At 71.9% G+C, this 56,190-nt stretch carries 51 protein-coding genes and 1 tRNA gene (2 of these 52 cut by a window edge); 29 read left to right on the top strand and 23 right to left on the bottom strand.

Annotated features, from left to right (window positions below; all coding sequences use genetic code 11):
- Both ACIGDI_RS15390 and ACIGDI_RS15395 read left to right on the top strand, forming a co-directional pair.
- Positions 1-910, top strand: partial view of an RNA polymerase sigma-70 factor gene (locus ACIGDI_RS15390; protein ID WP_399895968.1) — the 3' portion only. The gene continues 41 nt to the left of window position 1, outside the view; the window shows 910 of its 951 coding nt (coding positions 42-951); its start codon lies off the left edge, out of view; it ends in the stop codon at positions 908-910.
- A gap of 114 nt (positions 911-1,024) precedes the next feature.
- Positions 1,025-1,771 carry an SDR family oxidoreductase gene (locus tag ACIGDI_RS15395; RefSeq protein ID WP_399895971.1) on the top strand — a complete coding sequence of 249 codons (747 nt, stop codon included), beginning with the start codon at positions 1,025-1,027 and terminating at the stop codon, positions 1,769-1,771.
- Between the two features lie 53 nt (positions 1,772-1,824).
- Here the strand turns inward: ACIGDI_RS15395 and ACIGDI_RS15400 are convergent, their stop codons facing one another.
- A complete protein-coding gene (locus ACIGDI_RS15400; RefSeq protein WP_399895974.1) occupies positions 1,825-2,076 on the bottom strand; it encodes a WhiB family transcriptional regulator in 252 nt (83 codons plus the stop codon).
- 113 nt (positions 2,077-2,189) lie between these two features.
- On the opposite strand from ACIGDI_RS15400, the gene ACIGDI_RS15405 reads away from it, so the two are divergent.
- The gene (locus ACIGDI_RS15405) at positions 2,190-3,041 is read left to right on the top strand and encodes an RNA polymerase subunit sigma (protein WP_399895977.1); all 852 of its coding nucleotides are present in this window, start codon (positions 2,190-2,192) and stop codon (positions 3,039-3,041) included.
- Here ACIGDI_RS15405 and ACIGDI_RS15410 read toward each other — a convergent pair.
- Together ACIGDI_RS15410 and ACIGDI_RS15415 are read right to left on the bottom strand one after the other, a co-directional pair.
- Positions 3,023-3,096 (bottom strand) — tRNA-Pro (locus tag ACIGDI_RS15410). The genes ACIGDI_RS15405 and ACIGDI_RS15410 overlap by 19 nt on opposite strands.
- A gap of 119 nt (positions 3,097-3,215) precedes the next feature.
- A complete protein-coding gene (locus ACIGDI_RS15415; RefSeq protein WP_399895980.1) occupies positions 3,216-4,667 on the bottom strand; it encodes an MFS transporter in 1,452 nt (483 codons plus the stop codon).
- 226 nt (positions 4,668-4,893) lie between these two features.
- On the opposite strand from ACIGDI_RS15415, the gene ACIGDI_RS15420 reads away from it, so the two are divergent.
- Entirely contained in the window at positions 4,894-5,463 is a 570-nt protein-coding gene (locus ACIGDI_RS15420; protein WP_399895983.1) for a TetR/AcrR family transcriptional regulator, read from the top strand.
- Between the two features lie 165 nt (positions 5,464-5,628).
- Positions 5,629-6,369 (top strand): MBL fold metallo-hydrolase, encoded by a 741-nt coding sequence (locus ACIGDI_RS15425; protein ID WP_399895986.1) that lies wholly within the window; start codon positions 5,629-5,631, stop codon positions 6,367-6,369.
- Positions 6,370-6,382: 13 nt separating this feature from the next.
- On the opposite strand, the gene ACIGDI_RS15430 is transcribed toward ACIGDI_RS15425, so the two are convergent.
- The 10 genes from ACIGDI_RS15430 to ACIGDI_RS15475 all read right to left on the bottom strand — a co-directional run bounded on the left by ACIGDI_RS15430 (position 6,383) and on the right by ACIGDI_RS15475 (position 15,828).
- A complete protein-coding gene (locus ACIGDI_RS15430; protein WP_200704333.1) occupies positions 6,383-7,165 on the bottom strand; it encodes an alpha/beta fold hydrolase in 783 nt (260 codons plus the stop codon).
- A gap of 217 nt (positions 7,166-7,382) precedes the next feature.
- Positions 7,383-8,708 (bottom strand): MFS transporter, encoded by a 1,326-nt coding sequence (locus ACIGDI_RS15435; RefSeq protein WP_399895989.1) that lies wholly within the window; start codon positions 8,706-8,708, stop codon positions 7,383-7,385.
- Between the two features lie 111 nt (positions 8,709-8,819).
- Positions 8,820-9,770 (bottom strand): catechol 2,3-dioxygenase, encoded by a 951-nt coding sequence (locus ACIGDI_RS15440; protein WP_399895992.1) that lies wholly within the window; start codon positions 9,768-9,770, stop codon positions 8,820-8,822.
- Positions 9,767-10,876, bottom strand: a complete 1,110-nt coding sequence (locus ACIGDI_RS15445) for a 4-oxalomesaconate tautomerase (protein ID WP_399895995.1) — start codon at positions 10,874-10,876, stop codon at positions 9,767-9,769. Before ACIGDI_RS15445 ends, ACIGDI_RS15440 begins: the two co-directional genes overlap by 4 nt.
- Positions 10,873-11,577: a 4-carboxy-4-hydroxy-2-oxoadipate aldolase/oxaloacetate decarboxylase gene (locus ACIGDI_RS15450; protein WP_399895998.1), complete on the bottom strand. Its 705-nt coding sequence runs from the start codon at positions 11,575-11,577 to the stop codon at positions 10,873-10,875. Before ACIGDI_RS15450 ends, ACIGDI_RS15445 begins: the two co-directional genes overlap by 4 nt.
- Positions 11,574-12,323 carry a PIG-L deacetylase family protein gene (locus tag ACIGDI_RS15455; protein ID WP_399896001.1) on the bottom strand — a complete coding sequence of 250 codons (750 nt, stop codon included), beginning with the start codon at positions 12,321-12,323 and terminating at the stop codon, positions 11,574-11,576. Before ACIGDI_RS15455 ends, ACIGDI_RS15450 begins: the two co-directional genes overlap by 4 nt.
- 61 nt (positions 12,324-12,384) lie before the next feature.
- Positions 12,385-13,035, bottom strand: coding sequence for a GntR family transcriptional regulator (locus ACIGDI_RS15460; RefSeq protein ID WP_200704328.1), 651 nt, complete (start codon positions 13,033-13,035; stop codon positions 12,385-12,387).
- Between the two features lie 226 nt (positions 13,036-13,261).
- Complete coding sequence (locus tag ACIGDI_RS15465; RefSeq protein WP_399896005.1) at positions 13,262-14,344, bottom strand: maleylacetate reductase; 1,083 nt, start codon at positions 14,342-14,344, stop codon at positions 13,262-13,264.
- Positions 14,341-15,207 (bottom strand): intradiol ring-cleavage dioxygenase, encoded by an 867-nt coding sequence (locus ACIGDI_RS15470; protein ID WP_399896008.1) that lies wholly within the window; start codon positions 15,205-15,207, stop codon positions 14,341-14,343. Before ACIGDI_RS15470 ends, ACIGDI_RS15465 begins: the two co-directional genes overlap by 4 nt.
- Before the next feature lie 27 nt (positions 15,208-15,234).
- Entirely contained in the window at positions 15,235-15,828 is a 594-nt protein-coding gene (locus ACIGDI_RS15475) for a hypothetical protein (protein WP_399896011.1), read from the bottom strand.
- 638 nt (positions 15,829-16,466) lie between these two features.
- Here ACIGDI_RS15475 and ACIGDI_RS15480 point away from each other — a divergent pair.
- Positions 16,467-16,811: a cupin domain-containing protein gene (locus tag ACIGDI_RS15480; protein WP_399896014.1), complete on the top strand. Its 345-nt coding sequence runs from the start codon at positions 16,467-16,469 to the stop codon at positions 16,809-16,811.
- On the opposite strand, the gene ACIGDI_RS15485 is transcribed toward ACIGDI_RS15480, so the two are convergent.
- The gene (locus tag ACIGDI_RS15485) at positions 16,801-17,805 is read right to left on the bottom strand and encodes a LacI family DNA-binding transcriptional regulator (RefSeq protein ID WP_399896017.1); all 1,005 of its coding nucleotides are present in this window, start codon (positions 17,803-17,805) and stop codon (positions 16,801-16,803) included. The genes ACIGDI_RS15480 and ACIGDI_RS15485 overlap by 11 nt on opposite strands.
- 122 nt (positions 17,806-17,927) lie before the next feature.
- On the opposite strand from ACIGDI_RS15485, the gene ACIGDI_RS15490 reads away from it, so the two are divergent.
- On the top strand, positions 17,928-19,085 hold the full coding sequence (locus tag ACIGDI_RS15490) for a Gfo/Idh/MocA family protein (protein ID WP_399896020.1): 1,158 nt from the start codon (positions 17,928-17,930) through the stop codon (positions 19,083-19,085).
- On the opposite strand, the gene ACIGDI_RS15495 is transcribed toward ACIGDI_RS15490, so the two are convergent.
- Positions 19,069-19,677 (bottom strand): poly-gamma-glutamate hydrolase family protein, encoded by a 609-nt coding sequence (locus ACIGDI_RS15495; RefSeq protein ID WP_399896022.1) that lies wholly within the window; start codon positions 19,675-19,677, stop codon positions 19,069-19,071. The two genes, ACIGDI_RS15490 and ACIGDI_RS15495, sit on opposite strands and share 17 nt — an antisense overlap.
- Positions 19,678-19,688: 11 nt before the next feature.
- The gene (locus ACIGDI_RS15500; RefSeq protein WP_399896025.1) at positions 19,689-20,720 is read right to left on the bottom strand and encodes a LacI family DNA-binding transcriptional regulator; all 1,032 of its coding nucleotides are present in this window, start codon (positions 20,718-20,720) and stop codon (positions 19,689-19,691) included.
- Between the two features lie 107 nt (positions 20,721-20,827).
- On the opposite strand from ACIGDI_RS15500, the gene ACIGDI_RS15505 reads away from it, so the two are divergent.
- From ACIGDI_RS15505 to ACIGDI_RS15530, 6 genes are all read left to right on the top strand, one after another.
- Positions 20,828-21,994: a phytanoyl-CoA dioxygenase family protein gene (locus ACIGDI_RS15505; RefSeq protein ID WP_399896028.1), complete on the top strand. Its 1,167-nt coding sequence runs from the start codon at positions 20,828-20,830 to the stop codon at positions 21,992-21,994.
- A gap of 17 nt (positions 21,995-22,011) precedes the next feature.
- Complete coding sequence (locus tag ACIGDI_RS15510; RefSeq protein ID WP_200701915.1) at positions 22,012-22,788, top strand: SDR family oxidoreductase; 777 nt, start codon at positions 22,012-22,014, stop codon at positions 22,786-22,788.
- Between the two features lie 72 nt (positions 22,789-22,860).
- Complete coding sequence (locus ACIGDI_RS15515; protein WP_399896031.1) at positions 22,861-23,865, top strand: Gfo/Idh/MocA family oxidoreductase; 1,005 nt, start codon at positions 22,861-22,863, stop codon at positions 23,863-23,865.
- 124 nt (positions 23,866-23,989) lie between these two features.
- Positions 23,990-25,300 carry a protoporphyrinogen/coproporphyrinogen oxidase gene (locus tag ACIGDI_RS15520; RefSeq protein ID WP_399896034.1) on the top strand — a complete coding sequence of 437 codons (1,311 nt, stop codon included), beginning with the start codon at positions 23,990-23,992 and terminating at the stop codon, positions 25,298-25,300.
- 24 nt (positions 25,301-25,324) lie between these two features.
- Positions 25,325-26,347 carry a Gfo/Idh/MocA family protein gene (locus ACIGDI_RS15525; RefSeq protein ID WP_399896037.1) on the top strand — a complete coding sequence of 341 codons (1,023 nt, stop codon included), beginning with the start codon at positions 25,325-25,327 and terminating at the stop codon, positions 26,345-26,347.
- A 1-nt stretch (position 26,348) separates the two neighbouring features.
- A complete protein-coding gene (locus ACIGDI_RS15530) occupies positions 26,349-26,792 on the top strand; it encodes a GNAT family N-acetyltransferase (RefSeq protein ID WP_399896040.1) in 444 nt (147 codons plus the stop codon).
- Here ACIGDI_RS15530 and ACIGDI_RS15535 read toward each other — a convergent pair.
- From ACIGDI_RS15535 to ACIGDI_RS15555, 5 genes are read right to left on the bottom strand one after another with little or no spacing between them, the layout of a single operon-like run.
- Positions 26,785-27,810, bottom strand: a complete 1,026-nt coding sequence (locus ACIGDI_RS15535) for a Gfo/Idh/MocA family protein (RefSeq protein WP_399896043.1) — start codon at positions 27,808-27,810, stop codon at positions 26,785-26,787. The genes ACIGDI_RS15530 and ACIGDI_RS15535 overlap by 8 nt on opposite strands.
- Positions 27,811-27,829: 19 nt before the next feature.
- On the bottom strand, positions 27,830-28,732 hold the full coding sequence (locus ACIGDI_RS15540) for a sugar phosphate isomerase/epimerase family protein (RefSeq protein ID WP_399896046.1): 903 nt from the start codon (positions 28,730-28,732) through the stop codon (positions 27,830-27,832).
- A 1-nt stretch (position 28,733) separates the two neighbouring features.
- Complete coding sequence (locus ACIGDI_RS15545) at positions 28,734-29,645, bottom strand: ATP-binding cassette domain-containing protein (RefSeq protein ID WP_399896049.1); 912 nt, start codon at positions 29,643-29,645, stop codon at positions 28,734-28,736.
- 4 nt (positions 29,646-29,649) lie between these two features.
- Positions 29,650-30,726 (bottom strand): ABC transporter permease, encoded by a 1,077-nt coding sequence (locus ACIGDI_RS15550; RefSeq protein ID WP_200701923.1) that lies wholly within the window; start codon positions 30,724-30,726, stop codon positions 29,650-29,652.
- A complete protein-coding gene (locus ACIGDI_RS15555; RefSeq protein ID WP_362986061.1) occupies positions 30,726-31,745 on the bottom strand; it encodes a sugar ABC transporter substrate-binding protein in 1,020 nt (339 codons plus the stop codon). Before ACIGDI_RS15555 ends, ACIGDI_RS15550 begins: the two co-directional genes overlap by 1 nt.
- Before the next feature lie 289 nt (positions 31,746-32,034).
- Between ACIGDI_RS15555 and iolC the strand changes: the two genes are divergently transcribed.
- From iolC to galE, 7 genes are all read left to right on the top strand, one after another.
- Complete coding sequence (gene iolC / locus ACIGDI_RS15560) at positions 32,035-32,997, top strand: 5-dehydro-2-deoxygluconokinase (protein ID WP_200701925.1); 963 nt, start codon at positions 32,035-32,037, stop codon at positions 32,995-32,997.
- A gap of 11 nt (positions 32,998-33,008) precedes the next feature.
- On the top strand, positions 33,009-33,890 hold the full coding sequence (locus tag ACIGDI_RS15565; RefSeq protein ID WP_399896054.1) for a deoxyribose-phosphate aldolase: 882 nt from the start codon (positions 33,009-33,011) through the stop codon (positions 33,888-33,890).
- A 73-nt stretch (positions 33,891-33,963) separates the two neighbouring features.
- Positions 33,964-34,854, top strand: a complete 891-nt coding sequence (gene iolB, locus ACIGDI_RS15570) for a 5-deoxy-glucuronate isomerase (RefSeq protein WP_399896057.1) — start codon at positions 33,964-33,966, stop codon at positions 34,852-34,854.
- The gene (iolD, locus tag ACIGDI_RS15575; protein ID WP_399896060.1) at positions 34,854-36,731 is read left to right on the top strand and encodes a 3D-(3,5/4)-trihydroxycyclohexane-1,2-dione acylhydrolase (decyclizing); all 1,878 of its coding nucleotides are present in this window, start codon (positions 34,854-34,856) and stop codon (positions 36,729-36,731) included. The genes iolB and iolD overlap by 1 nt, the downstream gene beginning before the upstream one ends.
- 28 nt (positions 36,732-36,759) lie before the next feature.
- On the top strand, positions 36,760-38,253 hold the full coding sequence (locus ACIGDI_RS15580) for a CoA-acylating methylmalonate-semialdehyde dehydrogenase (RefSeq protein WP_399896063.1): 1,494 nt from the start codon (positions 36,760-36,762) through the stop codon (positions 38,251-38,253).
- Positions 38,254-38,288: 35 nt separating this feature from the next.
- The gene (locus ACIGDI_RS15585; protein ID WP_399896066.1) at positions 38,289-39,074 is read left to right on the top strand and encodes a GntR family transcriptional regulator; all 786 of its coding nucleotides are present in this window, start codon (positions 38,289-38,291) and stop codon (positions 39,072-39,074) included.
- Positions 39,075-39,191: 117 nt separating this feature from the next.
- On the top strand, positions 39,192-40,247 hold the full coding sequence (gene galE, locus ACIGDI_RS15590) for a UDP-glucose 4-epimerase GalE (RefSeq protein ID WP_399896068.1): 1,056 nt from the start codon (positions 39,192-39,194) through the stop codon (positions 40,245-40,247).
- Positions 40,248-40,334: 87 nt separating this feature from the next.
- On the opposite strand, the gene ACIGDI_RS15595 is transcribed toward galE, so the two are convergent.
- Positions 40,335-42,164, bottom strand: coding sequence for a glycoside hydrolase family 15 protein (locus ACIGDI_RS15595; protein ID WP_399896071.1), 1,830 nt, complete (start codon positions 42,162-42,164; stop codon positions 40,335-40,337).
- A gap of 588 nt (positions 42,165-42,752) precedes the next feature.
- On the opposite strand from ACIGDI_RS15595, the gene ACIGDI_RS15600 reads away from it, so the two are divergent.
- From ACIGDI_RS15600 to ACIGDI_RS15640, 9 genes are read left to right on the top strand one after another with little or no spacing between them, the layout of a single operon-like run.
- A complete protein-coding gene (locus ACIGDI_RS15600; RefSeq protein WP_399896074.1) occupies positions 42,753-43,475 on the top strand; it encodes a glycosyltransferase in 723 nt (240 codons plus the stop codon).
- A gap of 5 nt (positions 43,476-43,480) precedes the next feature.
- Positions 43,481-44,944, top strand: coding sequence for a glycosyltransferase family 4 protein (locus ACIGDI_RS15605; protein ID WP_399896077.1), 1,464 nt, complete (start codon positions 43,481-43,483; stop codon positions 44,942-44,944).
- Positions 44,941-47,376, top strand: a complete 2,436-nt coding sequence (locus ACIGDI_RS15610; RefSeq protein WP_399896079.1) for a lipopolysaccharide biosynthesis protein — start codon at positions 44,941-44,943, stop codon at positions 47,374-47,376. Before ACIGDI_RS15605 ends, ACIGDI_RS15610 begins: the two co-directional genes overlap by 4 nt.
- Positions 47,373-49,196 carry a glycosyltransferase gene (locus ACIGDI_RS15615; RefSeq protein WP_399896082.1) on the top strand — a complete coding sequence of 608 codons (1,824 nt, stop codon included), beginning with the start codon at positions 47,373-47,375 and terminating at the stop codon, positions 49,194-49,196. Before ACIGDI_RS15610 ends, ACIGDI_RS15615 begins: the two co-directional genes overlap by 4 nt.
- A gap of 6 nt (positions 49,197-49,202) precedes the next feature.
- Positions 49,203-50,015: a PIG-L deacetylase family protein gene (locus ACIGDI_RS15620; protein ID WP_399896085.1), complete on the top strand. Its 813-nt coding sequence runs from the start codon at positions 49,203-49,205 to the stop codon at positions 50,013-50,015.
- Positions 50,012-51,622: an ArnT family glycosyltransferase gene (locus ACIGDI_RS15625; protein ID WP_399896088.1), complete on the top strand. Its 1,611-nt coding sequence runs from the start codon at positions 50,012-50,014 to the stop codon at positions 51,620-51,622. Before ACIGDI_RS15620 ends, ACIGDI_RS15625 begins: the two co-directional genes overlap by 4 nt.
- Positions 51,612-52,709, top strand: a complete 1,098-nt coding sequence (locus tag ACIGDI_RS15630; RefSeq protein WP_399896091.1) for a glycosyltransferase — start codon at positions 51,612-51,614, stop codon at positions 52,707-52,709. The genes ACIGDI_RS15625 and ACIGDI_RS15630 overlap by 11 nt, the downstream gene beginning before the upstream one ends.
- A complete protein-coding gene (locus ACIGDI_RS15635) occupies positions 52,706-54,052 on the top strand; it encodes a hypothetical protein (protein WP_399896094.1) in 1,347 nt (448 codons plus the stop codon). The genes ACIGDI_RS15630 and ACIGDI_RS15635 overlap by 4 nt, the downstream gene beginning before the upstream one ends.
- A complete protein-coding gene (locus ACIGDI_RS15640; protein WP_399896097.1) occupies positions 54,049-55,122 on the top strand; it encodes a GNAT family N-acetyltransferase in 1,074 nt (357 codons plus the stop codon). The genes ACIGDI_RS15635 and ACIGDI_RS15640 overlap by 4 nt, the downstream gene beginning before the upstream one ends.
- Positions 55,123-55,146: 24 nt before the next feature.
- Here the strand turns inward: ACIGDI_RS15640 and ACIGDI_RS15645 are convergent, their stop codons facing one another.
- Positions 55,147-56,190, bottom strand: the 3' portion of a protein-coding gene (locus tag ACIGDI_RS15645) for a GNAT family N-acetyltransferase (RefSeq protein ID WP_399896100.1). 42 nt of this gene lie beyond the right edge of the window; the window shows 1,044 of its 1,086 coding nt (coding positions 43-1,086); its start codon lies off the right edge, out of view; its stop codon occupies positions 55,147-55,149.

Consider the following 56,190-nt stretch of genomic DNA (forward strand, 5'->3'; position numbering starts at 1 on the left):
GTCCCTCGACGACACCGCCTCTCTCGGTGACGCCGCATCTCTCGGCGAGGCCACGAGGGCGTTTCTGGCGGCCCGCCCACAGCTCTTCGGCATCGCCTACCGCGTCCTCGGCAGTGCCACGGAGGCGGAGGACATCGTCCAGGAGGCGTGGCTGCGGTGGCAGAACACCGATCGCGGCGCCGTACGCGAACCGGCGGCGTTCCTCGCCACCATCACCGCCCGTCTGGCGATCAACCTCGCCCAGTCCGCCCGGGTGCGGCGCGAGTCGTACACCGGCCCCTGGCTGCCGGAGCCGGTCGACACGCGCGCCGACCCGCAGTTGGGGGCGGAGCGGGCCGAGGCGCTCGACATGGCGGTGCTCTTCCTGCTGGAGAAGCTGAATCCCGTGGAGCGCGCCGCCTATGTGCTGCGAGAGGCCTTCGACTACCCGTATCCGCAGATCGCGGAGATGCTGGAGCTGAGTGAGGCCAACACGCGTCAGCTGGTGAGCCGCGCCCGCAAACACCTGTCGTCGGACCGCCGCAGGCCGGTCGAGCCCGCGGCGCACCGGCGGCTGATGCGGGTGTTCCTCGCCGCGGCGCAGACCGGCGATCTGGCGGTCCTCGAAGGCTTGCTCGCCGAGGACGTGGCCAGCTACTCCGACGGTGGCGGGGTCCGCGGGGCGTCGAGGATCCCGGTCTTCGGACGTCGGCGCGTCTCCCGGTACCTGGCCGCCTTCGCCCCGCGCTTCTGGCCCGGCAAGGACATCCGGCAAGTTGAGGCCAACGGCATGCCGGCCGCTCTCGTCCTGGCCGACGGGAAGGCCGTGGCCCTGCTCTGCCTCGACGCCTCGGAACGCGGCATCGAGCGCCTCCTGTGGGTCATGAACCCGCGCAAACTCGCGCCCTACGTGGCATCCCTGGACGGCTGAGGACCGGATTCGCCCGTGCCGTCAGGAGCGCGGGCGGGCCACCTGTCACAGGTCGCCGTCCTGCCCTGTCAGTCCTCATGCAGGGACCAGAAAGACTCCGAGAGGAATTCCGACATGAAGGTCGTAGTGATCGGTGGCACCGGGCTCATCGGCTCGAAGGTGGTCGCGCGGCTCGGCGAACACGGGCAAGAGGCGGTCGCGGCCGCGCCCGGCACGGGCGTCGACACGCTGACCGGTGAGGGACTGGCCGAGGTCCTGCGGGGCGCGTCGGTCGTGGTCGACGTCTCCAACTCCCCCTCGTTCAAGGACGAGGACGTCATGGACTTCTTCCGCACGTCCACGGCCAACCTCCTCGAGGCGGAGACGGAGGCCGGTGTGGCGCACCATGTCGCCCTGTCCGTCGTCGGCACCGAACGCCTGCTGGAGAGCGGGTACTTCCGGGCCAAGCAGGTCCAGGAGGACCTGATCAGGGCGTCGGACGTCCCCTGGTCGATCGTGCACGCCACCCAGTTCTTCGAGTTCGCGAAGGGACTCGCCGACGGGATGACCGACGGCGACACCGTCCGCCTGCCCGACGCGAAGATCCAGCCCATGGTCTCCGACGACGTCGCCGCGGCCGTCGGCCGTGCCGCGGTCGGCGACCCGGTGGGCGGTGTGGTGGAGACCGGCGGCCCCGAGGTCTTCCGGCTGGAGGAGTTCATCCGCATGGGCCTCGCCGCACAGAACGACTCCCGCAAGGTCGTCACGGACCCGCAGGCCCGCTACTGGGGTGCCGAGTTGCGGGAGGACACGCTTCTGCCGGGCCCGGACGCGCACCTCGCCGAGACCCGCTTCGCCGACTGGCTCGCGCGGCAGAAGTGAGCCCGCGGGGGCCCTCGCCCACAGGGGAGGGCCCCCGGCGCTCCGGCCCGCGCCTACTCGGCCCTGGACGTCTGCAGGGCCGTGCCTTGGCGCATCGCACGGCGTTCGGCTTCCGTCGTGCCACCCCAGACGCCTTCCACGTTCCCCGCCCGCATCGCCCAGGCGAGGCACTGCTCGACGACGGGGCAACGGCCGCAGACGGCCTTGGCCCGGTCGATCTGCCGAAGCGTCGGACCGCTGACGGATATGGGGAAGAACAGGTCGGGGTCTTCACGCAGACAAGCTGCCCGCTCGCGCCAGTGCATGGCTCGGTCACCTCGTTCGGTGGTGAGGGGGTGTGGAACGCGGGGTCTGCCTATAGGACACGTCGACCGGCGCATCTGTGACATTCGGCGGCTCAGGAACGGAAGGTGCCGGGATGGATCAGGGCGACGCGGTGCCGCTCGCGGAGCTGCTGGAGGAGCGTCGGTTCCTGCTGGACGTCGCCCACGGGACGCTGGGCAGCGCGGATGCGGCGGAGAGCGTCGTCGACGAGACCTACCGCCGGTGGTACGGGCTGTCCGACGCGGCACGCCGGCGGATCACCGTGCCCCGGTCCTGGCTGGCGGAGACCGTGGGCGGAATCTGCCGGGAGGCGGAGCGGGAGACGGACCGGCTCGTCGCGAACCCGTCGCCGGCCGCCGCCTCACGTACCTCCGAGGCGGCACTCGGCACGATCACCGACCCCGGTGCCGCGAGGAGAGGCCGACTGCGGTGGCGGCGGTGGGGGGCAAGGAAGTCGTGGGGGTCAAGGAGGTCGTGGGCGTCGCGGCGGCACGAGACCGTCGCGCGGGCCGTGTGCCGGGCGTGTGTCGCCGAGGACGGTGAGCTGCTCGTGTCGCTGCTTCGCCCGGACGTCACGGCCCTCTTCGACGGCGGCGGCAAAGTGCGGGTCCCGACCGGGCCGGTCCACGGCGGTCGGGCCGTCGCCGAGAGCCTGCTGACCCTCCTGGGCGCCCGCCCGGGCCCCACCCTCAGCGCTCGTTCCGTCAACGGCCGCACCGGCCTCGTCGCCCGCCACGGCAACCTGGTCGTGGCCGTCATCGGCCTCGACGTCACCGGCGGCCGGGTCGCCCGGTTCTGGATCGTGCTCAACCCCGACAAGCTGCGGCCATGGAACCGGCCCTCCGCGTACTCGGCATCGCCCTCGAAGTCGCCCGGCACGGAAAAAGGACCCCCACAGACTTCCGCCTGTGAAGGCCCTTCGCACCGTCGGGACGACAGGATTTGAACCTGCGACCCCTTGACCCCCAGTCAAGTGCGCTACCAAGCTGCGCCACGTCCCGGTGCGCGCTTCGCGGTGGACCGCGTGATCGCGCAGGTCAACCTTACCGTACGGGTACCGGTGCGTGCGTCGGCCCGGCGGCGGGGCCGGCCCGGTGGTCGCCGGGCCGGCCCGGTCGCGTCAGCCGCGGGTGGCCGAGGCCACGGCCTGCGGTTCCGCGGGCGCCGGGTCGTCGCCCGCTCGCGCCGTACCGGTCAGGCGTACGGAGCGTGCCGTCGGCACCAGCAGTGCCGCCAGCGCGGCGGCCAGGCACAGCACCGCCAGCAGGGTGAAGCCGTGGGTGTAGCCGGATTCGTACGGCAGACCCGAGGCCTGGAGATGGCCGGTGACCAGTACGCCGGTCAGGGCGGCGCCGATGGAGCCGCCGATGGTCCGGATGTTGGCGTTCATGCCGGTCGCGGCGCCGGTCTGGTCCGCCGGGACGCTGCCGACGATGAGGTTGGCCATGGAGGCGAAGGCCAGGCCGATACCGAGGCCGAACAAGCCGGAGACGACGGCGACCTGCCACTGGGCGGCGTGCCAGAGGGCGAGGAAGCCCAGGGCGAGGGCGCCGAGCGCGGCACCCGTCGTCAGGAGCGGCTTCGCGCCGATCACGGGCTCCAGTCGGCCGCTGAGGATGCCCGAGACGAACATCGCGACCAGCATCGGGAGCATCAGCAGCCCGGAGGCCGTCACGCTCGCGCCGAAGCCGTATCCGGCCGAGCTCGGTGTCTGGACGAAGCCCGGCAGGAAGGACCACAGCGCGTACATGCCGGCGCCGAACAGCAGGGCCGCGGCGTTGGTGGTCCACACCGCCGGCAGTCGCATCACGCGCAGGTCGATCAGCGGGGTGCGCGAGCGGGCCTCGGCCAGCAGCCACACCGCGAACAGGACGGCCGCGGCGATGAACAGGCCGATCACCTTCCCCGAGCCCCAGCCCCACTTGGCCGCCTGGCTCAGCGGCAGCAGCAGTGCCACCAGCCAGGCCGAGAGCAGGCCCGCGCCCAGCCAACTGACTCCGCCCTCGGCCCTGTTGGCCGACTCGGGGACGTAGCGCAGGGCGATCAGCACGGTGGCCGCGACGACGCCGACGGGGATCCAGAACAGCCAGCGGTAGTCGAGCGCGGAGACGATGGGGCCGGCCGCGACGATGCCGACGCCGCCTCCCGCGGCGATCACCGCGGAGAGGTTGGAGATGCTGCCGGGCACCCGGGACGGGGCGAACTCGTCCCGGATGATGCCGAAGGAGAGCGGGAACAGGGCGCCGCCGACGCCCTGCACGACCCGCGCGACGATCAGGACGCCGATGTCCGGGGCGAGCGCGGCGAGCAGACAGCCGAGCAGCACGACGAAGAGGACGGCGACGAGGGTGCGTTTCTTGCCGATCAGGTCGCCGACCCGGCCGAGTATCGGCGTGAAGACGGAGGCGGACAACAGGTAGGCCGTCATCACCCAGGTCGCCGTGGACTGGGAGGTGTGCAGCGCGTGCTGGACGGTGGGCAGGGCAGGCGCGATCAGCGACTGCAGCATGGCGAACACACCGGCGCCGGTCGCGAGGACCGAGAAGGTGAGACGGGTGGACTTGCGGGGCATGAGGGGCCTCTCCGAACGGGGTGCGGCCTCGGGTCGCGGTCGTACGGGCCTGGTGCGCCGCTCGGGCGGCACCGGCACGCCGACGGCCGCGGTGAGCGGTCGCGGAAAGGTGGTCGACGGACCTCGCACTGCTAAAGTGGAGGTACGCCTCCACTCTAGCGGAGGCATCCCTCCGCTTCAAGTAGCGGAGGCACCCCTCCGTATTGATCGTGCTCGGGAGGCATCCGTGACGTTCCCCGTAGGCGAGATCGTGGCGTCCCGGCGGCCGCACCGGAAGGACGCCGCCCGCAACTACGACGCCCTGCTGGCCGCGGCCCGCGAGGCGTTCGCCGCACACGGCGCGGAGGCGTCCCTGGAGGACATCGCCCGCCGTGCGGGCGTCGGCATCGGCACCCTGTACCGGAACTTCCCGACCCGGCGTGACCTCTTCGAGAGCGTCTACGCGGACGAGGTCAACGAGCTGGTCCGGGTCGCCCGGGAGGTCGCCGAGCTGGAGCCCTGGGAGGCGCTGACGGCATGGCTGCGCCGCTTCACCGGCTACATGGTGACCAAGCGGGCCGTGCGCGAGGCCCTGAACGACGAGTCGGAGATCTTCCAGGCCTGCCGGACCTCGATGTACGCGGCGGGCGGACCGCTGTTCGAGCGGGCGCAGGAGGCCGGTGAGGCCCGTAAGGACATGGACTTCACCGACCTGCTGCGGATGGTCGCCGGGATCACGGCGACGGCCTTCGACGACGACGCCCAGCGGGACCGGGTGCTCGCCATCGCCCTCGACGGGGTGCGGGCGGCGCGCTGAGGCCTCGGGAGCGGGACGGGTGCGGGTGCTTGGTGGTTGGTCGCGCAGTTCCCCGCGCCCCTGAAGGGGCGCCTGGGGAGCCGTGCGTCCGTTGAGCTGGGCGAGTGCCTTCTGGGCCGCGACTGGCTCGGACCGGCCGACGGTTTCCGGCGTAGGGTCCGTCACATGCGACTCACCGTTCTCGGCGGCTGCGGGGCCTGGCCCACGGCGCGGCAGGCGTGCAGCGGCTACCTGGTCGAACACGCGGGCTTCCGGCTGCTGATCGACCCCGGATACGCCACGCTGCCGCGGCTGTTGACACGCCTCGACGTGGGCGCGGTCGACGCGGTGCTCGTCAGCCACGGGCACCCCGACCACTGCGCCGACCTCAATCCCCTTCTGCGGGCGCGGGAGTTGCGGGACGATCCGGCACCTCCGCTCGCCGTGTACGCACCGCATCGAGCGCTGGACGCCGTCCTCGCCCTCGACCGCCCGGGCATGCTGGCGTCGGCCCTGCGCCTGCACGAGTTCAGCCCGGGCGACCGTCTCGGCATCGGTCCGTTCACGGCGGACACCGTGCTGCTGCCGCACTTCGTGCCCAACGCCGGCATCCGGCTCACCACGCCCGACGGCGTGCTCGTCTACACCGGCGACACGGGTCCCAGCCCCGACGTGCCGCGCCTGGCGCGCGACGCCGACCTGCTGGTGTCGGAGGCGACCTACGCGCGCCGGGTGCCGGACGCGGACGCCCCCTTTCTGCTCACCGCGGAGTTGGCCGGGCAGTACGCCCAACAGGCGGGCGTGTCAGGGCTGTTGCTGACCCATCTGTGGCCCGGGACCGATCGGGCGACGGTGCTCGAAGCGGCCCGTGAGGGCTTCTCGGGACCCGTCGGCGTCGCCGTACCGGACCTGGTCGTCGACCTCTGAGCGGTCGCCCGGCTCAGACCGCGGCGACCGCTTCCGCGATCACGTCGGCGACCCGTGCGGGCTGCTGGACCAGCAGCATGTGACCGGCGTCGGGCACCGTGACCATGCGGACGTGCGGGCAGGCCTCCAGGCCCTTGCGTTCGGTGTCCGTCAGGCCGATCTCGTCGTGGTCGCCCCGCACGACCCAGGCGGGGACGGCGGCCCCGCACAGCCGGTCGACCAGCGAGGGATGGCGGCCCAGGTACTCGTAGTAGCCGTGCACGATCCTGCGGCAGGTCGCGGGGTCGTTGCCGCGCATCGCCGCCGCCAGCACGTCCGCACGGGCCTTGGGCAGTTCGCGCTTCATCGCGGACGGCACGATCTTGAGCATCCCCGACCAGGCCACCGTGCCGAGGGCGGGGACCCGGCCGAGCGCGTCCATCACCGCCAGGAACGAGGCCTCGTCCTTGCGCGAGAAGGAGGGCGACAGCAGGACCAGCGGGCCCTTGAACAACCCGGCCGCCGCCATCTCCAGGGCCACGTTCGCCCCGAGGCTGTGGCCCACGACCACATCGCATCCGGTGTCGGCCGCGAAGCGCGCCATCAGCTCCGCGTAGTGCTCCATGGACACGTCCTCGGGCGCCTCGGTGCCGGCCATCCCCGGCTGCGTCACCGCCACCAGCCCCACGTCGGCGAGCACGGGCTCGGCCATCACGTCGGCGTAGAACTCGGTCGAGCACATCCCGCCCGGAATCATCATCACCCGGTGCGTGGCCCCCTCGGGACCCGCACGCCGGACATCCCAACGCTCGCTCATACAACGAGCGTGCCCCCGGCCGGAACACCTCGCATCCGCTACGCCGACCGGCCCGCGCCGGGAGACCGGCCGCGCACAACCGGAACGCGCGGGGTGCCGCAACACCGGCCGCCGGAATGCCCTCCTCCTCGAACGCCGAGCGCCGGCCCCGCGGCGTCGCGGGGCCGGCGTTCGTCCTCGTTTCCGAACCATTGGTCGACCGGGCGGGCGCCGTTGTTCAGTGGGCCGCGACCAGGTTCTGTTCGGTGTCGGCCGGGGTGGCCGTCCGGGGCGTGCGCAGGGCGGCGATGCCGATGAAGACCATGGAGGAGACTCCGGCGAGGGCGAAGGCGGTGAAGCCCCACTCCCCGTTGCCGGCGGCGAGCAGCCGGCCGCCGAGCCACGGGCCGAAGACGGCACCGAAGCGGCCCATGCCGGAGGTCCAGCCGACGGCGGTGGCGCGGTTGTCCGGGGTGGAGCGGATGGAGACGGTCGCGTAGATCATCGTCTGCGCGCTGTTGAGGAAGACGCCGGTGAGGAAGACGACCAGCGTGGTGACGCCCATCGACAGGTGGACGCTGAGCAGGTAGACGCCGGCGGCCGTGAGCGCGAACCAGATCGCCGAGATGCGCGGGGCGCCGAACCGGTCGGCCGCGCGGCCGGCGACCAGCATGCCGACGATGCCGCCGAGGTTGAAGACGACGACGAAGGTCAGCGCGTTGGTGAGCTCGTAGCCCTCGGTGCGCATCAGGGTGGGCAGCCAGGTGGCGACGCCGTACACGAGGAGCAGTCCGCCGAAGGAGGCCAGCCAGTACAGCAGGGTCTGGACCCACTCGCCGCCGCGGAAGAGGCCGAGCAGCGCGTCCCAGCGGTCGGCGGCCGTCTTCCTGCCGGACGTGGCGGGCAGTTCGACGTCGTAGCGGGCGGCGAGCCCGGCGGCCTCCTCCTCGCGGCCCTTGGCGACCAGGAAGCTCAGCGACTCGGGCAGCAGCTTGAGCAGCACCGGGGCGAAGAGCAGCGGGGCCACGCAGACCCAGAAGGCCGCCCGCCAGCCGACGGGCTCCACCAGCCACTTGGCCACGTAGGCCGAGAGGATGCCGCCCGCGTGGTGGGCCGTCATCAGCAGGCCGATGACGATCGCGCCGCGGCCGCGGGGGGCGTAGTCGGAGACCATGCTGATCGCGGTCGGCAGCAGTCCGCCGAGGCCGACGCCGGCGAGGGTCCGGCCGAGGCCGAAGACCGCGACGCTGTCGGAGATGGCGCAGATCGCGGAGGCCAGCGAGAACAGCGTCACGCAGCCGATCATCAGCTTCTTGCGGCCGATCCGGTCCGCGACCGTGCCCGCGGTCAGCGCGCCGACCAGCATGCCGAAGGTGGCGTAGGAGCCGAGGTCGCCGGCCTGGTCCGGGGTGAGGCCGAAGGTCTTCGTCTCCAGCAGATGCGGCAGCACGGAGCCGTAGATGAACATGTCGAGGCCGTCGAAGAGGACGGCGAGCCAGCACAGCCCGACGACCAGGAGGGCCAGTCTGCTGCCGCGAGCGGTCGGGGAGGGGGAGGAAGACATCGTTGGTTACCTCTCGTACGTGGTGCGCTAGACGCTAAGGAGCCACCCCCAGAGAGTCAACACTTTTGTCAACAATCTCATCGACAATCTGGAGGTGGCTCGCAGCCCTGCTCAGGCGACCGGCGGCGTCCCGTGCGTGTGGAACGACTCGATGGTCTTCAGACCCCAGGCCTGCCCCTTCTTCCGCTCCTCCTCGGTCCAGGTGATCAGCGGCCAGTCGGGGGCCAGCACCAGCCGGGTCAGCGGGTTGCACAACTCGATGCGGTTGCCGCCCGGTTCGTAGACGTAGAGGAAGAACGTCTGCTGGATGGCGTGCTTGTGCGGGCCCGTCTCGATGAACACACCGCTGTCGATGGCGAGATCGGCGGCGCGCAGGACGTCCTCGCGGGTGTCGGTCGCGAAGGCGATGTGGTGCAGCCGCCCGGCCGAACCGGTCCAGTCCTCGGTGTAGACGACGTCGTACGACTTGTTCGTGTACGTCAGCCAACGCGCCGCGACGCGGCCCGAGTCGAGCCGGATCTGCTCCGTCGGCCGGGCGCCGAGCACGTGCTGCTGGAACTCGGCGTTGGCGAGCACGTCGGCGGCGAGGAAGTTGACGTGGTCCAGGCGGCGGACCCCGACTCCCCTGTTGGGTTTGGCCTGGGGCTGGTTCTTCAGCGCCGGCCGCAGTTCCTCGGGGGCCCGGTAGTGCTCGCTCTCCCAGTACAGGGCGTGCTCGTGGCCGTCCGGGTCGGTGGTCGAGTACAGCTTGCCCAGGCCGGGTTCGTCCTCGACCCAGGTGCCGGAGGCGCCCGCCTCCTCGATCGCCCTGATACGGCGGTGCAGGGCCTCCTCGCTGGAGGTGCGCAGGGCGAGCCGGCCGAGGCCGGGCCGCTCGCGGGCGGTGAGGACCAGGCTGTGGTGCTCGTAGTCGTCGAAGGTCCGCAGGTAGACCGTGTCGCCGTGCCGGCCGTTGACGGTCAGGCCGAGGTAGTCGGTGAAGAAGGCGACGCTGGCGTCCAGGTCGGGGGTGAAGAGCTGGGCGTGGCCGATGTGGGCGATGTCGCCGAGCGGCGGAGTCATCGTTGACCTCCATGGGGGTGCGGGGGGATCGGTGCCGTCTCGGCGGATCGGGGGAACACGGTGCCGTCGAAGATCTTGCGGGCCGTGCGGACGACGGCCGTGCGGCGGGCGACGGGCAGGCCGTCGGAGCCCGTGGTGAGGCTGCTCTCGATGTCCATGAAGCCCGTGGGGTGTTCTATGCGGACCCGGTCGCCGCCCCCGTCGAATTCCGCGAGATCCGGGCCCACGCCGCCCTCGATCCGCAGGCCGGCGGCGACGCCGGCGGCGCCCAGTACGCCGATCGAGGTGTGGCAGCGGACCGGGATGAAGGTGCGGGTGGTCACCGCGCCGCCGTCGCGGGGCCGGGCCAGCAGGGTCAGCTTGGGCACGGTCGTGCCGGAGACGTCGCCGAGTCCCATCAGCCGGCCCGCCTCGAGGCGGATCGCGCGCAGCCGGTCGGCGAGCGCGAGGTCCTCCTCCAGGTCCTTGGGCGCCTCGTAGCCGGTGACGCCGAGCGAGGCGGCCTCGATGAGCACCGTGGGCATGCCGTTGTCCACGCAGGTGACGGGCACGCCGTCGATGACGTCACGTACCTTGCCGGTGGGCAGCAACTTCCCCGCGCCGGGCGGGAATTCGATGACCACTGGGGCGGCCGTCCCGGGCACGCCCGAGATTTCGGCGTCTCCGGTGTAGTCGACGCGGCCGTCGGGGGTCGGGAAGGTGGCCGTCGCGCGGTCACCGGAGTTGACCATGCGGATGCGGACGGACGTCTCCTTCTCCCCCGCCGGGACCAGTCCGCGCTCCACGGCGAACGGGCCGATGCCGGCGAGGATGTTGCCACAGTTCTGACGGTCGCTCACCTCGGGCCGGTCGACGGCGACTTGGAGGAAGAGGTAGTCGACGTCGGCGTCCGGGTCGGCGGAGGGCGAGACCACGGCCACCTTGCTGGTGAGGGGGTGGGCGCCGCCCAGGCCGTCGATCTGCCGCTCGTCCGGGCTGCCCATGACGCGCAACAGGAGTTCGTCGCGGGCGGCCGGGTCGGCGGGCAGGTCCTCGGCCAGGAAGTAGGCGCCCTTGGAGGTGCCGCCGCGCATCAGCATGCAGCGCACCTCCGCGGGACCGGTCACGAGCCGTCTCCCGTGTACTCCTCGTACGTCCGGTACTCGACGCCCAGCCGCTTGAGGGTCTCCCTCAACCCGTAGCGGTCCAGGCCGAGTTGACCGTCGAGGAAGGCGGCACGGGTGGCGGCCTCCTTGGCCTCGCGGGCCTCGGACCGCTCGGCGGCCTCGCGGGCGCGCTCGCGGGGTACGACCACGACGCCGTCGTCGTCGGCGAGGATCACGTCGCCGGGGCGGATGACCTGGCCGTCGATGGCGATCGGCACGTTGACCGAACCACCGGTGGCCTTCACGGTGCCCTGCGCCGAGACGGCGCGGGACCAGGCGGCGAAGCCCATGTCCCGCAGTTCCTGGGTGTCGCGGATGCCGGTGTTGAGAACGACACCGCGCACCCCGCGCTGCTTCAGCGCGGTCGCGAACAGTTCGCCGAACAATCCGTCCGTGCACGGGGAGGTGGTGGTGACCACGAGGATGTCGCCCTCGCCGCACTGCTCCACGGCCGCGTGGATCATGAGGTTGTCGCCGGGCCAGCCGAGTACGGTGACGGCCGTGCCCGCGACCCGCACGCCCTGCTGGACGGGCCGGATCCGCGGACCCAGCAGACCGGTGCGGCCCATCGCCTCGCTGACGGTGGCCACGCCGTAGCCGGCGAGCGCCTCGACGTCCTCGGCCTCCGCCCTCGGCGGGTTGGTGACGATGACGCCGCTCATGCCAGCTCCTTCGCGATCTGCGGGTAGGGGCGCATGTACGCCTCGGCCATGGTCTTGTGGGCCAGGCCCAGGTTGGGGCCGGCGTTGCGCTTGAGCTGGACGCCGCGGCGGACGGCGAGGTCGGTGTAGTAGTCCCACAGGTGCCGCTGGGCGCCGAGGCACTCCATGGCCTTGCGCTTGGTGTCCCAGACCTCGGTGATGTCGAGGAGCACCTCGGGCCTGAAGCCGCTCATCTCGGGCTGGTGCGGCTCGAAGTAGAAGACCGGCGGGGCGCCGATGATCTCGCCCTCGCCCGGGTAGCCGATGGCCTGCGCGAGGACGCGGGCCTCCAGGGCCATGCGGTTGGCGGCCGGATGGTCGCCGTTGTACGGGTCCTCGGTGGGGTGGGTGAGCACGACGTCGGGCTGGGTGGCGCGGTAGAGGGCGACGAGCCGGTCGGTCAGCTCGGCGGTGGCGACGAGCGGGTAGTCGCCCGCGTCGAAGAAGCGGACCTCGGCGCCGAGGGTGGCGGCGGCCTTCTCCGCCTCCTCCCGGCGTATCGCCTTGATCTCCTCCAGCGTCCTGCCCTCGCGCCAGGCCTTGGCGGACTCGCCGCGCTCGCCGAAGGTGAGGCAGGCGATGGTGACCTTCTCCCCGCGGGAGGCGGCCAGGGCGATGGCGCCGCCCGCCCGCCACACGAAGTCCCCGGCATGCGCGGTGACCACGAGGGTGGAACGTGGGGTGGCGGGCGCGTGGGCCTGAGTCATTACTGCTATCTCCTTGATGGACAGGTGGGCGCCCGCCTCCCCCGCGTCCGACGTGCGTGCGTCAGTCGCGCAGCGCCTCGATGACGCTGGTGAGGTGGGCACGGACGGCCGCCTCGGCCGCCTGCGGGTCCCTGGCCCTGATCGCCTCGATCATCGCCAGGTGCTCGTTCAGGGAGTGCTGCGGACGACCCGGCCTGAGCGCCAACTGGAAGCGGTGACGCACCAGTTGGGCGTTGAGCCGCTCCAGCAGGTCCACGGCGGTGCGCTGGCCGGAGAACTCGCGCACCTTGGCGTGCAGTTCCTGGTTGAGCTCGGAGTAGGTCATCGGCTCACCGTCGGCCACGGCCTTGGTCATCGCCGTGCCCAGCTCGGTCAGCTCGGCGAGCTGCTCGTCGCCGGCCAGGGCGGCGGCCTTCGCCGCGCACAGCCCTTCGAGGACCATGCGGCACTCGGTGATGGCGACCGCCTCCTCGACGGTCACCACCCGCACCCGCGAGCCGCGGTTGCGGATCCGCTCGACGAGGCCCTGGGCCTCCAGATCGATGAGCGCCGCCCTGATGCTCGCCCGTGTCACACCGAACTGCTCGGCGAGTTCGTTCTCCACCAGCCGCTGCGCCGGTGCCATCTCGCCGTGCAGGATCGCCTGCCGCAGCTGCGCGAGCGCATGCTGCTTGGCCTGCTCCCCGGTGCTCGGACGGGCTTCTTTCGGCATCGTTGCCCTCCCTGAGTGAGTGCCTGTCGAACCTAAATCTAGCCAAACAAGATTGTCAACAATTTTGTCCGCCGTATTGCGGGCGTAGTGATGGCGGTTTCGACATCGACGGGCGCTGGGGGTGTTCAGCCGGCCCGGACGCCGTTCCGGCCGCCCTACCGGCAGCCGTCGCACCGCTCCCGCGGACGGCGGTCGTCTCGCCCGTCCGAGAAGGGGTCCCGTCGGCTCAGGTCTCGGGGAACTCCGGCTCCGCCCCCTCGTACGCCGCCCGCAGCACCGTGAGTGCGCCTTCCGTCGTGATCGCGCGGGGGTTGGCGTAGGCCTGGCCCGCGGTCTGCGCCGCGGCCACCGCCAAGTCGGCCTCGCCCAGGCCGAGTTCGGCGAGGGTGCGGGGGGCGCCGAGGCGTTCGGCCAGGGACCGCAGGGCGCGGGGGGCGTCGTGGGTGTCCAGGGCGCGGGCCACGGCGGCGGCCGCGTCCGGGACGGCGGGGGCGTTGTAGGCGAGGGCGTAGGGCAGGACGACTGTGTGGGTCTCGGCGTGCGGCAGGCCGAAGGTGCCGCCGAGGACGTGGCACAGCTTGTGGTGCAGGCCCATGGTGGTGGCGCCGAGGCAGGAGCCGCACAGCCAGGCGCCGTACAGGGCGCGGCCGCGGGCCTCCAGGGAGTCCGGGACGTCGGCCACCGCGGGAAGGGCGGCCGCCATGGCCCGTATCCCCTCCTCGGCCATCAGCGCGGTGAGCGGCGAGCCGTCGGGGGCGTACAGGGCCTCGACGGCGTGGGCGACGGCGTTGACGCCGCTGGTGACGGAGAGCGGCACCGGCAGGGAGAGGGTGAGCTCGGGGTCGTAGACGACACTGCGCGGCAGGACGACGGGGTCCCGGCCGGTGCGCTTGGCGCCGTGTTCGGTCAGGCCCCAGACCGAGGTCATCTCCGAGCCGGAGTAGGTGGAGGGCACGGCGATCAGCGGCAGGCCGGTGCGCACGGCGACGGCCTTGCCGAGGCCGATGGACGAGCCGCCGCCGACCGCGACCAGGCCGTCCGCGCCGGCCGCGCGGGCCACCTCCACGGCCCGGTCGGCGACCTCGACGGGCACGTGCATGCGGGCGCCGTCGTGCAGGCCCACGCAGGCGGGGCCCAGGGAGTCGGCGACCGCCCGGGCGGTGGCCGTGCCGCGGCTGCCGCAGACGACGAGCAGGCGGCGCAGACCGAGTGCGGCGGCCTCCCCGGCGGTCGCGCTCGTGGCGGCGCCGGGCCGGAAGACGACCCGGACCTGCCGGGACTCGTGGGTGAAGTCGAGGACGTCCTTCACGATCGTTCCAGTACGAGGTCGAAGCGGGCGTGCCGGAAGGGGTTCGGCAGGCCCAACTCCCCTGCCAGGGAAGGGTCGTCGGTGAGTTCGAAGTCCTGGACCAGGCTCGGCTTGACGGCGAACACCGCGTCCGAGTCGAGGTAGTCGCTGCCCGCGACGAAGATGTGCGTGGTGACCGGGGCGTGCCCGTCCGCCGAGGCGATGAAGTGGATGTGGGCCGGCCGGTAGGGGTGGCGGCCGGTCGCCCGGAGCAGGTCCCCGACGGGGCCGTCGGTCGGGATCGGGTACGGGCTGGGCACGCACGTGCGGAACCGGAAGCGGCCCTCGGCGTCGGCCGTGAACAGTCCGCGGCCGTTGCCCGGCGGCTGCAGGTCGGGGCGCTGGACGTCGTAGAAGCCGTTGCCGTCGGCCTGCCACACGTCGATCGTCGCCCCCGGCAGGGGAGTTCCGTCCCCGGACAGGACGCGGCCGCTGACCGCGCACGGCTCGCCGCCGCCCACCAGGTCGATGTTCTCGCCGAGTCGGCGTACCGGGGACTCGGTCATGTGGAACGGGCCGAGGACCGTCGACTCGGTGGCGCCCGGCGCGCGGTCGCCGTTGATCGTCTCGACCAGCATCGACAGACCGAGCACGTCGGACAGGAGGATGAACTCCTGTCGGATGTCCGTGCACGTCTGCCCGGTCGCGGTCAGGAACGAGACGGCCCGCTCCCACTCCGCCTGGGTCAGCCGGGTCTCGCGCGCGAAGGCGTGCAGATGCCGGATCAGGCCGGTGAGCAGCTCGCGCAGGCGCGGGTCGGCGGTGCCGGCCAGGCTGTTCACCGCCTCGTCCGTGACGGTCGTGCTCGTGGCGTCGGTGGTCATCTGTCGCTTCCTTCCCCGGTGCGCCGGTCAGCCGAACCAGACGACCAGCCGTACCTGCTCGTCGCCGTCCCGGCTCGCGAGGTCCCGCATCGCGCTCCACACCTCTGCCCAGCATCCCTCGTCCGGCGGGGCGAGCATCCTCGCGGTGAGCAACACGGGCCGGTACACCGCCCCGTCCACGCGAACCTGTCCTCCGGGTGGCCACTCGGGCGGCGCGAGCAGCAGGTCCCCGCCGAAGGTGCGCGCGGCGGCCTCGCGCAGGCCGGGCGTCACCCGTACGACCTCCTCGCCCTCCGGCGCCGCCCTGACCGCCCGGTTCCAGGCGAGGCCGGCGGCGAGGGGCGCGTCCCAGTCGACCGCCGCGACCTCGGCCCAGGTGGCGTAGGTGTGGTTGTGCTGATAGTCGCCGATGCCGGCTTCCCGCACGGGATCGCTGACGTCATAGGGCAGGCCCCGGTCGGCGAAGAGCGGGCGGTTGACGTCACCCGTCCCGCGCACGCCGAACAGGCACTCCCAGGCGTCGTAGTCCCGCGGCGGCCGGAAGTCCAGCAGATCCGCCTCCATGTACCAACGCCCGTCGGCCGAGCGGCTTTCGATGGCGCCGTCGATGTCCGTACCCACGGGACAGGACCCTACGACAGTCCGAGCACGCGTATGCCGTGATCGCGTAGGCCGGCACCCGGTGATCGCACCGGCGGAAGCACAACGGCACCACCCGGCGCACCGCCCCACCGACGGGCGCCCGGGCGGGCCGGGCGCCGGGGCGGAGGGTGGCGAGCGGGGGCGGACGCCGGCGCCGTCGGCAGGGGGCGGTCCGGTCCGCGGTCGACGGCGATCCCGGACGGGCTCGGCGAGCGCGGGTGGCCTCCCACCGGCGATTCGGTGCGGACGGGATCGGCGACCACGTCAGCACGGCCCGGGCGGCCGCCCTCGGCCGCGAGAAGTGTCCTCCCACCTGGGCCGATATCCGACCCGTCGACTGCGGGCGGGCCGAAAGGCGGTCGCCGGCGATCCCGTGCGAACGGGCTCGGCGAGCCCGGGCAGCCGCCCCCACCGACGGGCGCCCGGGCGAGCCGGGCGCCGGGGCGGACGGTGGCGGGCGGAGGCGTCCCCCACCGGCGATCCGGCAGGACGGAACACGGCACCACGCCGCACAGCCCGGCCCGCCACCCCACTCGCGACGAAGTGTCCCCCCACCTGCGCCGATACCCCACACTCTGTCCAGCCACGGCGGCCGCTGCGCTGGCTAGTCTCGCCGCATGACCCACAGCTTCGCAGTGCACGTCCCGGACGCCGAGCTCGAACCCGAGCCCCTCGCCCCCGAACAGATCGTCTCCGGTACGCCCGAGGTGACCGGGAAGGTCCTCTGGGAGTCGGCGGACGGCCGGCAGATCCGCGGGATCTGGCAGATCACGCCGGGGGTGGTCACCGACACCGAGTCGGACGAGCTGTTCGTCGTGGTCAGCGGGTCGGCCACCGTCGAGGTCGAGGGCGGTCCGACGCTGGAGGTCGGGCCGGGCGACATGGCGGTGCTGCGCGCGGGCGACCGGACGACCTGGACGGTCCACGAGACGCTGCGCAAGGCCTACGCCATCACCCTGTGAGCGGGGCAGCCGTCGTGCCGCGGATCTCCAACGCCGGTGCGGCCAGGTGGAGTCGACCCGCTCCCCCGGGCCGCTCGAAGCGGTCCAGGAGGCAGCGGGCGGCGCGGCGGCCGACCTCGTGGCCCGCGCCGTCAACCGTGGTCAGCCAAACGTGGCGCAGCCGGGAGATACTCGTGTTGTCATAGCCCACGACCGACACGTCGTGCGGGACGCGCAGGCCGAGTTCCTCGGCCGCCGAGAGCGCGCCGACCGACGCGATGTCGTTCACGGCGAACACGGCGGTGGGCCGGTCCGGGCGGCTGAGCAGCCGGACGGTGGTGCGGTAGCCGCTCTCCTCCGTCATGTCGCTCGGCTCCACAAGCGCCCGGTCCGCGAGACCGTGCTCCCGCATGGCGGCCTCGAAGCTGCGCCTGCGCAGTTCGCCGACGGCGCCGTAGCCCGCGATGTGCGCGATACGGCGGTGGCCGAGGCCGATGAGGTGTTCGGTGACCAGCCGCGCGCCGAGTTCGTCGTCGCCCGCGACGACGTCCACGCCCGCCGGTGCCGCCTCGCGGGCGCCGGCCACGACGACCGGGATGCGTTCGGCGACGGCGCCGAGCGCGGCGAGGTCGGGCAGCGTGCCGACGACCACCAGCCCGTCGACCCCGAGGTCCAGGAACGGGCCCGTGAGGTCCTGGCCGGTGCGGCGGTTGAGGCGGGCGTCGGCCAGCAGCATGTGCAGACCGGCCGCGTGCAGCAGCGAGTTGAGGCCGTCGAGGAGTTCGACGAACCAGGGGTTGCGCAGGTCGTCCAGGAGCACGCCGACCGTGCGGGTGCGCTGCTCGCTGAGGCTGCGCGCGGCGGCGTTCGGCCGGTAGCCGAGCTCCCGCACCGCCCGCAGCACGGCCTCCCGCTTCTCGGGCCGCACCTGCTCGGAGCCGCGCAGCACGAGCGAGACCAGCGACTTGGAGACACCGGCCTGCTCGGCCACGTCGCGGATCGTCGGCGGTTTCATGTTCTGGACCGTTCCACGAGCCGCTCGGGCTTGTCAAAGGGGCGGGTGAGGGTTGACACCGGCGGAAGTGCCCCTTCAGTGTGGCCTGGACATGTTGTGGACCGGTCCAAAGAGGGGCTGTCATGGTGGATTCGCTGGGTGTCGCCGTCGTCGGGTTCGGCTGGATGGGCCGGGTGCACACCCAGGCGTACGCCCGCGTCCCGCACCACTACCCGACCCTGGGCCTGCGCCCGCGGCTGGTCACGGTCGCCGAGGACGTGCCGGGGCGGGCCGAGGAGGCCGCCGCGCAGTTCGGCTTCGACTCCGCCACCCGCGACTGGCGCGAGGTCGCCCGGGATCCGCGGGTGCGGGCCGTCTCCATCACCGCCCCGAACTTCCTGCACCGCGAGATCGGCGTGGCCATGGCCGAGGCCGGCAAGCACATCTGGATCGAGAAGCCGGTCGGCCTGACCGTGGCGGACGCCCGGGCCGTCGCCGACGCGGTGGCGCGGGCCGGCGTACAGGGGGCGGTCGGCTTCAACTACCGCAACGCGCCCGCGGTGGAGGCCGCCCGCGAGCTGATCGCCTCGGGCGAACTGGGCACGGTCACGCATGTCCGCGTCCGCCTCTTCAGCGACTACGCCGCCCACCCCGAGGGCGCCCTGACCTGGCGGTACGAGAAGGAGCGGGGCGGCAGCGGAGTCCTGGGCGACCTCGCCTCGCACGGCGCCGACCTGGCCCGCTTCCTGCTCGGCGACATCGAGTCGCTGACCGCGGACACGGCCGTGTTCATCTCCGAGCGGGCCCGGCCCACCGGGGCCACCGCAGGTCACACCCGTGCCACCGGCGGCGAGCCGGGCCCGGTCGAGAACGAGGACTACGTGAACTGTCTGCTGCGCTTCGCCTCCGGCGCCCGCGGAGTGCTGGAGGCCTGCCGGGTCTCGGTCGGCGAGCAGAACAACTACGGCTTCGAGGTGCACGGCACCAGGGGCGCCGTGTTCTGGGACTTCCGGCGCATGAACGAGCTGGGCGTCAGCCGGGGCACGACCTTCCAGGACCAGCCCGTCAGCACGGTCTGGGTCGGCCCGGGCGCCGGCGAGTACGGCGCCTTCCAGCCGGGCGCGGCCAACGGCATGGGCTACGACGACCTGAAGGTGATCGAGGCCCACCGCTTCCTGCGCTCGATCGCGGAAGGTCAGCCCTACGGGGCCACACTGGCGGACGCCGTGCACAGCGCCGCCGCGCTGGAGGCGATGACCGAGTCGGCTCAGAGCCGCTCCTGGGTCAGCGTCCGCGCATAGCGGCGAGGGACTCCACACCCTTGGCCAGGGCGTCGACGACGGATCGTGGCGGGGTGTCCGGGACTCCCGGCGCCCATGGCCGCCCGCCGGTCCTGGCCGCGAGGGGGAGTTCGACCTGGACTCCGCCGCGGCGGGTCATGTTCACCGGGTTCCTGGGATGCAGGCCACGCAGGGCCACGGGGATCTCGTCGAGGTCGGTGACCGGGTCGAACTCCGGCCGCAGCGCGTCGAGTCCCTCGGCGACAAGGAGCGCGGCCGGCCGGTTGCCGCCGCCGAGGAAGACCGAGCGGGGTGTCGCGGTCCTGTTGTGGCCGTGCAGGGAGACCGTGAGCTCCACCCGGGACAGGAACTCCCGCAGCAGCGCGCAGTGTCGGACCGCCATCCGCGGGGACCGCACGTGCACCGGCTCCCGCAGGCCCGGCTGGGTGAAGACCAGGCTGGTGGCGCCGCACGACTCGGCCACCGACCGGGCCAGTTCGGCCGTACCGCCTTCGTTGCTGCCGTGCAGCGCCAGCAGTCCGATCCCGTCGCCCGGGGTCAGGGCGGCGAGCATGCGGACGCCCTCGATCTCGACCTCTTCCGTCCTGGTCACTCCCGGTCCTCTCAACTCGTCGCCTGCGGAGGCATGTTGTAGGGGGTGACCACCTGGATCGCGGACGGCAGCACGGGCCCCGCGGGCGGCAGGGCGCCGTGGGCGCGCATCACGATGTGGCAGGCCTCCCGCATGTCCTGGCGCAGGTCGTGGTGGAGGACGGCGGAGAGCCGGTGTGCGCGCAGCAGGCGGGTGTTGTCGTGGTCGAGGTCGTGTGCGACGAACACCGCGCACTCACGGCCGAGGTCCTCGAAGGCGCGCAGGGTGGCGATGTTGCCGCCGCCGATGGAGTAGACGGCCCGGATGCCGGGGTCGCGTTGCAGGGCGGCGCGTACGAGGTCGTACTGGGTGGCGTCCAGACCCTGGCCCTCGGCGATCTCCACCAGCGTGCGCTCGGGGTGCCGGGTGCGCATGGCGCTGCGGAACCCCATCTCGCGCTCTTCCTCGTTGCGGAAGAAGCCGCTGCTGAGGCTGGTGAGCACGTTGCCGGGGCGGTCGCCGAGCCACTGGCCCATCAGGTACGCGGCGGTCGCGCCGGCGGCGCGGTTGTCGATGCCGACGTAGGCGAGGCGGGCGGTGGCGGGCAGGTCGGTGACCAGGGTGACGACGGGGATGCCCGCTTCGGCGAGGCGGCCGACGGCGGCGGTGATCTCCGGGACGTCCGGGGCCTTGAGGATCACGCCCTGGGAGCCGCGCCGGGCGATGCGGTCCAGGATGCCCGTCAGCTCCGCCACCGGCCCGGTCTCCCGGAAGTGGAAGCGGGAGCGCACGACGGCCGGGTGCAGGGACGGCAGCTCCGTCTCCAGGGCGGCGCGCACGGCGGTGGAGAACCGCTCGGGCGTCTGCATCACTATGTCGATCATGAAGGTCCGCCCGACCAGCCGGACCTGGGTGCGCTGGCGGTCGAGGTCGGCAATGGCCTGCTGGACCTCCCGCGCCGTGCTCTCCCGCACCCCTCCCCTGCCGTTGAGCACCCGGTCCACGGTGGCCTCGCTGAGCCCCGCCTGACGTGCGATCTCCCGGATCGGGAACGGGTGCCCCATGCGGTGGCTCCTTGAGGGGTTTTTGATGGCCGCGTGCCGGTTGTTCGACGGGTTTGTACTGACAAGAATGGCAGCACTGAGTCGCCCCTGTCACCGAGAGGACGCAGATGTCCTTCACCGCCGTACACCGCCGTGCCTGGCTGTCCGAGCAGGACTGCGACCTCGAATCCTTCCGCACCCTCGTCGAGCGGACCGTCGACCCCGCCGACTACCCGCACGCCTCCTCCGTGGAGCGCAACGTCCTCCTCTACGACGCCGAGCGCGTCCGCGGTGCCGAGGACCGCCGGGACGTCCAGGAGGAGTTCGTCCGCGCGCTCACCGACGGTCCCGGCGTCGTGGTGATCCAGGGCGCGTTCCCCGACCCCGCGGTCGTCGATCGGCTCACCCAGGTTTTCGAGGCGCTGATCCGCGAGCAGGACGCGTCCGGCGCGAAGGCCGGCGACCACTTCGCCAAGCCCGGCGCGAACGAGCGGGTGTGGAACGCGCTGGAGAAGGCCGCGCTCTACGACCCGGCGGCGTTCGCCGACTACTACGCCAACCCCGTCCTCGCCCTGGTCTGCGAGGCCTGGCTCGGCCCCGGCTACCAGGTCACCTCGCAGGTCAACGTGGTCAACCCGGGCGGCCTGGCGCAGACCGCGCACCGCGACTACCACCTCGGCTTCCTCTCCGACGAGACCGCCGCGGCCTACCCGGCGCACGTGCACCGGCTGTCCCCCGTGCTCACCCTGCAGGGCGCGGTGGCGCACTGCGACATGCCGGTGGAGTCGGGACCGACGCTGTACCTGCCGTTCTCGCAGGCGTACGAGCCGGGCTATCTGGCGTGGCGGCGGCCGGAGTTCCAGGCCTACTTCAAGGAGCACCACGTCCAGCTGCCGCTCACCAAGGGCAGCGCCGTCTTCTTCAACCCGGCGCTGTTCCATGCCGCCGGGACGAACCGCACCACCGACGTGCGGCGCACGGCCAACCTGCTCCAGGTGTCCTCGGCCTTCGGCCGCGCGATGGAGACCGTGGACCGGGAGGCGGTGACGAACGCGGTCTACCCGGTGCTGCTGCGCCGCAGCACGGAGGGCGCCGACGAGGCCTGGCTGGAGAACGTGATCGCCGCGAGCGCCGAGGGCTACCCGTTCCCCACCAACCTCGACAGCGACCCGCCGGTCGACGGCCTGGCCCCGCCCTCGCAGGCGGACCTCGTCCGCCAGGCGCTGCGTGAGGGCCGGCCCGCGCGGATCCTGCGGGACCAACTGCGTGTGGCCGGTGAACGGCGCGCGAGCTGAAAGGGCATCGAAGCTCCATGGGACTTCTCGACGACAAGGTCGTCCTCGTCAACGGCGGCAGCCAGGGCGTGGGTGCCGCCATCGCACGGGCCGCGGTCCGCGAGGGGGCGGTCGTGGCCGTCACCGGGCGGCGGCCGGAACCCGGCGAGGCGCTGGTGGCCGAGCTGACGGCGGCCGGCGGCAAGGCGATGTTCGTCCGCGCCGACCTGGCGGACGCCGAGCAGGCCAAGGCGGCCGTCGGTGACGTGGTCGCCGCGTACGGCCGGATCGACTGCCTGGTGAACTCCGCGGGGCTGACGTCCAGGGGAACGCTCCTCGACACCACGCCGGAGCTGTTCGACCAGCACATCGCGATCAACCTCAAGGCGCCGTTCTTCGCGATGCAGGCGGCCGTCGCGGACATGGTCGCCCGCAAGGCGCCCGGCACGGTCGTCAACATCATCACCTCCTCGGCGCACGGCGGGCAGCCCTTCCTCGCCCCCTACGTCGCCGCCAAGGCCGGCCTGATCGGCCTGACCCGCAACGCCGCGCACGCCCACCGCTTCGACCGGGTCCGCATCAACGGCCTGAACATCGGCTGGACCGCGACCGAGGGCGAGGACGCCACCCAGAAGGCGTTCCACGACGCCGGGGACGACTGGCGCGAGCAGGCCGCGGCCAGGCTGCCGATGGGCAAGCTGGGCCAGCCGGACGAGATCGCCGACTTCGTGGTCTTCCTGCTGTCGGACCGGTCGGGCGTGGTGACCGGATCGGTGATCGACTGGGACCAGAACGTCCTGGGCGGCCTCGACTGACCTCCTCTCTCCCCCGCTCACCGGCAACTCTCCCCCGCTCAACGGAAACACCCCTCAAGGAGCTGCACCCCCATGCGCATCGGAATCCTCGGCCTCGGCCGCATCGGCGCCTTCCACGCCGAGACCCTCTCCGGGCTCGACGCGGTCGACTCGCTCGTCCTCACCGACCCGTTCGCGGACGCCGCCAAGAGCGCCGCCGACCGGTTCGGCGGCGAGGTCGTGGACTCGCCGGAGGCCCTGCTGGCCGCCGGGGTGGACGGCATCGTCGTCGCCGCCGCGACCGACGCCCACCCCGGGCTGATCCTGGCCGGTGTCGAGGCCGGCATCCCCGTCTTCTGCGAGAAGCCCGTCGCCCGGACCATGGCCGAGGGCGTGGAGGTCCTCAAGGCGGTCGAGGGCAGCGACGTGCCGATCCAGATCGGCTACAACCGCCGCTTCGACGCCGGTTTCGTCGCCGCCCGCGCGGCCGTGCGCAGCGGCGAGCTGGGCAAGCTGCACACCGTGCGGTCGACCACGCTGGACCCGGCGCCGCCGCCGGCCGCGTACATCGCCGCCTCGGGCGGCATCTTCCGCGACTGCAGCGTCCACGACTTCGACATCATCCGCTGGGTGACCGGCCGCGAGGTGGTCGAGGTGTACGCGGTCGGCGGCAACCGCGGCGCCGACTACATCAAGGACGCCGGTGACGCGGACACCACCGGCGCGATCCTCACCCTCGACGACGGCACCATCGCGGTGGTCTCCAACTCCCGGCACAACGCCCGGGGTTACGACGTCCGCATGGAGATCCACGGCTTCACGGACTCCATCGCCGTCGGCCTGGAGGACAAGCTGCCGCTGCGTTCGGTCGAGCCGGGCGTGACCTTCCCGGCGGGCATCCCGCACGACTTCTTCATGGACCGCTTCACCGCGGCCTACCGCGCCGAGCTCACAGCGTTCACCGAGGTCGTGGCGGGGAAGATCCCCTCGCCGTGCACGATCGCGGACGCCCTGGAGGCCGGCTGGATCGCCGACGCCTGCACGCTGTCCCTGCACGAGCACCGCCCGGTGACGATCGCGGAGGTCCGCGCCGGCTGACCGCCGTCGGCCCAGGTCCGGTGTTCCGGGCGCCTACCGGCCTCAGGTGCCCGGAACACAATCACGTCTCTCCACGTATGACCAAGGGATGCGATCACGTCCCGCCTACCGAGGAGCGACGACCATGAACGCCGGCCAGGAGCCGATATCCCTCCCGTACGAACTCCCCGCCCGCCCGCGCAGTGTGGTGGTCGTGGGCGCCGGGCCGAGCGGCCTCGCGGTCGCCCGGGAACTGGAGCGTGCCGGGCACCGGGTGACCGTCCTGGAGGAACGGGACACCGTCGCCGGCAAGTGCCGCAGCGTCGACATCGACGGGCTCGGCTACGACCTGGGCGGCCACATCTGCACCAGCCGCTACGAGCGGACGGCGCGGTTGGTGACCGAGCTGGGCCTGAAGACGGAACGCACCAGCCGCTACCGCGTCCTCGACGTCGAGGCGGGCACCGCGAGCCGGCAGCCCATGGCGTTCCTGCGCGACGAGGCCTTCGGGCGCTACCGGGCGCTGCGCGAGCGGGAGTTCCCGCGCATCGCCGAACCGGGGCTCGCCCACTCGGCGCGCGCTCTGGCCGCACCCGTCTCCGAGTGGATCGCCGAACACGGCCTGGAGTCGATGGCCGAGTCCTTCGGCACCGGGTACACGGCGGCCGGATACGGCTATCTCGACGACGACGTGCCGGCGCTGTACTTCGTCAAGTACGCCGAGATGACCGGGCTGTTGTCGCCCCGGCCCGAACTGCTGGGCCACGCGGGCGCGTTCACCGTGGTGGGCGGGTTCGGCGGGCTGTGGCAGCGGGTCGCCGAGGAGTTGAAGGACGTGCGGTGCGGGGTCCGCGTGCGGTCGGTGCGGCGCGGTCCGGACGGGGTGCGGGTGCGCACGGACGCCGGTCGGGTGGACGCCGACGACCTGGTGCTCGCCGTCCCGCTGGACCGGATCGTGCCGGTGCTGGACGCCTCCGACGACGAGCGGGACCTCGCCGGACGGGTCCGTACCCACGCCTACCACACCACCGTGGCCACCGCTCCGGGCCTTCCGGAGGACGCCTTCTACTTCCTGAACGGCCACACCGCGAGCCGCTCGGCGACCGGCCACTGCGTCTCGTACCACCACCGCTACCCCGGCAGCGAGGTCCGGACCTTCTACTCCTACGGCCGCCCCGGCGACGTCGCCGCACGGCTGAAGGAGGACGTCGAGCGGCTCGGCGGACGGCTGGCCGGGGTGCACGGGCGGCACGAGTGGGCGTTCATGCCGCACTTCGGCAGTGCCGACCTGGCGGACGGCGCGCTGGACCGGCTCGACGCGCTGCAGGGCCGTGACCGCACCTACCACGTCGGCGGCCTGCCCGCCTTCGAGCTGATCGAGTGCACCGTCGCCCACGCGCAGGACCTGGCACGTCGCCACTTTCCCCCCGGTGGACGGCACACTGACCCGCAGTGACGGATCAAGGAGAACGGAAGAGTCATGAGTGAACCGGTCCGGGAACCCCTGCGCATCGGAGTACTGGGCGCCGCGCGGATCACCGAACGCGCCCTCGTCGACCCGGCCCGCGCCGCCGGTCACCGGCTCGTCGCCGTGGCCGCCCGCGACCGGTCCCGCGCCGAGGCCTTCGCCGCCGAGCACGGCGTGGAGCGCGTCGTCGGCTCCTATGCCGACCTGCTCGCCGACCCCGAGGTCGAGGCGGTCTACAACCCCCTCGCCAACGGTCTGCACGGGCCGTGGAACCTCGCCGCCCTCGCCGCGGGCAAGCACGTCCTGACGGAGAAGCCGTCGGCGAGCAACGCCGAGGAGGCCGCCGAGGTCCGGGAGGCGGCGGCGAAGGCCGGCACGGTCTTCATGGAGGGCTTCCACTACCTGTTCCACCCGGTCACCCGGCGCCTGCACGAGCTCCTGGACAGCGGCGAACTGGGCGACCTACGGCGGGTGGAGACGCTGGTGGCGATCCCGGCCCCGGAGGACACCGACCCGCGCTGGTCGCTGCCGCTGGCCGGCGGCGCCGTGATGGACCTGGGCTGCTACAGCCTGCACGCCCAGCGGATGCTGGCGCCCTGGGCGGGCGGCGCCCCGCGCCTGGTGTCCGCCCAGGGCGGTGAGCGGGCGGGTGCGCCCGGGGTCGACGAGTGGCTGGACGCCGAACTCGCCTTCCCCGGCGGCGCCACCGGCTCCGCCCGCTGCCACATGGCGTACGACGAGCTGGAGATGAGCTGCCGGATCATCGGCACCGAGGGCGAGGCGAGCGCCCCGAACTTCGTCCTGCCCCACCTCGACGACCGCGTGGTGGTGCGCACGGCGGAGGGTGAGCGGACGGAGCACCTCGGCACCCGGTCGTCGTACAGCTACCAGCTGGAGGCGTTCGCGGCGCGGGTGCGGGAGGGCACGCCCGTGCCGCTGGACGCGGACGACGCGGTGGCGACGATGACGCTGATCGACGAGTGCTACCGGGCGGCCGGCTTCGCGCCGCGGCCGCGCAGCACCGTCGGGGGCTGACGTGGATTTCCGGATCGTCCCCGCGCGGGTCGCGGACATCCGGCAGGTCCTCGCCGACCACGCCCGGTACTGGGGGGAGCGCGACCTGCGGGCGCTCCATCTCCTGCCGCTGGTGCACGAGTTCGGCGAGACCTGTCTGGTCGCCCGGTCCGACGACGGCGTCCTCGGCTATCTCATCGGCTTCGTCACCCCGGACGGCACCGGCTATGTGCACCTGGTCGCGACACGGGACGACGCCCGCGGCGCCGGCCTGGGACGCGCGCTGTACGGCGCCTTCACCGAGGCCGCCCGGCGGCAGGGGGCGGTGCGGCTGAAGGCGATCACGACCGTCGGCAACGAGGGTTCGGTCGCCTTCCACCGCGGTCTGGGCTTCGACGTGCGCGTGGAGGAGGAGTACAACGGGCCGGGGCAGCCGCGGGTGGTGTTCTCGCGGGCGCTCAGCTGACGTCGTAGAGGGCCGGCCGTTCCACCAGCTCGACCTCCACCCGGCCGCCCTCCTCCAGTGCCCGTACGCCCGCCTCGCACACCGCGGCCACCGCGTAGCCGTCCCACACGCCGGGGCCGGTGACCTCGCCGCGTCGGGTGGCGTCGACCCACGCCTGGACCTCGCGGTCGTAGGCGTCGGCGAAGCGTTCCACGAAGTCCTGGGCGATGGTGCCGCCCCAGCGGCCGGCCATGTTGGTGACCATGGCGTGGCCGTCGCCGATGCGGGCGGTGCCGCGTTCGCACACCACCTCGGCCTGGACCTGGTAGCCGAAGCCGCAGTTGACGAAGATCTCGACGTCGACGATCGCGCCGCCGTCGGTCTCGAAGACCACGAACTGCGGGTCCTGCATCCGGTCGGGCGCGTTCGCGGACGGCGCCGGGCGCAGCACCGTCACGGCCGTGATCTCGTGGCCGAGCAGCCAGCGGGTCACGTCCATCTCGTGCACGACGGAGTCGTTGATCAGCATCTCGCTGCGCCAGCCGGGCGGCGAGGCGACGTTGCGGTGCCGGTTGTGCAGCATCAGGGGCCTGCCCAACTGGCCCGTCCCCAGGAGGGACTTGAGCTTCATGTACTCGGCGTCGTAGCGCCGCATGAAGCCGACCTGGACGCGGCGCCGGCCGAGCCGCAGCTCCGCCTCCATGACCCGCAGCGCGGAGGCCGCGTCCGGGGTGAGCGGCTTCTCGCACAGCACGGGCAGGTCGTGCTCGAACGCCGTGAGCAGGGCCGCCTCGTGAGCGGGCCCCGGGGAGGCGATGAGGACGGCGTCGACGTCGGCCGCCGCCATCGCGGCCGCCGGGTCTGTGTAGGCGGTGCATCCCTCGACGCGGGCGGCGACGGCCTTGGCGCGTTCGGCGTCGACGTCCACGACGGCGGTGACTCTGGCGCCGCTGATGACCTGCTGGATGCGGCGGACATGGTCGGCGCCCATCTTTCCGGTGCCGACGACGGCGACTTGCAGCGTTGCGGGCTGAGCCATGGTCGTCCTCTCCAGGGAGTCAGGCGCCGCAGGACCTCAGGAACGCGCGGGTGCGCACCGCGATGGGCAGCGGCCTGTCCGGCTCGCAGGGGTACATGTCCTGCTCGACGATCGCGAACAGCTCCACCCCGAGCCGTTGCGCGGCCTCCAGGACGGGACCCAACTCCGGCACCCCGGACGGCGGTTCGCACATGACACCCTGCGCGACGGCGGGCCCGAACGGGGTGCCCTCGGCCTGTACGCCGGCCAGGATCTCCGGATCGACCTGCTTGAGGTGCAGATAGCCGATCCGCTCGCCGTAGGTCTCGATCAGCTTGACGCTGTCGCCGCCGCAGTAGGCGTAGTGCCCGGTGTCCAGGCAGAGGTTGACCAGCTCGGTGTCGGTGGAGTCGAGGAAGCGCTCGACGTGGTCCTCGGTGTCGATGTGCGTGTCCGCGTGCGGGTGCACCACCAGGTCGAGGCCGTACGTCTCCTTGACCTCGTGGCCGAGCCGTTCCATGCCCTTGGTCAGGTACGCCCACTGCTCGCCGGTCAGCTCCGGCGGCTCCAGGATCTCGGCGGTCTTGTCGTCCCGCCAGAACGACGGGATGACGACCAGGTGCCGGGCGCCCATCGCCTGGGTGAGCGCGGCCACCTGGCTGACGTGCTCCCAGGTGGACTCCCAGACGGACGGGCCGCGGTGCAGGCCGGTGAAGACCGTGCCCGCGGACACCTTCAGGTCCCGCTTGCCGGTCTCCTCGGCGAGCCGGGCCGGGTCGGTCGGCAGATAGCCGTACGGACCCAGCTCGATCCACGAGTAGCCGGCCTCGGCGACCTCGTCCAAGAAGCGTTCCCAGGGCACCTGCCGGGGGTCGTCCGGGAACCAGACGCCCCACGAGTCGGGGGCCGAACCGACGCGGATCCGGTCGAGGGCGCCGGCCATGTCAGGAAGCCCCTTCCGGGGTGCTGACGGGGGCGGTGAGGTCGGCGGCTTCGGGGAGTTCCTCGACGTCGACGCCGCGGACCTGGGCCAGTTCGTGCTTGAGGGCGGCGAGTTCGGCGCCTCCGGCCATGTGGTTGGTCAGCTCGTCGAGGCTGACCTCGTCGCGGGAGGCGTTGAGTTCCATGGTGCCCAGGCGCAGGACGCTGAAGTGGTCGCCGACCATGTAGGCGTGGTGGGGGTTGTGGGTGATGAAGATGACGCCCAGGCCCTTGTCGCGTGCGGCGGCGATGTACTTGAGGACGACGCCGGACTGTTTGACGCCGAGGGCGGCGGTGGGCTCGTCGAGGATGAGGACGCGGGCGCCGAAGTAGACGGCGCGGGCGATGGCGACGCACTGGCGCTGGCCGCCGGAGAGGGTGCCGATGGGCTGTTCGAGGTCGTCCAGGACGATTCCCATGTTGCGCAGCTCGGCGTCCGCGGTCTTCTTCATCGTCTCGATGTCGAGACGGCGCACGGGCCAGGGGCCCTTGGTGATCTCGGAGCCGAGGAAGAAGTTGCGCCACACCGGCATCAGGGGGACGACGGCGAGGTCCTGGTAGACGGTGGCGATACCCTTGTCGAGGGCCTCGCGGGGGGTGGAGAAGCGCACCGGGCGACCGTCGACGAGGAAGTCGCCCTCGGTGTGCTGGTGCAGGCCGGAGATGATTTTGATCAGCGTGGACTTGCCCGCGCCGTTGTCACCGAGCACGCAGGTCACCCGGCCGGGGTGCACCGACAGGCTCACGCCGTGCAGGGCACGGATGTTGCCGTAGGACTTGCCCGCGCCACGCAGTTCGACGATCGGGCCGTCCTCGTCCTGGACCGGGGTGTCCGGCAGGACGGCGCCGTGGGTGGTCGATTCGTTCTTCGTCATCGGGTCACCTCCTGGTCGCCGACTGGCGGACCCACAGATTGATCAACACGGCGCCGAGCAGCATCACGCCCAGGAAGGCCTTGAACCAGTCCGGGTTCCAGCCGGCGTAGACGATGCCCTGCTGCACCATGCCGAACATGAACGCGCCGAAGACCGGGCCGATCGCCGAGCCGTAGCCGCCGGTCAGCAGACAGCCGCCGATCACGGCCGCGGAGATGTAGATCAGCTCGATGCCCACACCCTCGCCGGACTGCACGGTGTTGAAGGTGAACAGCTGGTGCATGCCCACGAACCAGGCGCCCAGGCCGACCAGCATGAACAGGGAGATCTTCGTGAACGTCACGGGCACACCGACCGCCCGCGCGGAGTCCTTGTTCCCGCCCACCGCGAAGATCCAGTTGCCGTACTTCGTGCGCAGCAGCACCCAGGTCGCCAGGGCGGCGAAGACCAGCCAGTAGAACACCGTGATCTTCACCTGGACGCCGCCGATGTCGAACGACGACGCGAAGACCTTGCGCGCCTGGTCGAAACCGTCCATGTTGCTGATGTCGTCGGTGGCGACGTTGGTGGTCACCAGCTTGGTGACCGCGAGGTTGGCGCCCTGGAGGATCAGGAAGGTCCCCAGGGTGACCAGGAAGCTGGGCAGGCCGGTCTTGACGACCATCCAGCCGTTGAAGAAGCCGATCGCCAGGGACACCACGAGCGCGGCGACGACACCGACCCACACGTTCACGGTCAGCTGGTAGGCGAGCATGCTCGCGGTCAGCGCGGAGGTGATGACCGCGACACCGGCCGAGAGGTCGAACTCGCCGCCGATCATCAACAGCGCGACGGGCAGCGTCATGATGCCGATGGTGGACGACTGGTACAGGACCGTCGCCATCGAGCCGCCGTCCCGCACCGGCGGGGCGGCGATCAGGAAGAACACGTACACCGCGGCGGCGCCGAGGAAGACGCCGACCTCCGGGCGGGCCAACAGCCGCAGGGCCAGGGGCCGTTCGGCGGTGCGCCCGTCCGTCTCCTTGGGGCCGGGGGCCGGCGGTGTCTCCACCGCCGGCTCGGCGTGCTGGGTCATGCTCATCACCGGGTTCCGTTGGCGGCGTACTTGGCGACCTGCTCGACGTTGGTCTTGTCGACGAAGGCCGGGCCGGTCAGCACGGGCTGCTCACCACCGCCGCTGTAGTTGCCGTTGTTCTTGTACAGCCACAGCGAGTCGACCGCCAGGTAGCCCTGCAGGTACGGCTGCTGGTCCACCGCGAACTGGATCGTGCCCTTGCTGATGGCCGTCGTCAGGTCCTTGTTGAGGTCGAAGGTGGCGATCTTCGCCTTGCTGCCGGCGTCCGAGACCGACTGGACCGCGGTCAGCGCGAAGGGGGCGCCGAGGGTCGCGACGTAGTCGATGGAGGAGTCCTGCTTGAGCTTGGCGGTGATCGTCGACTTCACCGACGGCATGTCCGTGCCGTTGACGTAGAGGACGTCGGTCTTGCCGGAGAAGGTCTTCTTCACGCCGTCGCAGCGCTGGGTCAGGCCGATGTTGCCCTGCTCCTGGATGACGCAGACGGTGTGCTTGGCGCCGAGGTCGTTCAGCTTCTTGCCGAAGGCCTCGCCGGCCACCGTCTCGTCCTGACCGAAGAACTCCATCAGGCCGAGCTTCTTCCAGTCGCTCAGACCGGAGTTGAGGCCCACGACGGGTATGTTGGCCGACTTCGCCTTGCCGATGACGGTCTTGAGCGCGTCGGGCTTGGCGAGGGTGACGGCGATGCCGTCGACCTTCTGGTCGATCGCGTTCTGAACCAGGTTGGACTGGTTGCCCGCGTTCGGGTCGGCCGAGTACACGAGCTTGATGTTGTCCTTGGCGGCGGCGGCCTCGGCGCCCTTGCGGACGATGTCCCAGAAGGTGTCGCCGGGCGACTGGTGCGTCACCAGAGCGACCGTCATACGGGGCGTGGTGGCCTTGCCGGCGGACGCGTTGGCGCCGCCTTCCTCGGACTTCTTGCCCCCGGAACTGCTGGAGCAGCCTGCGAGGGTCAGGGCAGCCGCCGCAGCCACCGCGACAACGGGGAAGAGTCTGCGGGAGCGGGGGTGAGAAGAACGGTCCATCTTTCCTGGCACCTCACTGTGCTTCGCGGGGGAAAGGGAGAAAAGGATCATCGATGATCCAGGGCCCGGGATCTTGGCATGTCCGAGTCGTTCACGGCAAACGCGGCCTGTTGCGTTGGGACGGGATCAAACCCCCGCCCGCGCCCGCTGTCAATACTTTGTTAAGACATCATTTCACACTCAGGTCCGAATGTAAGTACAAAGTATTGACAGGGCCACCGGTGGAGGCCTACACCTGGGAGGCGGCAGCCCCACCGGGACCCGCACCCCAGCCCGAGGAGCATCACTCATGGCCGAGTCAGCCCCGCCCTTCGACTTGATCACCATGGGCCGCATCGGCGTCGACCTCTACCCTCTCCAGTCCGGCGTCTCCCTGGCCCAGGTGGAGACCTTCGGCAAGTTCCTGGGCGGCTCCGCCGCGAACGTGGCCGTGGCGGCGGCCCGGCTCGGCCGGAACACCGCGGTGATCACCCGCACCGGGGACGACCCCTTCGGCACCTACCTGCACCAGGCGCTCAAGGAGTTCGGCGTCGACGACCGCTGGGTCACGCCCGTCGCCGCATACCCGACACCGGTGACGTTCTGCGAGATCTTCCCTCCGGACGACTTCCCTCTGTACTTCTACCGGCAGCCTAAGGCCCCTGACCTGGAGATACACTCCGAGGGGCTGGACTACTTCGCCATCCGGGCCGCCCGGGTCTTCTGGATCACCGGCACCGGCCTGAGCCAGGAGCCCAGCCGCTCGGCGACGCTGGCCGCCCTCAAGGCCCGCGACCGGGCCGGCACCACGGTCTTCGACCTCGACTGGCGCCCCATGTTCTGGCGGGACCCGGAGGAGGCCCGCCCGTACTACACGGAGGCCCTGCGGCACGCGACGGTCGCGGTCGGCAACCTCGACGAGTGCGAGATCGCCACCGGCGTCCGCGAGCCCCGGGCCTGCGCCGAGGCGCTGCTCGCGGCGGGCGTCGAGCTCGCGGTCGTCAAGCAGGGCCCCAAGGGCGTACTCGCCGTGCACCGCGACGGCACCACCGCGGAGGTCCCGCCCGTGCCGGTCGAGGTGGCCAACGGCCTCGGCGCGGGCGACGCCTTCGGCGGCGCGCTGGTGCACGGTCTGCTGTCCGGCTGGGAATTGGCCGAAATCATGCGGTACGCCAACGCGGCCGGGGCCCTCGTCGCCTCGCGTCTCGCCTGTTCCTCCGCGATGCCCACCGAGGCCGAGGTCGAAGACCTCCTGACCCGCGCCACTTCCTGAACGGAGCCCCTTTGTCGCCCCTCAGCATCTCCGACCTCGTCTCGGTCCGCGCCCAGCGGCCCGAGGCCGTCGCCGAAGCCGCGGCCCGGCGTACGCGCCGCCCGCTCCTCGGCGACAGCGGCCGTCTGATGATCGTGGCCGCCGACCACCCGGCGCGCGGCGCGCTCGGCGTCGGCGGCCGCGGGCTCGCCATGGCCAACCGCGCCGACCTGCTGGAACGCCTGTGCGTCGCGCTGTCCCGGCCGGGCGTGGACGGGGTGCTCGGCACCGCGGACGTCCTGGAGGACCTGCTGCTGCTCGGGGCGCTGGAGAACAAGGTCGTCATGTGCTCGATGAACCGCGGCGGCCTGGCGGGCGCCTCCTTCGAGCTGGACGACCGCTTCACCGGCTACCGCGCCCGCGACATCGCCCGCTTCCGCTTCGACGCGGGCAAGACGCTCACCCGTATCGCCTACGACGACCCGGGCTCGCTCAACACGCTTCAGGCCACGGCCCGCGCGATCGACGAGTGCGCCGAGCACCGGCTGCCCGTCTTCGTCGAGCCGTTCATGTCCGGCCGGATCGACGGCCGGGTCCGCAACGACCTGTCCGCCGAGGCGGTCACCAGGTCGATCGCGATCGCCGCGGGCCTGGGCGGCACCTCCGCCTACACCTGGCTGAAGCTGCCGGTCACCGACGACCCCGACGACATGGGCGAGGTCCTGGAGACCTCCACGCTGCCGGCCGTCCTGCTGGGCGGCGAGGTCGGAGACGACCAGGAAGGCGCCTACGAGCGCTGGCGCAAGGCCCTGCGGCTGCCCACCGTGACCGGCATGGTCGTGGGCCGCTCGCTGCTCTATCCGGCCGAGGGCAGTGTGGAGACGGCGGTGGACACGGCCGTGGGTCTGCTGTGAGACGGAGGAGTGCTGCCGTGACAGGAAGTTCCGCGGTGTCGCGGAGGAGTGCTGTGACAGGGAGGAGTGGCCGATGACGTACCACCTGCCCGCGGGCAAGGCCCTCGGCGGCCCCTACGTCGTCGACGTGACGCCCGAGAAGGCCGGCTGGGGCCACTCGGGCCTGCGTGTGCTGGAGCTGCCGCCGGGCGGCACGCATACCTTCGACACCGGTGAGAGCGAGTGGATCGTGCTGTCGCTCAGCGGCGCCTGCACGGTCGCCGTCGTCGACGACTTCGGCCACGACACCTTCGAACTCACCGGCCGCGCGAGCGTGTTCGACGCGGTCAGCGACTTCGCCTACGCGCCGCGCGACGCCCGTACGACGGTGTCGTCGGCCGGCGGCGGGCGGTTCGCGCTCACCGGGGCGCGCTGCACCCGGCGGCTGCCCGCCCGTTACGGACCGGCCTCCGCCGTCCCCGTGGAGCTGCGCGGCACCGGCAGCTCTTCGCGCCAGGTCAACAACTTCGGCGCGGCCGGGGTGTTCGAGTGCGACAAGCTCATCGCCGTCGAGGTGATCACACCGGGCGGCAACTGGTCGTCCTTCCCACCGCACAAGCACGACGAGCACCGCCCGGGCGAGGAGTCCGTCCTGGAGGAGATCTACTACTTCGAGTTCGCCTCCCACGACGGAATCCCGGGACTCGGCTACCAGCGGGTGTCCCCCTCGGGCCACGGCCGCAACACCGACGTCCTGGCCGAAGTACGGGACGGAGACGTCGTGTTGATCCCCGACGGCTGGCACGGGCCCTCCATGGCCGTGCCCGGCCACCACATGTACTACCTCAACGTCATGGCGGGCCCCGAGCCCGAGCGCGCCTGGCTGATCTGCGACCACCCCGATCACGCCTGGGTCCGCGACAGTTGGCCCGACCAACCGGTCGACGCACGCCTCCCCCTCTACACGGCCCCGGAGAAGTCCTGATGAGCACCCCCACCCGCCGCCTGACCGTCGCCCAGGCCCTGGTGCGCTTCCTGTCCGCGCAGTACACCGAGCGCGACGGCGTGCGCCACCGGCTGATCGCGGGCACCTGGGGCATCTTCGGCCACGGCAACGTCGCCGGGATCGGCCAGGCCCTGCTGGAGGCGGGCGACGACGTCATGCCGTACCACCAGGGCCGCAACGAGCAGTCCATGGTGCACGCGGCCGTCGGACACGCGCGCCAGCTCAACCGTCTCTCCGCGCAGGCGGTGACGACGTCCATCGGACCCGGCGCCACCAACCTGGTCACCGGCGCCGCCCTGGCCACCATCAACCGGCTGCCGGTCCTGCTGCTGCCCGGCGACTACTTCGCCTCGCACGCCCCGGACCCGCTGCTGCAGCAGCTGGAGCACCCCACCGAGGCGGACGTGTCCGTCAACGACACCCTGCGTCCGGTGTCGCGGTACTTCGACCGGGTCACGCGTCCCGAGGCCCTGATCCCGTCGGCGCTGAACGCCATGCGGGTGCTCGCGGACCCGGCGGAGACCGGCGCGGTCACCCTCGCCCTCCCGCAGGACGTCCAGGCCGAGGCCCACGACTGGCCGGAGGAGTTCTTCGCCGAGCGCGTGTGGCACGTACGGCGTCCCGCGCCCGACCCCTACGAGCTGGCGGAGGCGGTGGCGGCGATCCGGGCCGCCGAGCGCCCGCTGATCGTCGCGGGCGGCGGCGTCCACCACAGCGAGGCCGAGGACGCGCTGAAGGCGCTGGTGGAGGCCACAGGCATCCCGGTCGCCTCGACCCAGGCGGGCAAGGGCTCGCTGCGCTACGACCACCCGGCCGACCTCGGGGGCATCGGACACACCGGCACGGCGGTCAGCGACGACGTCGCGCGCACGGCCGACCTGGTGATCGGCGTCGGCACCCGCTACACGGACTTCACGACCGCTTCCGGCACGCTCTTCCAGAACCCGGCCGTGCGGTTCGTCAACCTCAACATCACGGCGTTCGACGCTCACAAGCTGTCGGCCCGGACGCTGGTGTGCGACGCGCGCGCCGGGCTCACGGCGTTGACCGAGGCGTTGGCGGATCACCGTGTGAGCTCGGTTCACGAGGCGGCGTACCGCGAAGGCAAGGAACGCTGGGAGCAGGTCGTCGACGCCGCCTACACGGCCGCCGACGAGAACGCCGTCCCCACTCAGACCCAGGTCCTCGGCGCCTTGGACGCGGTCGTCGGCGACGAGGACGTGGTGATCAACGCGGCCGGCTCGCTCCCCGGCGACCTGCACAAGCTCTGGCGGGCCCGCAGCCCCCGCCAGTACCACCTGGAGTACGGCTACTCCTGCATGGGCTACGAGATCCCGGCCGGCATCGGCGTCCAGCAGGCCGCGCCCGGCACCCCGGTCTGGTCCCTGGTCGGCGACGGCACCTATCTGATGATGCCGACCGAGATCGTCACCGCCGTCCAGGAGGGCCTGCCGGTCAACCTCGTCCTCATCCAGAACCACGGCTACGCCTCCATCGGCGGCCTGTCCGAGACGGTCGGCGGTGAGCGCTTCGGCACGGCGTACCGCTACCGTGCCGCCGACGGCACCTTCTCAGGCGCCCCGCTCCCCGTCGACCTGGCCGCCAACGCGGGCAGCCTCGGCATGGACGTCCTGCGCGCCAAGACGGTCCGTGAACTGCGCGAGGCGCTCGCCGCGGCCCGCGCCTCCGACCGCCCGACCTGCGTCTACGTCGAGACCGACACCGCCGGCCCGGCCGCTCCCCCGGCCGAGGCCTGGTGGGACGTCCCGGTCGCCGAGACGGCCACCCGCGAGGCCGCCGTACGGGCCCGCGCGGAGTACGACCGCCAGGTCGCCGACCGCCGCCACCACCTCTGAACCCCCGTCGCTGAAAGGCCCCCGCACCATGAAGACCATCACCCACTGGATCGGCGGCAAGCCCGTCGAGTCCGCCTCCGGCCGCTTCGGCGCCGTCTACAACCCGGCGACCGGCGCGCAGGAGAAGCAGGTCGGGTTCGCCACCCTCGACGAGGTGGACGCCGCCGTGGCCTCCGCGAAGGCCGCCTTCGAGACCTGGGGCACCTCGTCCCTGGCCAAGCGCACGGCGGTCCTGTTCAAGTACCGCGAGCTGCTGGACGCCCACCGCGACGAGATCGCCGCGCTGATCACCGCGGAGCACGGCAAGGTGCACTCCGACGCGCTCGGCGAGGTCGCGCGCGGCATGGAGATCGTCGAGCTGGCCTGCGGGATCAGCGTGCAGCTGAAGGGCGAGCTGTCGACGCAGGTCTCCACCCGCGTGGACGTCGCCTCCATCCGGCAGCCGCTCGGCGTGGTCGCGGGCATCACGCCGTTCAACTTCCCGGCCATGGTGCCGATGTGGATGTTCCCCCTCGCCATCGCGTGCGGGAACACCTTCGTGCTCAAGCCCAGCGAGAAGGACCCGTCGGCCTCCTTCCGGCTGGCCGAGCTGGCCGCCGAGGCGGGCCTGCCGGACGGTGTGCTGAACGTCGTGCAGGGCGACAAGGTGGCCGTGGACCGCCTGTTGGAGCACCCGGACGTCGAGGCCGTGTCCTTCGTCGGCTCGACGCCGATCGCGAAGTACATCCAGCTGAAGGCGGTCGAGCACGGCAAGCGCGTGCAGGCGCTGGGCGGTGCCAAGAACCACATGCTGGTCCTGCCCGACGCCGACCTGGACTTCGCGGCCGACCAGGCGATCAACGCGGCCTACGGCTCCGCGGGCGAGCGGTGCATGGCGGTGTCGGTCGTGGTCGCCGTCGGCGACACGGGCGACGAACTGGTCGGCAAGATCGCCGAGCGGGCGAAGAACCTGAGGATCGGCCCCGGGAACGACCCGGGCTCCGAGATGGGCCCGCTGATCACCCGCGAGCACCGCGACAAGGTGGCCTCGTACGTGTCCTCGGCCGCCGAGCAGGGCGCCGAGGTCGTGGTGGACGGCACCGGGTACACGGTCGAGGGCCACGAGGACGGCTTCTTCCTCGGCGTCTCCCTCCTCGACAGGGTGCCGCTGACGGCGGACGCCTACCGGGACGAGATCTTCGGCCCCGTCCTGGTGGTGGTCCGCGCGGAGTCGTACGACGAGGCGATCAAGCTGATCAACGACTCCCGCTGGGGCAACGGCACCGCGATCTTCACCCGGGACGGCGGCGCCGCCCGCCGCTTCCAGCTGGAGGTCAAGGCGGGCATGGTCGGCGTGAACGTGCCGATCCCCGTGCCCGTCGGCTACCACTCCTTCGGCGGCTGGAAGGACTCCCTCTTCGGCGACCTGCACGTCTACGGAAACGACGGCATCGCCTTCTACACCCAGGGCAAGGTGATCACCACGCGCTGGCCCGACCCGGCCGACGCGGGCATCAACCTCGGTTTCCCCAGCCACTCCTGACAGCCCGTCAACTTCCATCGGAGGGAGGTACGTCCATGGCGAAGACCCGTGGCGCGACCCGTGCCGCGAACGCCCCCGCGCTCGACTCCCTGGACTTCGCCCTGGACCGGGGCAGTCCGGTGCCGCTGTACTACCAGCTCGCCCAGCAGCTGGAGGCGGCCATCGAGCACGGGGCCCTCGCCCCGGGGAACCTCCTGGGCAACGAGATCGACCTCTCGACCCGTCTGGGCCTGTCCAGACCCACGGTCCGCCAGGCCATCCAGTCCCTGGTCGACAAGGGCCTGCTGGTGCGCCGCCGGGGCGTGGGCACCCAGGTCGTGCACAGCCAGGTCAAGCGTCCGCTGGAGCTCTCCAGCCTCTACGACGACCTGGAGGCGGCCGGCCAGGGCCCCACCACCCAGGTGGTGCGCAACGAGCGCCGGCCCGCCGCACCGGAGGTGGCGGCCGCGCTCGGCATCGCCGAGGGCAGCGAGGTGATCGTCCTGGAGCGGCTGCGGCTCACCCACGGCCAGCCGGTGGCGCTGCTGTGCAACTACCTGCCGGCGACGCTGCTCGACCTCGACTCCGAACGCCTGGAGGCGACGGGCCTGTACCGCGTGATGCGCACCGCCGGCATCACCCTGCACAGCGCCCGCCAGACCATCGGCGCCCGTTCCGCCACGGCCGACGAGGCCTCCCGCCTCGACGAACGGGAGGGGGCCGCCGTACTGACCATGCAGCGCACGGCGTACGACGACACGGGGCGTCCGGTGGAGTACGGGACGCACATCTACCGGGCGTCGCGCTACGCCTTCGACTTCCAGTTGCTGGTCAGGCCCTGACGAGGGCCTCCGGCACCGGGGCGCCTGGCCCATCGTGCTTGACGTGAGGCGTCAGCAGGAGAAATATCGTACGCATACGCCGTAAATGTACGCAGCACGATGAAGGGTCGAGCGCCCATGAGTGCACCGTCAACAGTCCTGGTCACGGGTGGGGCGGGCTTCATCGGCAGTCACACGTGCGTCAACCTGCTGGATCACGGTTACGAGTTGATCGTCGTCGACGACTACTCGAACAGCTCGCCGCAGGTCTTCTCGCGGGTGGAGCGGATCGCCGGCCGCTTCGCCGGCGCCGTCTACGAACTGGACATCCGGGACCGCCACGCCCTGTCGGCGGTCTTCGCCCGGCACTCCGTGGACGCGGTGGTACACCTGGCCGCCGCCAAGTCCGCGAGTCGGTCGCTGATGACGCCCGTCGAGTACTACGACACCAACGTCGGCGGCACGACCGCGCTGCTGCACACGATGCACGAGCATGGAGTGCACCGCCTGATCTTCTCCTCCGCCTCCGCGATCTACGGCGACGCCGGCACCGGTCCACTCGACGAGGCCACTCCCGCCCGGCCCACCAGCCCGTACGCGGCGTCCAAGTGGGCCTGCGAGCAGATCCTCGCCGACGTCTGCCGCCGCCGCCCCGAGTACACGGTGCTGTGCCTGCGCTACTGCAACCCGGCAGGCGCCCATCCCAGTGGCCTGCTCGGCGAGGATCCGCGCGCGGCGCCCGAGAACCTGATCCCGTCGCTGGCCCAGGTGGCGATCGGCCGCCGGGAACGGCTTCGCGTCTTCGGCACCGACTACCCCACACGCGACGGGACCACGGTGCGCGACTACACCCATGTCATGGACACCATCGAGGCACATCGCGTCGCACTCGACCACCTCGCGGACGCGCCCGGCATGCACGTGTACAACCTGGGCACGGGCAAGGGCAGCACGGTCCTCGAGGTCGTCGCCGCTTTCTCCGGGGTGTGCGGCTACCCCATTCCATTCGAGGCCGCACCACGACGCCCGGGTGACGTGGCCGAACGCGTCGCCGACGCGACCCTCGCGGCGCGCGCCTGGGGCTGGCGTGCCACACGGAACCTCGACGACATCTGCCGGGACGCCTGGCGGTTCCAGCAGCTCAATCCCCGCGGCTACGAGAGTTCCCCGCGGCGCCCCGAGACGAAGAGCTGAGCCTCCTGACCGGCGTGCGCGTTCCACCGGCGGGCACACGGGGGTCGAACGCGTCGAGGGGATCGTCCACCTCGCCCGCACGCGACCTCACCTGCGCCGGACCGGCGTCGCCGGGCCGTGGGGCCTCGTGGCGGAGGGCGTCGGCGACAGGGCGAACGCCGTCTCCACGACAGCGGCGTGGCTGAACGCCGTCGGCGCGTTGCCCAGTTGGCGTCCCTCGTCGGGGTCCCACTGCTCGGCGAGCAGACCGACGTCGTTGCGGACGGCGAGGAGGCGTTCGAAGGCGGCGCGGGCCTGCTGCGGATGCCCGGTCGCGGCGAGGCACTGGGCGTACCACAGGGAACACGACACGAAGGCGCCCTCGGAGCCCCGGATACCGTCCGGCCCGTGCACGGCGCCGCCGGAGTCGTACCGCCGCACGAATCCCCCGTGGGTCAGCCGGCGCATGGCGCGTACGGTGCCGCGCACCCGCTCGTCGGTGGCGGGCAGGAAGCCGAGCCGGGGGATGAGCAGTGCCGAGGCGTCGAGGGCCGACGAACCGTAGGACTGCACGAAGGACCGCTGCCGCGCGTCCCATCCCTTGCGGCAGACTTCGCGGTGAACTTCGTCGCGCATGGCCCGCCACACATCCGAGGATCCGTTTCTGCCGAGCAGCAGCCCCATGCGCAGAGCACGGTCGGCGGCCACCCAGACCATGACCTTGGAGTGCACGAACTGCCTCTGCGGCCCCCGCACCTGCCACAGCCCCTGGTCCGGCCGACGCCAGTGCCGTTCGAGGTGGCCCATGAGCACCTCGACCAGGTCCCACAAGTGCGCGGGCATGAGGATTCCGGCCCGGAGCGAGAGCCAGAGTGTGTCCATGACCTCGCCGTACACATCCAGCTGGAAGTGGCTCGTCGCCGAGTTGCCGAACCGGACCGGCCGGGAATCCTCGTAGCCGGTCAGCCACGGCGCCTCGGTCTCCGTCAGGAGCCGTTGGCCCTCGACGCCGTACACCGTCTGCAGATGGTCGGGGTCACCCGCGACCGCCCGTACCAGCCAGTCCAGCCAGGCCGTGGACTCCTCCCGGTAACCGCTGCGCAGCAGGCACGACAGGGTCAGGGTGGAGTCACGCAGCCAGCAGTAGCGGTAGTCCCAGTTGCGCTCGCCGCCCACGCGGCCGGGGAGCGAGGTGGTGGGTGCGGCGATGATGCCGCCCGTGGGCGCGTAGGTGAGCGCCTTGAGGGTGATCAGGGAACGCATCACCGCGTCCCGCCACGGCCCCTCGTAGCGGCACTGGGCGCTCCAGCGCCGCCAGAAGTCACTGGTCTCCTTCAGCGCGGTCTCCGCCGGGACGGACAGCTGCGGCGGCGGCTCGGTCAGGTGCGACGGCGACCAGACCAAGGTCAGGGCCAGCCTCCGGCCTGCCGGGACCACGAAATCGCGCACCGTGTCGTGCTCGTCGCCGGGCATGTTCACCGGCCCGTCCGCGTGCAGCCAGACGGCGTCCGGCCCGGCCACCGCCAAGGTGCCGGATTCGACGGCCCGGACCCACGGCAGGACACGGCCCTGGTGGAACCGCACGCGCAGGTCGCTGCGCATGGTGACCGAACCCCGCAGACCCTCCACGACGCGGATCACGCACGGTGACTGCGTACGCGGCGGCATGAAGTCGATGACCCGCACGGCGCCGGCCGCGCTGTGCCACTCCGATTCCAGGATCAGCGTGTCCCCCCGGTACGCCCGACGGGTGCAGCGGCGTCCGGCGACGGGAGCCACCCGCCAGAACCCGTTGTCCCGCGTGCCCACGAGCGCGGCGAAACACGCCGGCGAGTCGAACCGGGGCAGGCACAGCCAGTCGATCGACCCGTCCCTGCCGACCATGGCGGCGGTTTCCAGGTCGCTGAGCAGGGCGTAGTCCTCGATGGGCGCATTCATGACGGGAGTCGCTCCCAGTCAGTGCGTTCTTGGCGGTGCCGCGGGCCCGGGACAAAGGTCCCCTTTCGCATCACGACCACCACCGGTGGGAGTAGGGCTTTAGACGTATATTTACGGCATATATGTACACAGTCTCTCTCTTGATCCGTCGCGTCAACCGAACTCGGGTGCAGCTCTCCTTGACTTTGGGACGAGTCGAGTCGAATGTGTATATATACACCGTAAGCTTCGCATAGAGACGTATTTCGACGTGTATGTTCCATCAAGTCGAAACCCGACCGCTCTCGCTCCCCACCCCCTGCGTCGCGCAACAGACTGGCCGGCACGCCTGTCGCCGCGCCCCGCGTGCGACCGCTCCCCCCGGGGCGTCGGCGGCCGCCGTCTCTCCGACAGGATCGGGTCGACGATCACCCGCCACGGCGGCGTACCCGGGCGCTGCTGTCCGCCGTACCACCACCGGCTCCACGCATCCGTCTCGCGATCAACCGGCCGCCGTCGCACCCGCGACTCGGGAACCCCCCACCCGGGCGGCGATCCGGATCCAGCCGGCGCAGCCCGGCGGCACCCCCCGGAAGGCGGCACTGTCCGATGACTTCCTCACTCGTCCGCCCCGCGGTGGACCTGGAGCTGATCTTCCCGGCATTCAACGAGGAACACCGTCTGCCGTCCACCATCGAGGCCACGGTCGACCACCTCTCCGAACGGTCCTGGGCCTCCGCGATCGTGGTCGTGGACAACGACAGCGCCGACGGAACGCATGACATCGTGGAGCGCTTCGCCCGCGCGCCCGTCCCGGTGTACGCCATCGGCTGCAGCGACCACGGCAAGGGAGCCGCCGTCCGCCGGGGCATCTCCACCTCCTCGGCCCGGTACGTCGGGTTCGCCGACGCCGACTGCGCCACCCCCATCGAGACGCTCGACCCCGTGATGGCGCTGCTCGCGGAAGGTCACGCGGCGGTCATCGCCTCCCGCCGCGCTCCGGGCGCGACCTACGAGATCGAGCAGTCCGCGCTGCGCCGCTGCGGCGGCTGGATCTTCCGACGGCTGGCCCGCATGTCCCTCCCCGACATCGCCGACACGCAGTGCGGCTTCAAGTTCTTCAGCGGCCCCCTCATCCGTGAGGTCGTCGGTGGCTGCCACGTCGACGGGTTCGCCTTCGACGTGGAGATCCTCACCCGCCTCGCGCGCCACGGACACCGAGTCACAGAAGTACCGGTCGCCTGGTGCGACGTCCCGGGATCGACGTTCTCGGCCCGCCGCGACGGGCTGCGCTCGATGGCCGACCTGATCCGGATCTCGATAGCGCGGTGACCGCCATGACTGCACTGACCGAGCTCGCCCGAGCCGACATCCTCTTCCTCAACTGGCGCGATCCCTCCCACCCGCAGGCCGGCGGCGCCGAGGCGTTCTGCTGGGAGACCGCCCGCCGTTTCAGCGAGGCCGGTGCCCACGTCACGGTGTTCACCGCGCGCCACCCCGGATCCGCACCCCTCTCGGTGTCCGACGGCATACGGATTCTGCGCGGCGGCGGCACCTACGGCGTCTATGCGGCGGCCGCCCGGCATCTGCTGCGCCACCGGCACGCCTACGACGCCGTCATCGACTGCCAGAACGGCATCCCGTTCTTCTCGCCGCTGTTCACGCCGCACTGGACCGCCGACCTGTGCGTCGTGCACCACGTCCACCAGAGCCAGTTCGACATGCTGCTGCCCCGGCCGCTGAACCTCGTCGGCAGGTTCCTGGAGAAGCGGGTCAGCCGTCGCGTCTACCACGGGCGGCCGGTCGTCGTGGTCTCTCCGTCCACCCTGGAGGGGATCCGGCGCGAACTCGGCTTCCGCAACCCGGTCTACATCGTGCCCAACGGCAGCTCGCTCGACGGTGCGTTCCGTGGATCGGACGGGCCTCCCCGCGTTGCGCGCAGCCGGACGCCGGCCATCGCGGTCGTCAGCAGGCTCGTACCCCAGAAGCGACTGGACCTGTTGGTCCAGGCCATGCCCGCCCTGATGCACAAGATGCCAGGGATACGGCTCGACATCGCCGGAGACGGCGGCGAACTACCCCGTCTGCGCAAGCTCGCGCAGCGGATCGGTGTCTCGGACGCGGTCGCGTTCCACGGTCGGGTGAGCGACGACCGCAAGTGGGAGCTGCTCTCCCGGGCATGGCTCACCGTCGTCCCGTCCGTCGCCGAAGGCTGGGGTCTCACCGTCATCGAGGCCAACGCGGTCGGCACTCCCGCCGTCGCCTTCGACGTGCCGGGTCTGCGCGACGCGGTCCGGCCCGGCCGCACCGGATGGCTTCTGCCACCCGAGTCGGACCTGGCCGGCGCGGTCGCCGACGCACTGGCGGAGCTCACCGACGCGGACGTGCGGCAGCAGATGGCGCAGCGGTGCCTGTCGTGGGCCGCGACCTTCTCCTGGGAGGCCACGGCGGAGCGACTTGCCGCAGTGGTCCTGGAGGAGATGGCGCGGATCCGACGCCATCGGCGCTCGCGCCGCCGACCGAGCGATCTCTGCGTCATCGGCAGCTTCCGGGTGGCGGACGGCAACGCGATGGAGCAGGTCCTGCGGCACGCCCTGCGACTGACCGACGCCTGGAACCGGTGCGGCGACACCTTCCGGGTGCTGCTGCACGGCTGCGACGAGGTTCGCGCCGCGCGGGCCTTTCGGCGCCTGGACGTGAAGCCCAGCGAACTCACCCTGGCCAGCCGCCGGGACGTCCTGGTGGGAACCGCCGAACCCACAGCCGGCACCCCCAGCGAAAGCGACCGCACCACGCCATGACCTCCACACGCGTCTCCGCTCCCCCAACGGCCGCACGGCCGGACGATGTCACGGCCGTGCAGGGAGCCCGCTGGGTCACCGCCGCGTGGCTGACCATCGGAGCCCTCAACTACGGTTACGCGCTGCTGCTGACGCGGTTGCTGGACGTGGACGACTTCGCGACCTTCGCCGCGGGACAGGGACTGGTGCTGTGCGCGGCGACCATCGCTCTCGTCGCCATCCCCTGGGTGCTGGCTCAGGCCCTGGCACGCGCGCGTTCGGAGTCCGAACGCGGCGATGCCGTGAGGTTCTCCGTGGTGATCGCGGTGACCGGCGGCGTACTGGCCGGCGCTGTGGTCGCCCTCGTGGCCACGCGGTTCGCCGGCGCGGCCACGGTCGCCGCGCTCGGCGTCGTCACTCTGCTGATCTACGTCACGCGGGTCAGCGGTGGCTGGCTCCAGGGCACCGAACGGATGCGGACCCTGGCAGGCGTCCTCACCGGTGAGGCGGCCCTGAAGGTCGGCGTCGGCCTGTTCCTCGTCTCGGTGCTGGGGCTCGGTGCCACCGGCGCCCTGGCAGCGTTCGGGATCGCGGCGCTCCCCCTCCTGATCTGGTGGCCCTACCGGATGACCCGCGGCGGCGGGCGGTGGGCCCAGGCACGGGGCAACCGCGACCTGTGGCGCCGCGCGATCGAACTGGGCACCGTGCAGAGCCTGGTGGCCCTGATGGCCACCATCGACCTGGTCCTGGTCACGCTGCTTCCGGCCGGCGCGGCCGCCACCGCGAGCTATCAGGCGAGCGTGATGATGGGCCGGGCGCCGCTCTTCCTGGCCAGCGCCGTCTCCGTGGCCTTCTTCCCCGCGCTGTCCCGGCGCCGTATGGGAACACCGCTGGCCGCGAACGCCATGCGGATGTATCTCATCGTCGCCCTCCCGGTCGCGGCCGTCTACGCCACCACCCCGCCGGCGGTACTCGACGTGATCTTCCCGGCGGACTACGGCATGTTGAGCAGGCTCGTCATGTTCACCGCGGTGTCGGGGTTCGCCATCGGCGGCATCAACCTCGTCTCCACTTTCTTCCAGGCCGTCAACGACCAGTCCTGCCAGTCCCGTCAGGCCGTCGGAGTGCTGCTGTTCGTCGCGGGCCTGGTGATCGGCTGGCGGGCCGGAGGCGTACTCGGACTGGCGATCGGCGGCTGCTGCGGTGCTGTGGCGGCGCTGCTGCTGCTGGTGCGTCTTCTGGTGCGCAGGCAGGGATTCCGCGTGTTCGCGCAACTGCCGCTGGTCGAGCCGCTCCTCGTCACCTGCGTGCTCGTGGCACTGCGTCCGGTTCCCGCGGCGTGGCTGGTCGCCGCGACGGCCACCGGAATCCTGGCGGCCGTGCGCTTCCTCGGCCACCGGGCGACGGCCACAGCGCCCGGGGTGTCGGAGGGTTCGGGACCCCGGCAGGGCACTCCGGCACAGGCCGCTGGAGCGGCCGGTGTCAGCGCGGGCGCCGACCGTGATCCCGGCGGGGACGGCCCACGCCCCGGTGCCGTACGCCTCCGCGAGGACACCGCTTGCGCCCGGCTTCTCCTCGACGCCGTGTGGCGCCATGACGTCAGGACCGCGGGCGAGGACGAACTGCGGAGCGCGCTGGCGGTCGCCCGTGACAGCAACACCGAAGCCCTCCTCGCCCGGTGCTATCCGCGCCAACTGGCCGAGACCGTGGCCGAGGTGGAGCAGCGCGACGTGGCCTTCCGAAGCGGTGTGCGCGAGGCGACCGAGCTGCTGCTGGCCGTGGGAATCCCGAGTGTCCTGATCAAGGCGGACGGGCCGGGCGAGCACGTGGGCGGCGACTTCGATCTGGTGGTCCCCGACGGCCGGTGGGCAGCGGCGGCCGACGCCCTATCCGGCTGGTCCGTGCGCCGCGACCGGTACTGGCTGGAGCGTTCGACCAAGGTGCTGCTGTGGCCGCGGAGCGGACCGGCCGCCCACCTGCACGCTTCCGTGTGCTGGTTCGGCGTTCCGGTGATGGCCAACGACCGGCTGTTCGCCCGCGCGCTGACCGCGGACGACCGGCCCTGGCTGGAGCCCCGCCCCGCCGACCGGCTGCGCATCTGGCTGGCCCACGCGCTCTTCCAGAACCTGTCCTTCGAGCTGTCGGAGCTCCTTGCCATCAGGCCGCTGTTGCGGCCGGACGTGATGGCGGAGGCCTGGTGGGAGTCGGCCCGGGAAGGCTGGGGCACCGCCCACAGCCAAGCCCTGGCCACCGCCATGGAGGCCGTCCGACGGCTCGACCGGGGTGAGTTCGTCTCCCTGCCCGTTCCCCTGCCGACCCGGGTCTCGCTTCACGTGGCGGTGGAGCACACCCCCCGTCTGCTGCGCGAGGGCCGCATCGAAGGCGCCGTCCGAGAGGCCGCGCTCAGGATCCCGCTGTACGTGACGAAGAGCCGAAAGGCGGGCGCCTCATGACCGGCCCGCAGCACTCCGCACCTCGCCTCCCGACCCCCGGCCGACTGCTGGTGGCGGTGTCCGGCCCCGACGATTCCGGCAAGACCACGCTGGTGGACCAGGTCGTGGCGACGCTGCGGCAGCGGGGCTGCACGGTCACGAGGACCTACTGCTACGGCTGCGTGATGTGCCGCCGCTTCCCGGGACGACCCCGATCCGGGCGCCCGACGGGCCCGTCGTCGCAGCCGGGAACCTGGTTCGACGCCGTCCATGCCCGCGTCGACGCGTCCGAGACCGCCCTGCGGCTGGCCGGCGCCCGGATGCGGGCCACCGTGCGCCGCCTGGCACTGCGCCGTCCGAGCGTGATCCTCACCGACCGGGGACCGCTCGACTCGCTGGCCAAGTTCGATCCCCCGGCGGGCTCCCGGACCGCCGCGCTCTTCCGCCGCCTGGCCGGCGCGTACGACATGACGCTGCTGCTCCAGAGTCATGCCGTCGAGGAGCCGGCGGGCGACGCTGCGGACGGGAGGGAACCAGGACGGCACTGGCAGGAACGCTATCGCCGCTGGGCGCGCTCCTCGGCCGACGTGGTCGGCCTCGACGCGCGCGCCACCACGCCCGCTCTTGCCGCGGACGCCGCCTTCCGGCTCATGGCGGCGCGCGGGAACGCGCTGCGTGAGCGGCAGACCCACGCCGACTCCCCCGACGGGCCCGCAACACCCTCGCGAAGGCGGGTGGTCCTCTCCGCCTTCGACACCGTCCAGAGCACCGACTACCGCGGCGGCGGATCGGTCGTGATCGACCATGTGGCCCGACGCCTGGCTCAGGAGTACGACGTCACCGTCGTCACCGCGGCCCGCCACGGCGGAACACAGGTGCGCGACGGGCTGCGGTACCGCTTCGTACCCGTCTGCCGGGCCGGTCCGCGGGCCGCCCAGCTGCTGTTCCAGGCGGTGCTTCCCCTCGTCGCCCGGAGGGTCCCGCACGACGTGTGGCTGGAGAACTTCACTCCCCCGTTCACCACGGGTCTGCTGCCCCTCTTCGCCCGGAAGCCCGTCATCGGGATCAACCAGTGCCGGTGCAGCGACGCCACCTGGCGGAAGTACCACATCCCCGTCTTCCCCATCGAACGCCGTGCCCTGCGCCGCTACCGGGACCTGGTCGTCCTCAACCAGGCGGATGCCGCCGACCTCCGGCGGCACAGTCCGAAGGCGGCGGTACACCTGATCGAGAACGGTGTGGACCAACGGCACGTCGAGGAGGACGAGTTCGGCGGCGGTGGAAGCATCCTCTTCCTGGGCCGGGTCGACGTGAAGCTCAAGGGACTCGACCTGCTGCTGGCGGCGTACGCGGCGGCTGCCCCGCCCCTGCCGCTGTGCATCGTCGGACACGGCACGGCGGCCGAGGAGCGCAGGGTGGAGTCACTGCTCGCCCGAACGGGCGGGAACGTCCGCCGACTCGGCTTCGTCGCCTCGGAACGCAAGGAGCAACTGCTCAGGGAGAGCGCCTTCATGGTCATGCCCTCGCGCAGCGAGGCGTTCGGGCTCGTCGCGCTCGAGAGCATGGCCCACGGCAAACCGGTGCTCCACTTCGACCTGCCCTCCCTGGACTGGATGGAGGGCAAGGGGACCATCGGCGTTCCCTGCTTCGACGTCGACCGGATGGCCGAGGAGATCGGCCGGCTCGCCGCGGACGCGGACCTCCGCCGTGCGCTGGGCCGTCAGGCGTACGCGGCGGCACGGCACTACACGTGGGAGGCGATGGCCGACCGGTACCTGACCACGGTGCGCGACGTACTCGCGTCGTCCGCCACGGCCCGAAGTTCTCAGCGCGGGAGGTGATCGTCCATGACCGCTGATCTGCTCACCACCGCAGTGGTGAAGGGGGTTCCCCTGGTGGTGCTCTCACCCCACCTCGACGACGCGGTGCTGTCGTGCGGGGCACTGATGGCGCACGCCCGGCAGCATGTGCCCGTCACCGTCGTCACGCTGTTCACGACGGGTGCCCCGCCGCCGTACACCCTGTCCGCTCGCCGTTTCCTGCACCTGTCCGGGATGCGTGACGCCGAGGAGCTGTACGCCGCTCGCCGCGCCGAGGACCGGGAGGTGCTCACGGCGATGGGCATCACCTGGCGGCACGTGGGCCTCACGGAGGGGCTCTTCCGCCGCAAGACCCTGCGCGGAAGCCGGGCCGCCCGCGGTCCGAGCCGGCTGCTGCCCGAGCGCGACCACGTCTATCCCGCCTACCGCCGGCATCTCGCCGCCGGCCGCATCTCGCCCCACGACAGCGACCTGTTGCGCACGCTCACCCGCACCGTCAGGTCGCTCGCCGCCCCGGACCCGTCGGGCGGGGCCGGGCCCCTGCTGCTGGCGCCGCTCGCCATCGGCGGGCACGCCGATCATCTGCTGGTCAGGACGGCGGCCGAGACGAGCCGACGCCACGTCGTCTACTACGGCGACTTCCCCTACATCCGGCACGAGGCGGTGGACACCGACTTCGTACGCCGCAACGGCCTGGACGGAGAGGTCACCTGGACCACGGGACTGGGCGCCAAGTCCGCCCCGATCCTCGGCTACCGCACACAGTCCCGGGCCATGTTCCCCGGCGGGCACGTCCCGCTCGCCCCCGAGCTCTACCTCTTCAACGAGATCCCCTCATGACCACCCTCGAGGCACGCCGTGTGCAGACCACGCCGCGACCGGTTCGCCGGGGCGTGCCGACGAGCGTCCTGGCAGTCGGCGTCTTCCTGCTGACCGCGGCGCTGCGGCTGGTGAACGTGGGCCGTTCCGCGGACGTCTTCGTCGACGAACTGATCTACCGGCAGCTCGGCGTCAGCGCCGCGCAGGGCGGTTTCCCACGCACCTCCGAGGGCCTCTTCTTCCTGCATCCCCCCGGCTACTTCTACGTGGAGGCGGGCTGGGGCAAGCTCATCGGCATCAGCCCCGACCTGATCACCGGCGTGTACCAGGCCCGCTCGGTGAACGTCTTCCTCGGAGCCGTGACGGCGGTCCTGGTGCTGCTGCTGGTCAGCAGGGCCGGGTCCCGCACCGCCGGTGTCGTGGCCGCCCTGCTGTTCGCCCTGGACCCGTACATCATCCGGCAGAACGACCGGGTGATGCTGGACACCCAGACCGTGCTGTTCGTGCTGGCCGGATACCTGGTGCTGCTGACGCCGGCCCGCGAGCCGTTGCCCGGGAGGCGACATCTCAGGGCCGCGGCGGCGGGGCTGCTCTTCGGGCTGGCGCTGCTGACGAAGGACCACTCGGCGCTCATCAGCGTGCTGCCGCTGATCCTCGCGCTGATCCTCGGCTGGGGACCTCCCCGACGGCTGCTGCTCACCACGCTCGGGGCCGCCGTCGTGCCGTACGGCGTGTACGTGGGCCTGGTCTGCCTCTACGGTCACGCGGCCCCGTTCTGGTACGACAAGAGCCACGGTGCCGCCCGCCTGATCGGGATCGTCCAGGAGTCCGGGTTCCACGCCGCCGGGACTCCGTCACTGACCAGCCGGCTCGTCGACCAGGTGACGACGTTCGCCTCGACCTACGCGCTCCTGCTCCTCGGCCCGGTCGCTCTGGTGATCCTGCTGCGTCGCAAGGACCCCGTGCTCAGGATGCTGGCCCTGTTCCACCTGTGCGCCGGACTCACCCTGGCCTTCGCGCTCGCCCACGGCACGCTGGAGGAGCAGGCGCTCTACCTGCTCATCGTGCCCACCGTGGTGGTGCTGGGCGCCGCACTGGGCGTGGAGATGGAGCGCTTCCGGCACCTGGACGGCCGCCGGGTGCTGCGCAACGTGCTGCTCGTCTCCCTCGTCGGTTTCCTCACCGCGACCGTCACCTTCTCGGGCATCTCCTACGCCAAGGTGCACACCGGACGCGACGACGGGTACGCCCATTTGCGCGCCTACATGGACAAGCACGTTCCCGTGGGCAGCGCGGTCATCGCGGCCGACGGCGGGGCCAGTGGCGGCGTCTCCTCGTGGGCGCTGCGGGACAAGTACGTCATGGGCGACTGGGTCACGCCCGCGGCCAGGACCCGGGCGTACGCCCGCTATCTGGTCGTCCCCTGGAAGGTGATCGATCAGGGGTACGGCACGATGGACGCCCGCACGGCCCGGCGCCTCGCGGCCGACGGCCATCTGGTCTTCGCCTTCCACGGGCGCTCCTACGGCACGCTCGCGCTGTACAAGCTGCCGCTGCCCGACAAGGCGTACCTCCGGTTCCGGGCACAGGCCCACGGCCTGCGAACGGGGGCCGACCATGGTCCGTGACCGCCGTCCTCGTGTTCTGCTCCTCACCAGCGGCCCGCTCGACGGGGGGCGGGGAGGCGACACCGATCTCGCGATGGCACTCGCCCAGGGCATCGCGGAGGTGCGCTACCTCTGGTTCCGCAGGTGGCCCGGGCTGGACGAGACGGTGCGGGACCTGCCGGGGCGGCCCGTCCCCCTCCTGTCCCGCGATGGTGTCCCCCGTCTGCCGGTGCGGGTCCAGGCGGCGGTCGCCGGGTGCGCACTCACCCGGCGGTGCGACCTCGTGCACGCCGTCATGACCATCGGCAGCAGCTTTCCCCCCTTCTCCCGCGTCTGGTCGAGGCTTGTCGGCGACACACCGGTGCTGCACACCGTTCCCGGCGTGATGAACCCCGCGTTTCTGACGCGGTCACGCCCGCTGGGGCGCACTGTGGCGCTGTCGGAGACCACCGCGGCGCAGCTGCGCACCGCGGGCTTCGGGGAGGTCCGGGTCGTCCGGCCCGTCGTCCGGCTGGACGAGTGGCCCCTGCGGCCCCGGCCGGTCTCGGACCGGCCGACCGTGCTGGTCACCGGTCATCACGACCGAGGGGGCGGCGCCGAGGAGGCGATCGCCTCGGCCGCGGTCGCCGCTCGTGCGGGAGCCCGCTTCCGGCTGGTCCTCGCGCTGCGCGACCGGCCGGGACAGGACACCCGCGCGCTGGAGGAGGAACTGCGCGCCCAGGCCGCCCGCCAGGGCCTTGCGGAGACCGAAGTGCTCGGAAACGGCTCGGACATGCACGGCCTCCTGGCATCCTCGGACGTTCTCCTCTACGTGCCCCGGGCCCTCGGCGGCAAGGCGGACGTTCCGCTCACCGTGCTCCAGGCTCTCGCCACGGGGCGCCCCGTCGTGCTGAGCGAGCTGCCGCAGTTCGAGTCCCTGCGCGGCACCGTGCTGCCGGCCGCCCCGGGCGACTGCGAGCGGACCGGCCGTCTGCTGCGGCAGCTGCTGGACCGGCCCCGGTGCTGGCAGGAGCTGGCGCAGCGGGGCCGCGTGACGGTCGAGGAGCGTTTCGGCGTGGCGCGGTTCGCGGCTCAGTACTCGCGCCTGTACGAGGAGTTGCTGCGATGACGGACCACACGTCCGGCGACGTGGTCAGGCGTTCGCACGTGCGCCGGTGGGTCGTCTACGCGGTGGTGGCCGCAGTCGTCGCCGCGGTGGTCTCCTTCGTCCGTCTCGACAACCCCGGTGATCCCCATGAGCGGTACTTCTTCGGCACCCTGCAGACGAGCCCGCGCACCGCCCGGGCGGACGAGGCACGTGGCATGCGAGTGGCCCATATGACGGTGTACTGGGACCGGTTCGAACCGGTCCCCGGGCAGGTGGACCAGCACTACGTCGCCGCGCTCAGGCGGAAGCTGCGGATGTTCCGGGACGCGGGCCTGCATGTGGAGGCGGGCGTGGGCCTCAACAACCCGCCGCCCTGGCTGAGCAGCAGGTATCCGCAGGACGCCTTCACCGACCAGGGCGGCGCGCGCTTCACCTCCGGTCCGAACCTGGTGTTCAGCCAGGAGATCCGCAACGAGGTGGAGGGCTATCTGCGACGGCTGGACCAGGAGATCGGTCTGGCCGACTTCTGGGCGATACGCATCGGCGTGAACAACGCCGGGGAGTTCACCTACCCGCCCCCGGCCCCGAGCACCCGGGGCGCGAAGTCGTACTGGGCCTTCGACCGGCATGCGCAGGCGAGCGGGGCGGATCCCGGCCGGCCCGCGACCGTTCCGCCGAACCCCTATCCGGGCTGGCGTCCGGGGCAATCGACCTACCACGGGGCGCCCTTCACCCAGGGCCAGGTGTCCCGGTGGTACGGCTGGTATCTCTCCGCCCTCGCCGACGCGGTGAACTGGCAGACCGGGCAGTACGAGGCCCTGGGCTACCACGGACTCCTGCTGGTGCTGATCCCCGGCGGCGGGTTCTATCCGAGCGACCTGTCCGCGGCCGTCCGCGCCCACCTCGGCGAGACGGCCGCCGGGGGGCTCATCAGCCGAGGCGCCGGCTTCTTCCGCACCGTCGGGCTGATCCAGCACCGGCGCACCGTGCAACTGGTCTCCACCGCGCTGGTTGACGGTTCGGGCACGCCCCGGAACAACGCCTGCCGGCCCTCGGACGGCACCGTCGTCCCGGACGCCGTCGCCCCGGGCGCCGAGGCCCGGGTGCGAGCGTGGTCGTCGGTGCGGTGGATCTCCCGGATCGCCGCGCGCGAGGACTTCCCCATCAGCGGGGAGAGCGCGGGACCCCATGTGGCCGCCTACTACCCGGGCGTCATGACCGATGCCGCACGCCAGCTGAAGTCCTGCGGGCTCACCGGACTGATGTGGGCCTTCGACCACAACCTGTACGACGGCACTCCCGGATCCTCACTCGGGGACTACGCCTCGGTGATCGCGAAGCTGCAGAAAGGAGCCGCACCATGACGGTGACCGTGCTCACCCCGGACCGCCTCGGCGCCGCGGACATCGCCGCGTGGAAGGCTCTGCAGCAAGCCACTCCGGCCCTCGCCAGCCCCTTCCTGTCGCCGCAGTTCACCCTGGCCGTCGGCCGGCACCGGCCCACAGCCCGCGTCGCCGTGCTCTCGGAGGGGTCCGTGCCGGTGGGCTATTTCCCGTACGAGCACCACAGGCTGGGACTCGGGCTGCCCATCGGCAGCGGCCTGTGCGACGTGCAGGGACTGGTGCACGCGCCGGGGCTGGACTGGGACGTCCGGGCGCTGCTGCGGGCCTGCGGACTGCGCCTGTGGCGGTACGACCACCTCACCACCGGCCAGAGGCCCTTCGACAGCGGCGTGGTGCGCAGGTCCGTGTCACCGGTCATCGACCTGGCGTCCGGCTACGAGGCCTACGCCGGGGATCTGCGCGGCAGGTCGCCGGCCCGGATGAGGCAACTGGAGGCGAAGGAACGCCGGTTGACGCGCAGTCTGGGCGAGACGTCGCTGGTGTTCGAAGAGGCCGCGCTCGAACGCCTCGACACGCTCATACGCTGGAAGTCGGCGCAGTACCGGGCGAAGGGGCAGGTGGACCTGTTCGCGAAACCCTCGGTCGTGGCCCTGCTGCGCGGGCTCATGAGCACCAGGTCGGCCACCTGCACCGGCACGCTGTCCACGCTGTACGCGGGCGACCGGCCCGTCGCCATGCACTTCGGTCTGCGCTCCGGGCGCGTGCTCCAGTACTGGTTCCCCGCCTACGACCCCGAGGCGGCGCGCTTCTCGCCGGGCATCCTCCTCCTGCTGCGCATGGCCGAGGCCGCGGCGGCGCGGGGCCTCGAGCGCCTCGATCTGGGCAAGGGGGACGAGCGCTACAAACAGGAGATGAAGACCGGCGACCTGCCTCTGGGCGAGGGGTGGGTGACCCTGGGCACCCTGCCGGCCGCGCTTCGGCGTGCCCAGATGGCGTCGGGGCAGAAGGTGCGAGCGATGGTGGCCGGGAGTCCCGCACTGCGCCGGATCGCGCTCAGGGCCGTCAACACCCGTCAGCCGGCCGTCCGGTGACCATGGCGCGGGCCAGGCCCGGCATCACCCTTCCCTGAAGCGGATCACGCGCTTGACGGCCGTCCTGAGACCGCGGTCGACCGCGGAGACGGGAAGCCGTTCCCGGTAGTACCGGGGTGAGACGAAGAGGTCCGCGCCGAAGCCCTCCTTGAAGGCGGCGAGCGATGCCCCTTGCCGGGATCCGCCCATGTCGTATCGGAGGCAGCCGGCTGCGCACGCGTCGTCGATCGCCAGCCGGTGCAGCAGGTGATTGGCCCGGACAGGATGGGCCAGGTCCCGGTTCATGGCCGCGTGCCAGAATTTGGCGTGCTGACCGTGGCGCAGGACGACGATCGCCGCGGTGGGCTCCCCGGCGCGGCGGGCCATCCAGATCGCGCACGACTCCCCGAGCAGGTCGGAGACTGCTTCCAGCTGTTCCCTCGGAAACGCGCGCTTCCTGCGCCACCGGGCGAGCGCCAGCGGCTCGTGCTGCCGCGCGGCCCAGCGCACGATCGACTGCTCGAACAACTGGTAGAACTCCGGAACCAGCCGACCGGTACGGTTCACCTCCACTTCGACGTCGGAGCGTTCGGCCCGGCGCACCCCACGCCGAACGCCCCGGTGGAAGCGTCGTTCCCAGACCTCGCCGAACCCGCCCTCCAGGTCGAGTACATGAACGGTGTGCCGGTCTTCCTGGAAGCCCGCGGGTACGGCGCCTGCCCACACCTCGGAGTCCTCGGGACGCAGTCGCAGACCGACCCGCAGGGCCGGCAGCCGCGCCAGGTCGTCGAAGACCGCCCGGGCCTCCCGTGGGCCGACTCCCCCGGAGGAGACCGGCCCACCGGTGCCCCACCCTCCCGGCCAGGACTCCTGCGCTGTCAGCGAGGGCGGCCGCCGGCGCCTGGTCACCAGGGGAAGCACGAGCCGGCTGCCGTTCTCGAACTCGTACAACCGGCTGGCATCCCGGAACGGACCCGTCGCGCACACGCAGTCGAGCCACGCCGGAGTCTGGGTGACGTGGGTCGCCGCATCCGTGCGGGCGAGCGTCCACCAGGTCTCCCGCGGCACCGGAGTCGTCACCTGCGCGGG

The sequence above is a fragment of the Streptomyces sp. NPDC085900 genome, from assembly GCF_044540925.1.
In the GTDB taxonomy this organism is placed as follows: domain Bacteria; phylum Actinomycetota; class Actinomycetes; order Streptomycetales; family Streptomycetaceae; genus Streptomyces; species Streptomyces gilvifuscus.

Coding starts and splice junctions, on each gene's coding strand:
- ACIGDI_RS15395 (WP_399895971.1), top strand. CDS start 1,025: ATGAAGGTCGTAGTGATCGGTGGCACCGGGCTCATCGGCTCGAAGGTG.
- ACIGDI_RS15400 (WP_399895974.1), bottom strand. CDS start 2,076: ATGCACTGGCGCGAGCGGGCAGCTTGTCTGCGTGAAGACCCCGACCTG.
- ACIGDI_RS15405 (WP_399895977.1), top strand. CDS start 2,190: ATGGATCAGGGCGACGCGGTGCCGCTCGCGGAGCTGCTGGAGGAGCGT.
- ACIGDI_RS15415 (WP_399895980.1), bottom strand. CDS start 4,667: ATGCCCCGCAAGTCCACCCGTCTCACCTTCTCGGTCCTCGCGACCGGC.
- ACIGDI_RS15425 (WP_399895986.1), top strand. CDS start 5,629: ATGCGACTCACCGTTCTCGGCGGCTGCGGGGCCTGGCCCACGGCGCGG.
- ACIGDI_RS15430 (WP_200704333.1), bottom strand. CDS start 7,165: ATGAGCGAGCGTTGGGATGTCCGGCGTGCGGGTCCCGAGGGGGCCACG.
- ACIGDI_RS15435 (WP_399895989.1), bottom strand. CDS start 8,708: ATGTCTTCCTCCCCCTCCCCGACCGCTCGCGGCAGCAGACTGGCCCTC.
- ACIGDI_RS15440 (WP_399895992.1), bottom strand. CDS start 9,770: ATGACTCCGCCGCTCGGCGACATCGCCCACATCGGCCACGCCCAGCTC.
- ACIGDI_RS15450 (WP_399895998.1), bottom strand. CDS start 11,577: ATGAGCGGCGTCATCGTCACCAACCCGCCGAGGGCGGAGGCCGAGGAC.
- ACIGDI_RS15455 (WP_399896001.1), bottom strand. CDS start 12,323: ATGACTCAGGCCCACGCGCCCGCCACCCCACGTTCCACCCTCGTGGTC.
- ACIGDI_RS15460 (WP_200704328.1), bottom strand. CDS start 13,035: ATGCCGAAAGAAGCCCGTCCGAGCACCGGGGAGCAGGCCAAGCAGCAT.
- ACIGDI_RS15470 (WP_399896008.1), bottom strand. CDS start 15,207: ATGACCACCGACGCCACGAGCACGACCGTCACGGACGAGGCGGTGAAC.
- ACIGDI_RS15480 (WP_399896014.1), top strand. CDS start 16,467: ATGACCCACAGCTTCGCAGTGCACGTCCCGGACGCCGAGCTCGAACCC.
- ACIGDI_RS15485 (WP_399896017.1), bottom strand. CDS start 17,805: ATGAAACCGCCGACGATCCGCGACGTGGCCGAGCAGGCCGGTGTCTCC.
- ACIGDI_RS15490 (WP_399896020.1), top strand. CDS start 17,928: ATGGTGGATTCGCTGGGTGTCGCCGTCGTCGGGTTCGGCTGGATGGGC.
- ACIGDI_RS15500 (WP_399896025.1), bottom strand. CDS start 20,720: ATGGGGCACCCGTTCCCGATCCGGGAGATCGCACGTCAGGCGGGGCTC.
- ACIGDI_RS15505 (WP_399896028.1), top strand. CDS start 20,828: ATGTCCTTCACCGCCGTACACCGCCGTGCCTGGCTGTCCGAGCAGGAC.
- ACIGDI_RS15510 (WP_200701915.1), top strand. CDS start 22,012: ATGGGACTTCTCGACGACAAGGTCGTCCTCGTCAACGGCGGCAGCCAG.
- ACIGDI_RS15515 (WP_399896031.1), top strand. CDS start 22,861: ATGCGCATCGGAATCCTCGGCCTCGGCCGCATCGGCGCCTTCCACGCC.
- ACIGDI_RS15520 (WP_399896034.1), top strand. CDS start 23,990: ATGAACGCCGGCCAGGAGCCGATATCCCTCCCGTACGAACTCCCCGCC.
- ACIGDI_RS15525 (WP_399896037.1), top strand. CDS start 25,325: ATGAGTGAACCGGTCCGGGAACCCCTGCGCATCGGAGTACTGGGCGCC.
- ACIGDI_RS15535 (WP_399896043.1), bottom strand. CDS start 27,810: ATGGCTCAGCCCGCAACGCTGCAAGTCGCCGTCGTCGGCACCGGAAAG.
- ACIGDI_RS15540 (WP_399896046.1), bottom strand. CDS start 28,732: ATGGCCGGCGCCCTCGACCGGATCCGCGTCGGTTCGGCCCCCGACTCG.
- ACIGDI_RS15545 (WP_399896049.1), bottom strand. CDS start 29,645: ATGACGAAGAACGAATCGACCACCCACGGCGCCGTCCTGCCGGACACC.
- ACIGDI_RS15550 (WP_200701923.1), bottom strand. CDS start 30,726: ATGAGCATGACCCAGCACGCCGAGCCGGCGGTGGAGACACCGCCGGCC.
- ACIGDI_RS15555 (WP_362986061.1), bottom strand. CDS start 31,745: ATGGACCGTTCTTCTCACCCCCGCTCCCGCAGACTCTTCCCCGTTGTC.
- iolC (WP_200701925.1), top strand. CDS start 32,035: ATGGCCGAGTCAGCCCCGCCCTTCGACTTGATCACCATGGGCCGCATC.
- iolB (WP_399896057.1), top strand. CDS start 33,964: ATGACGTACCACCTGCCCGCGGGCAAGGCCCTCGGCGGCCCCTACGTC.
- iolD (WP_399896060.1), top strand. CDS start 34,854: ATGAGCACCCCCACCCGCCGCCTGACCGTCGCCCAGGCCCTGGTGCGC.
- ACIGDI_RS15580 (WP_399896063.1), top strand. CDS start 36,760: ATGAAGACCATCACCCACTGGATCGGCGGCAAGCCCGTCGAGTCCGCC.
- ACIGDI_RS15585 (WP_399896066.1), top strand. CDS start 38,289: ATGGCGAAGACCCGTGGCGCGACCCGTGCCGCGAACGCCCCCGCGCTC.
- galE (WP_399896068.1), top strand. CDS start 39,192: ATGAGTGCACCGTCAACAGTCCTGGTCACGGGTGGGGCGGGCTTCATC.
- ACIGDI_RS15595 (WP_399896071.1), bottom strand. CDS start 42,164: ATGAATGCGCCCATCGAGGACTACGCCCTGCTCAGCGACCTGGAAACC.
- ACIGDI_RS15600 (WP_399896074.1), top strand. CDS start 42,753: ATGACTTCCTCACTCGTCCGCCCCGCGGTGGACCTGGAGCTGATCTTC.
- ACIGDI_RS15605 (WP_399896077.1), top strand. CDS start 43,481: ATGACTGCACTGACCGAGCTCGCCCGAGCCGACATCCTCTTCCTCAAC.
- ACIGDI_RS15610 (WP_399896079.1), top strand. CDS start 44,941: ATGACCTCCACACGCGTCTCCGCTCCCCCAACGGCCGCACGGCCGGAC.
- ACIGDI_RS15615 (WP_399896082.1), top strand. CDS start 47,373: ATGACCGGCCCGCAGCACTCCGCACCTCGCCTCCCGACCCCCGGCCGA.
- ACIGDI_RS15620 (WP_399896085.1), top strand. CDS start 49,203: ATGACCGCTGATCTGCTCACCACCGCAGTGGTGAAGGGGGTTCCCCTG.
- ACIGDI_RS15625 (WP_399896088.1), top strand. CDS start 50,012: ATGACCACCCTCGAGGCACGCCGTGTGCAGACCACGCCGCGACCGGTT.
- ACIGDI_RS15630 (WP_399896091.1), top strand. CDS start 51,612: ATGGTCCGTGACCGCCGTCCTCGTGTTCTGCTCCTCACCAGCGGCCCG.
- ACIGDI_RS15635 (WP_399896094.1), top strand. CDS start 52,706: ATGACGGACCACACGTCCGGCGACGTGGTCAGGCGTTCGCACGTGCGC.
- ACIGDI_RS15640 (WP_399896097.1), top strand. CDS start 54,049: ATGACGGTGACCGTGCTCACCCCGGACCGCCTCGGCGCCGCGGACATC.